Source organism: Kitasatospora sp. NPDC093558, from assembly GCF_040683475.1.
In the GTDB taxonomy this organism is placed as follows: Bacteria; Actinomycetota; Actinomycetes; order Streptomycetales; family Streptomycetaceae; genus Kitasatospora.
Genome location: NZ_JBFBDY010000003.1, coordinates 1 through 57671 on the forward strand (window position 1 = coordinate 1; position 57671 = coordinate 57671).

Annotated in this window: 49 protein-coding genes, 3 tRNA genes and 1 pseudogene (1 of these 53 running past the window's edge); 19 read left to right on the forward strand and 34 right to left on the reverse strand. The window is 71.6% G+C overall.

All coding sequences use genetic code 11. From position 1 onward, the window contains the following. The 4 genes and pseudogenes from AB0O00_RS00630 to AB0O00_RS00645 form a co-directional block, all read right to left on the reverse strand. Window positions 1-380: pseudogene (locus tag AB0O00_RS00630) on the reverse strand (hypothetical protein); the annotation flags it as partial. Between the two features lie 5 nt (window positions 381-385). Beyond that, window positions 386-1048: an aminodeoxychorismate/anthranilate synthase component II gene (locus AB0O00_RS00635; protein ID WP_363647587.1), complete on the reverse strand. Its 663-nt coding sequence runs from the start codon at window positions 1046-1048 to the stop codon at window positions 386-388. 58 nt (window positions 1049-1106) lie between these two features. Next, a complete protein-coding gene (locus AB0O00_RS00640) occupies window positions 1107-1286 on the reverse strand; it encodes a hypothetical protein (RefSeq protein WP_363647589.1) in 180 nt (59 codons plus the stop codon). Between the two features lie 69 nt (window positions 1287-1355). Continuing rightward, the gene (locus AB0O00_RS00645) at window positions 1356-2114 is read right to left on the reverse strand and encodes a DUF881 domain-containing protein (RefSeq protein WP_363647671.1); all 759 of its coding nucleotides are present in this window, start codon (window positions 2112-2114) and stop codon (window positions 1356-1358) included. A 173-nt stretch (window positions 2115-2287) separates the two neighbouring features. Between AB0O00_RS00645 and crgA the strand changes: the two genes are divergently transcribed. After that, window positions 2288-2536 carry a cell division protein CrgA gene (gene crgA / locus AB0O00_RS00650; RefSeq protein WP_218200977.1) on the forward strand — a complete coding sequence of 83 codons (249 nt, stop codon included), beginning with the start codon at window positions 2288-2290 and terminating at the stop codon, window positions 2534-2536. A gap of 367 nt (window positions 2537-2903) precedes the next feature. Here crgA and AB0O00_RS00655 read toward each other — a convergent pair whose 3' ends face one another. Next, window positions 2904-3809, reverse strand: coding sequence for a rhomboid family intramembrane serine protease (locus AB0O00_RS00655; RefSeq protein ID WP_363647591.1), 906 nt, complete (start codon window positions 3807-3809; stop codon window positions 2904-2906). A gap of 343 nt (window positions 3810-4152) precedes the next feature. On the opposite strand from AB0O00_RS00655, the gene AB0O00_RS00660 reads away from it, so the two are divergent. After that, a complete protein-coding gene (locus tag AB0O00_RS00660; protein WP_363647593.1) occupies window positions 4153-4890 on the forward strand; it encodes a DUF5324 family protein in 738 nt (245 codons plus the stop codon). Between the two features lie 69 nt (window positions 4891-4959). Here the strand turns inward: AB0O00_RS00660 and AB0O00_RS00665 are convergent. The 13 genes from AB0O00_RS00665 to dnaA all read right to left on the reverse strand — a co-directional run bounded on the left by AB0O00_RS00665 (window position 4960) and on the right by dnaA (window position 20221). Next, a tRNA-Ala gene (locus AB0O00_RS00665) sits at window positions 4960-5032 on the reverse strand. A 166-nt stretch (window positions 5033-5198) separates the two neighbouring features. Next, window positions 5199-5327, reverse strand: coding sequence for a DLW-39 family protein (locus AB0O00_RS00670; protein WP_014137031.1), 129 nt, complete (start codon window positions 5325-5327; stop codon window positions 5199-5201). A 256-nt stretch (window positions 5328-5583) separates the two neighbouring features. Continuing rightward, window positions 5584-5657: transfer RNA gene (locus AB0O00_RS00675), tRNA-Ile, on the reverse strand. Window positions 5658-5750: 93 nt separating this feature from the next. Continuing rightward, window positions 5751-5827, reverse strand: a tRNA-Ile gene (locus tag AB0O00_RS00680). A 16-nt stretch (window positions 5828-5843) separates the two neighbouring features. After that, window positions 5844-7238 carry a cyclopropane-fatty-acyl-phospholipid synthase family protein gene (locus AB0O00_RS00685; protein WP_363647595.1) on the reverse strand — a complete coding sequence of 465 codons (1395 nt, stop codon included), beginning with the start codon at window positions 7236-7238 and terminating at the stop codon, window positions 5844-5846. A gap of 251 nt (window positions 7239-7489) precedes the next feature. After that, window positions 7490-8218, reverse strand: a complete 729-nt coding sequence (locus tag AB0O00_RS00690; protein ID WP_363647597.1) for a DUF3566 domain-containing protein — start codon at window positions 8216-8218, stop codon at window positions 7490-7492. A gap of 151 nt (window positions 8219-8369) precedes the next feature. After that, window positions 8370-10907, reverse strand: a complete 2538-nt coding sequence (gyrA, locus tag AB0O00_RS00695; RefSeq protein WP_363647673.1) for a DNA gyrase subunit A — start codon at window positions 10905-10907, stop codon at window positions 8370-8372. A 131-nt stretch (window positions 10908-11038) separates the two neighbouring features. Further along, a complete protein-coding gene (gene gyrB, locus AB0O00_RS00700) occupies window positions 11039-13069 on the reverse strand; it encodes a DNA topoisomerase (ATP-hydrolyzing) subunit B (RefSeq protein ID WP_363647599.1) in 2031 nt (676 codons plus the stop codon). 237 nt (window positions 13070-13306) lie between these two features. Next, window positions 13307-13846: a DciA family protein gene (locus AB0O00_RS00705; RefSeq protein WP_363647601.1), complete on the reverse strand. Its 540-nt coding sequence runs from the start codon at window positions 13844-13846 to the stop codon at window positions 13307-13309. Between the two features lie 185 nt (window positions 13847-14031). Beyond that, a complete protein-coding gene (recF, locus tag AB0O00_RS00710) occupies window positions 14032-15165 on the reverse strand; it encodes a DNA replication/repair protein RecF (RefSeq protein WP_363647603.1) in 1134 nt (377 codons plus the stop codon). A gap of 37 nt (window positions 15166-15202) precedes the next feature. After that, on the reverse strand, window positions 15203-16078 hold the full coding sequence (gnd, locus tag AB0O00_RS00715; protein ID WP_363647605.1) for a phosphogluconate dehydrogenase (NAD(+)-dependent, decarboxylating): 876 nt from the start codon (window positions 16076-16078) through the stop codon (window positions 15203-15205). Window positions 16079-16317: 239 nt separating this feature from the next. Beyond that, window positions 16318-17448, reverse strand: coding sequence for a DNA polymerase III subunit beta (gene dnaN / locus AB0O00_RS00720; protein WP_363647607.1), 1131 nt, complete (start codon window positions 17446-17448; stop codon window positions 16318-16320). Between the two features lie 976 nt (window positions 17449-18424). Continuing rightward, the gene (gene dnaA, locus AB0O00_RS00725; RefSeq protein WP_363647609.1) at window positions 18425-20221 is read right to left on the reverse strand and encodes a chromosomal replication initiator protein DnaA; all 1797 of its coding nucleotides are present in this window, start codon (window positions 20219-20221) and stop codon (window positions 18425-18427) included. A 365-nt stretch (window positions 20222-20586) separates the two neighbouring features. Between dnaA and rpmH the strand changes: the two genes are divergently transcribed. The 9 genes from rpmH to AB0O00_RS00770 all read left to right on the forward strand — a co-directional run bounded on the left by rpmH (window position 20587) and on the right by AB0O00_RS00770 (window position 27356). Beyond that, entirely contained in the window at window positions 20587-20724 is a 138-nt protein-coding gene (gene rpmH, locus AB0O00_RS00730) for a 50S ribosomal protein L34 (RefSeq protein ID WP_030059672.1), read from the forward strand. Window positions 20725-20742: 18 nt separating this feature from the next. Beyond that, window positions 20743-21171, forward strand: a complete 429-nt coding sequence (gene rnpA, locus AB0O00_RS00735; RefSeq protein WP_363647611.1) for a ribonuclease P protein component — start codon at window positions 20743-20745, stop codon at window positions 21169-21171. Then, a complete protein-coding gene (gene yidD, locus AB0O00_RS00740) occupies window positions 21168-21539 on the forward strand; it encodes a membrane protein insertion efficiency factor YidD (protein ID WP_363647613.1) in 372 nt (123 codons plus the stop codon). Before rnpA ends, yidD begins: the two co-directional genes overlap by 4 nt. After that, entirely contained in the window at window positions 21536-22693 is a 1158-nt protein-coding gene (gene yidC / locus AB0O00_RS00745; RefSeq protein ID WP_363647615.1) for a membrane protein insertase YidC, read from the forward strand. The genes yidD and yidC overlap by 4 nt, the downstream gene beginning before the upstream one ends. 67 nt (window positions 22694-22760) lie before the next feature. Next, the gene (locus AB0O00_RS00750) at window positions 22761-23291 is read left to right on the forward strand and encodes a R3H domain-containing nucleic acid-binding protein (protein ID WP_363647617.1); all 531 of its coding nucleotides are present in this window, start codon (window positions 22761-22763) and stop codon (window positions 23289-23291) included. A 178-nt stretch (window positions 23292-23469) separates the two neighbouring features. After that, entirely contained in the window at window positions 23470-24303 is an 834-nt protein-coding gene (rsmG, locus tag AB0O00_RS00755; protein ID WP_363647619.1) for a 16S rRNA (guanine(527)-N(7))-methyltransferase RsmG, read from the forward strand. Window positions 24304-24574: 271 nt separating this feature from the next. After that, window positions 24575-25555 carry a ParA family protein gene (locus AB0O00_RS00760; protein ID WP_363647621.1) on the forward strand — a complete coding sequence of 327 codons (981 nt, stop codon included), beginning with the start codon at window positions 24575-24577 and terminating at the stop codon, window positions 25553-25555. After that, window positions 25552-26613, forward strand: coding sequence for a ParB/RepB/Spo0J family partition protein (locus AB0O00_RS00765; RefSeq protein ID WP_363647623.1), 1062 nt, complete (start codon window positions 25552-25554; stop codon window positions 26611-26613). The genes AB0O00_RS00760 and AB0O00_RS00765 overlap by 4 nt, the downstream gene beginning before the upstream one ends. A 125-nt stretch (window positions 26614-26738) precedes the next feature. Beyond that, window positions 26739-27356: a GNAT family N-acetyltransferase gene (locus tag AB0O00_RS00770; protein ID WP_363647625.1), complete on the forward strand. Its 618-nt coding sequence runs from the start codon at window positions 26739-26741 to the stop codon at window positions 27354-27356. 188 nt (window positions 27357-27544) lie between these two features. On the opposite strand, the gene trxA is transcribed toward AB0O00_RS00770, so the two are convergent. The 7 genes from trxA to AB0O00_RS00805 all read right to left on the reverse strand — a co-directional run bounded on the left by trxA (window position 27545) and on the right by AB0O00_RS00805 (window position 38225). Then, window positions 27545-27871 (reverse strand): thioredoxin, encoded by a 327-nt coding sequence (trxA, locus tag AB0O00_RS00775; RefSeq protein WP_363647627.1) that lies wholly within the window; start codon window positions 27869-27871, stop codon window positions 27545-27547. Between the two features lie 145 nt (window positions 27872-28016). After that, entirely contained in the window at window positions 28017-28985 is a 969-nt protein-coding gene (gene trxB / locus AB0O00_RS00780) for a thioredoxin-disulfide reductase (protein WP_363647629.1), read from the reverse strand. Window positions 28986-29207: 222 nt separating this feature from the next. Further along, on the reverse strand, window positions 29208-30179 hold the full coding sequence (locus AB0O00_RS00785) for a hypothetical protein (RefSeq protein ID WP_363647631.1): 972 nt from the start codon (window positions 30177-30179) through the stop codon (window positions 29208-29210). Continuing rightward, entirely contained in the window at window positions 30176-30919 is a 744-nt protein-coding gene (gene sigM / locus AB0O00_RS00790; RefSeq protein ID WP_363647633.1) for an RNA polymerase sigma factor SigM, read from the reverse strand. The genes AB0O00_RS00785 and sigM overlap by 4 nt, the downstream gene beginning before the upstream one ends. A gap of 41 nt (window positions 30920-30960) precedes the next feature. Continuing rightward, window positions 30961-32943 carry a protein kinase family protein gene (locus AB0O00_RS00795; RefSeq protein ID WP_363647635.1) on the reverse strand — a complete coding sequence of 661 codons (1983 nt, stop codon included), beginning with the start codon at window positions 32941-32943 and terminating at the stop codon, window positions 30961-30963. Between the two features lie 305 nt (window positions 32944-33248). Further along, a complete protein-coding gene (gene murJ / locus AB0O00_RS00800; protein WP_363647637.1) occupies window positions 33249-35711 on the reverse strand; it encodes a murein biosynthesis integral membrane protein MurJ in 2463 nt (820 codons plus the stop codon). 57 nt (window positions 35712-35768) lie between these two features. Continuing rightward, window positions 35769-38225, reverse strand: coding sequence for a DUF6049 family protein (locus AB0O00_RS00805; protein ID WP_363647639.1), 2457 nt, complete (start codon window positions 38223-38225; stop codon window positions 35769-35771). Window positions 38226-38693: 468 nt separating this feature from the next. Here AB0O00_RS00805 and AB0O00_RS00810 point away from each other — a divergent pair, with 468 nt between their 5' ends. After that, the gene (locus AB0O00_RS00810; protein WP_363647675.1) at window positions 38694-40127 is read left to right on the forward strand and encodes a CCA tRNA nucleotidyltransferase; all 1434 of its coding nucleotides are present in this window, start codon (window positions 38694-38696) and stop codon (window positions 40125-40127) included. A 56-nt stretch (window positions 40128-40183) separates the two neighbouring features. Here the strand turns inward: AB0O00_RS00810 and AB0O00_RS00815 are convergent, their stop codons facing one another. From AB0O00_RS00815 to AB0O00_RS00835, 5 genes are all read right to left on the reverse strand, one after another. Then, window positions 40184-41149 (reverse strand): hypothetical protein, encoded by a 966-nt coding sequence (locus tag AB0O00_RS00815; protein WP_363647641.1) that lies wholly within the window; start codon window positions 41147-41149, stop codon window positions 40184-40186. 86 nt (window positions 41150-41235) lie between these two features. Continuing rightward, window positions 41236-41853, reverse strand: coding sequence for a hypothetical protein (locus tag AB0O00_RS00820; RefSeq protein ID WP_363647643.1), 618 nt, complete (start codon window positions 41851-41853; stop codon window positions 41236-41238). A 97-nt stretch (window positions 41854-41950) separates the two neighbouring features. Next, window positions 41951-43288, reverse strand: a complete 1338-nt coding sequence (locus tag AB0O00_RS00825) for an MFS transporter (RefSeq protein ID WP_363647645.1) — start codon at window positions 43286-43288, stop codon at window positions 41951-41953. A gap of 138 nt (window positions 43289-43426) precedes the next feature. Further along, complete coding sequence (locus AB0O00_RS00830) at window positions 43427-44509, reverse strand: inositol-3-phosphate synthase (RefSeq protein WP_363647647.1); 1083 nt, start codon at window positions 44507-44509, stop codon at window positions 43427-43429. Between the two features lie 120 nt (window positions 44510-44629). Then, entirely contained in the window at window positions 44630-45331 is a 702-nt protein-coding gene (locus tag AB0O00_RS00835; RefSeq protein WP_363647649.1) for a PadR family transcriptional regulator, read from the reverse strand. Between the two features lie 514 nt (window positions 45332-45845). Between AB0O00_RS00835 and AB0O00_RS00840 the strand changes: the two genes are divergently transcribed. After that, a complete protein-coding gene (locus AB0O00_RS00840) occupies window positions 45846-48314 on the forward strand; it encodes a transglycosylase domain-containing protein (RefSeq protein WP_363647651.1) in 2469 nt (822 codons plus the stop codon). A 201-nt stretch (window positions 48315-48515) separates the two neighbouring features. Then, window positions 48516-50093, forward strand: coding sequence for a glycosyltransferase 87 family protein (locus AB0O00_RS00845; protein ID WP_363647653.1), 1578 nt, complete (start codon window positions 48516-48518; stop codon window positions 50091-50093). A gap of 58 nt (window positions 50094-50151) precedes the next feature. Here the strand turns inward: AB0O00_RS00845 and AB0O00_RS00850 are convergent, their stop codons facing one another. From AB0O00_RS00850 to AB0O00_RS00860, 3 genes are all read right to left on the reverse strand, one after another. Next, window positions 50152-51186: an alanine racemase gene (locus AB0O00_RS00850; RefSeq protein WP_363647655.1), complete on the reverse strand. Its 1035-nt coding sequence runs from the start codon at window positions 51184-51186 to the stop codon at window positions 50152-50154. Window positions 51187-51214: 28 nt separating this feature from the next. Further along, window positions 51215-52333 (reverse strand): peptidoglycan bridge formation glycyltransferase FemA/FemB family protein, encoded by a 1119-nt coding sequence (locus AB0O00_RS00855; protein ID WP_363647657.1) that lies wholly within the window; start codon window positions 52331-52333, stop codon window positions 51215-51217. A gap of 189 nt (window positions 52334-52522) precedes the next feature. Then, window positions 52523-52822, reverse strand: a complete 300-nt coding sequence (locus tag AB0O00_RS00860) for a hypothetical protein (RefSeq protein ID WP_363647659.1) — start codon at window positions 52820-52822, stop codon at window positions 52523-52525. A gap of 317 nt (window positions 52823-53139) precedes the next feature. Between AB0O00_RS00860 and rpsF the strand changes: the two genes are divergently transcribed. The 4 genes from rpsF (at window position 53140) to rplI (ending at window position 54904) form a co-directional block, all read left to right on the forward strand. Beyond that, the gene (gene rpsF / locus AB0O00_RS00865; RefSeq protein ID WP_063348486.1) at window positions 53140-53430 is read left to right on the forward strand and encodes a 30S ribosomal protein S6; all 291 of its coding nucleotides are present in this window, start codon (window positions 53140-53142) and stop codon (window positions 53428-53430) included. A gap of 96 nt (window positions 53431-53526) precedes the next feature. Next, the gene (locus AB0O00_RS00870; protein WP_363647661.1) at window positions 53527-54123 is read left to right on the forward strand and encodes a single-stranded DNA-binding protein; all 597 of its coding nucleotides are present in this window, start codon (window positions 53527-53529) and stop codon (window positions 54121-54123) included. A gap of 80 nt (window positions 54124-54203) precedes the next feature. Then, window positions 54204-54440 carry a 30S ribosomal protein S18 gene (gene rpsR, locus AB0O00_RS00875; protein ID WP_030304537.1) on the forward strand — a complete coding sequence of 79 codons (237 nt, stop codon included), beginning with the start codon at window positions 54204-54206 and terminating at the stop codon, window positions 54438-54440. Window positions 54441-54457: 17 nt separating this feature from the next. Then, entirely contained in the window at window positions 54458-54904 is a 447-nt protein-coding gene (rplI, locus tag AB0O00_RS00880; RefSeq protein ID WP_363647663.1) for a 50S ribosomal protein L9, read from the forward strand. 72 nt (window positions 54905-54976) lie between these two features. Here rplI and AB0O00_RS00885 read toward each other — a convergent pair whose 3' ends face one another. Further along, on the reverse strand, window positions 54977-56314 hold the full coding sequence (locus AB0O00_RS00885) for an MATE family efflux transporter (RefSeq protein ID WP_363647665.1): 1338 nt from the start codon (window positions 56312-56314) through the stop codon (window positions 54977-54979). Between the two features lie 426 nt (window positions 56315-56740). Between AB0O00_RS00885 and dnaB the strand changes: the two genes are divergently transcribed. After that, window positions 56741-57671: the 5' portion of a replicative DNA helicase gene (gene dnaB / locus AB0O00_RS00890; protein WP_363647667.1), read on the forward strand. 656 nt of this gene lie beyond the right edge of the window; only the first 931 of its 1587 coding nucleotides appear in the window; the start codon lies at window positions 56741-56743; its stop codon lies off the right edge, out of view.

Below are 57671 nucleotides of genomic sequence, written 5' to 3' on the forward strand. Positions count from 1 at the left end.
GCCGCGGCGGCGTCCTCGGCGGGCACCCGGAGCTGCACGGTCTGCTCGGGCAGCCACGGGTACTCGGGCGCGTCGGCGGCCTGCACGGCCTGCTCGTACACGCCCCAGCCGTCCTCGGCCCCTGCCTGCCCGGGCTGTCCCGACTGGCCGGGCTGGGCAGGCGGGGCTTGGTACCCGCCGTTTCCGTATTGGCCGTAATGGCCGTTCCCGTACTGACCGTTGTCCTGCCCCGTGCCGCCGTACTGGCCGTAGCCGTACTGGCCGTTGCCCTGGTGGCCGTCGCCGTACTCGGCCTGGCCGTACTGGTCCGCGGGCCGCTGTCCGCCCCCGTACGGTCCCGCCTCCGGCTGGTAACGCCCCTCGGGACGCAGCGCGGTCACGCCGCTCAGCCCCGGCCGATCACCGGGGCGAGCCCGGCCGACCGGTCCACGGCCTGCGGGTGGCCGCACTCCGCCAGCCAGTTCGCGAGCATCCGGTGCCCGCCCTCGGTGAGCACCGACTCGGGGTGGAACTGCACGCCCTCGACGAGCAGCTCGCGGTGCCGCAGGCCCATGATCACGCCGCTCTCGGTGCGGGCGGTGACCACCAGCTCGTCCGGCACGGTCGCCGGGTCGACCGCCAGCGAGTGGTACCGGGTGGCGGTGAGCGGCGAGGGCAGGCCCTCGAACACCCCGCCGTCCTCGTGCTCGACCAGCGAGGTCTTGCCGTGCAGCAGCTCCGGCGCCCGGCCGACCACCGCGCCGTACGCGGCCGCGATCGACTGCAGGCCGAGGCACACGCCGAAGACCGGCAGCCCGATCCGCGCGCAGTGGTGGACCATCTCGATGCAGACGCCGGCCTCCTCCGGCGCACCGGGGCCGGGGGAGAGCAGCACCCCGTCGAAGCCCTCGTCGCCGCTGCGGCGGACGGCGTGGTCGACGGTCACCTCGTCGTTGCGCACCACCTCGCAGGTGGCACCGAGCTGGTACAGGTACTGGACCAGGTTGAAGACGAAGCTGTCGTAGTTGTCGACGACCAGGATCCGGGGCTGGGTCGGCTGGGTGGTCATTCGCGCGCTATCTCCGTGGATCGCGGGGACTTGAGGGGAAGAGCAGGGCGGACCGGACTCAGCCGGCCGCGGCACCGTCGCCGCCGTCCACTGTGACGTCACCGAAGGGGAGCAGCGGTTCCGCCCACGGAAAGACGTAAGTGAACAGGAGGTAGACCACCCCGAGGATGAGGAGCAGCGAGATCACGGCCTTGACCAGGGTGTTCCCCGGGAGGTGACGCCAGATCCAGCCGTACATGGTGCTCCCTCGACGTAGCAGACTGGGGTCAAGAGTAGACCTGCCTCCCCCGGCCTCCCGGCCGGTGCGCTACTGCTGGCCGCCCGCCGAACGGAGGTCGGTGGTGCCCGAGTAGCCGGGCAGGGTGAGGTCGCCGCTCTCCTGGACCTTCCAGCCCAGTCCGTACGCCTGGACGTAGCGCAGGTAGGTGCGGATGGTCGGGTCCCCGTCCACCGCCGCGCGCAGCTCGTCGGTCTTCCCCACGGCCTTGACGACGTACGGCGGCGAGTAGACCCGGCCCTGGAGCAGCAGGGTGTTGCCGACGCATCGGACGGCGCTGGTGGAGATCAGCCGCTGGTCCATCACCTGTACTCCCTCGGCGCCGCCGCGCCACAGCGCGTTGACGACGGCCTGGATGTCCTGCTGGTGGATGACCAGGTCGTTGACGCCCGGCTCGGGGACGCCGGGGATGCGGGCGGTCGCGTTGGGCGGGGCGTCGTTGAGGGTGACGGTCAGGCCGCCGCCCTGGAGCGGCTCCAGCGCGGCGCCGAGCCGCAGCCCGTCCAGCCGGGCGGTGTCGGCCGGGTTCTGGCTGCGCTGCTCGGTGAGGGCCTGGGCACGGGACTGGAGGTCGGCGAGCTGGGCCTGCGCCTGCTGGTTCTGGGCGCTGCGCTGGCGTATCACGTCGCCGAGGCTGAGGAGCGAGTTGTCCGTCCGCAGGTCGGTCCCGCGGGCGGTCTGCGCGCTGATGTAGAAGAGCAGACCCGCGAGCGCGAAGACGGCGCAGGTCAGGGCACGCCCGACAATTCGGATGCCGGACCGACGGGTACGGGGCGGCCGAGGGGGAATCGACAAATTAGGCACCGTACCCTTATCTCCTTAAGACCCGCCGAGCCACTACGCTAACGGACGCCGGTGGCACGTGCGGGAGCCGTCCCAGCGTTCTCCACGAGCGTCGCCGGCCGACTTTCCCCCGCTGCACCCCTGCGCGGTCTCACAGCGCATCGACAGGAGAGCTCCTCGTGCCGAAGTCTCGACTCCGCAAGAAGTCCGACTACACCCCGCCGACGACGGCCACGGTGAAGATCAGTTCGGGCCGCGGCTGGGTCGCGCCCCTGATGCTTGCGCTGTTCCTGATCGGGCTGGTGTGGATCGTCACCTACTACGTGACGAGCGGGAACTACCCGGTCGAGAGCTGGCGGAACTGGAACATCCTGGTCGGCTTCGGCTTCATCGCGGCGGGCTTCGGCGTCTCCACCCAGTGGAAGTGACGGCCCGGGCCCACGCCCTGGCCGGATTCCGCCGCTGATCGGCTCTTCCGACCCCTGAGAAGGTCTCTCCGCCGTCCCGGACAGCTCGACCCGGGACGGCGTCGAGGCGTGCCCGGAGCCGGTCGACCAGCCCGGCGGTTATCCCCACAATCGCACTGTCGCGCTTATCCACATGGTTATCCACACTGGGGAAAAGTGTCCCCAGCCTGTGGATAACTTGCGGGCCGAATGTCGTCCACAGCTGTGGACAGCACCTGGTAAGGGCTCGAACCGCACAGGAGGACACGCGTAGAACAGCTGTCCACACCTGGCTCGCCGCACAGGCTGTGCACAACCCCGTACCCGTTGTGGACAACGGCCCCCGGCGTCAGGCGCCGTAGCGGGCCATCCCGACCAGCACCATCACCACGACGGCGGCGAACGCGCCCGCCATCGTCAGCCCCTGGACCAGGCCGCGGCGCTCGCGCGGGGCGAACATCAGGCCAACCGCGGTCAGCGCACCGACCACCAGGCCGCCCACGTGCGCGCGCCAGTCGATCCCCGCGACCGAGAAGGTGACGATCAGGTTGAAGACCAGCAGCGCCATCACCGGCCCGATCGGGCTGCGGGTCCTGATCTGCAGCACGAGGGTCGCCCCGAAGAGGCCGTAGATCGCCCCGGAGGCCCCGACCGAGTTCATCAGGTTGCCGGCCACCAGGAAGGCGAAGGCGCTGCCGGCGAGGCCCGAGAGCAGGTAGAGGCCGAGGAACCGCGCCCGGCCGAGCACCGACTCCAGCACCGGTCCGGTCCACCAGAGCGCCATCATGTTGAAGCCGATGTGCCAGACCTGGACGTGCAGGAAGGTCGCGGTCAGCAGCCGGTACCACTGGCTCGGGCCGTCGGCGACGCCCCCGGGGCCGCCCGGGATCGCCCGCCCGGCGCTGAACAGCGACCAGTCCTGGACCAGCCACGGCGAGAAGACGTAGGCGGCGAGCACGAAGACCGCGAGGTTGATCCCGATCAGGACCTTGGTGACGAGCGCACCGTCGGCGGTCAGCACGCCACCGTAGCGGGTGGTCGGCCGCCGCACCTCGGCGTGCGCGCCGCTGACGCACTCCGGGCACTGGAAGCCCACCGAGGCGGGGACCATGCACGACGGGCAGATCGGGCGCCCGCAGCGGGTGCACGAGATGCCGGTGGGCGTCTGCGGGTGGCGGTAGCAGCCGGGGAGCCCGGCCTCGGGGCCCGGGTCCTGGATCCGATCGGCCGGCGGCCTCGGCTCGTCCGGGAGCATCAGCGCATTCCCCTTCCCGTACAGGACCACCGGAGCCGCCAGCCTACTGCGGCGAACCCGGCGGCGGAGGTCGTCCCCCAACCCCGATCCTGCCCCGCCCGACCCCCGCCCCACGCCCCCTCCAGGCCCCCGGCGCTGGCCCCGCCGGCCCCCGCCGACCCGCGTACGGCCCACCCTCCGGGATGCCCCACTTTCCCCTCCCCCGCCCAGCCCCGTCGGCCCCCGCCGGCCCCCGCCGACCCGCGTACGGCCCACCCCCGGATGCCGTCGGACAAATCAGGATGCATGATCAGCATTCAGGTGGATATGTGCATAAAGGACGCCACCGAGGAGGAGAGAACCCGTGACCCGTTTGGACTCAGCTCGTGAGACGGCCGCCAGGACCCGGGACACCGCCGCGCACCTCGCGGACGGCGCCAAGCAGCGCCTGGGCCCCGCCCTCGACGCGCTCGGGCCGAAGGCCTCCCAGGCCGCCCAGGGCCTCCGCGTCCAGTACGACCGGCACCTCGCCCCCCAGTTCGGCCACGCCTTCGCCAGCCTCCCGCCGGATGCCCAGGAGAACGCCCTGAAGGCCTTCCACCGGGCCCAGGAGGCCGCTCTGGCCGCCCGCCTCTCCGCCGCCCGGGCCGCCGACCAGGCGCGCTCCACGGTCGGCCCCAGGGTCGTCCAGGCGGTCGGGGACGCCCGCGCCGTCGTCGTCCCGGTCGCCCACGAGGCCCAGGCCAGGGGCGCCGCCGCGCTCACCGCCCTCCAGGGCCACGTCAGCTCCGCCGAGATCAGCGATCTCGCCGCCCGCAACGTCCGGAAGGAGCAGCACAACGGCTGGGCCACCGGACTCGCCGTGGCCGGGGCGATGGCGATCGGCGGCGGGGTGCTCGCCTGGCAGTGGTGGCGGCGGCACAGCAACCCGGAGTGGCTGGTCGAGCCGCCGGCGGGGCAGTCCCCGCAGCCGTCCGGCGCCCACGCGACGGGCTCCGCCGCCGCGCCGGTCAACGGCGACGGCGCCGAGGACGCCGCCGCCGAGCCGGCTCCCCCCGCGGACGACCGGCCCAAGCCGCACGACCCGCGCAAACCGCACTGACGGTGGAAACGCAGATCGGCCGTTGACCCGGATTCAGGTCAACGGCCGATCGGCTGGTACTGCGAACTGTGGAGCATAGGAGACTCGAACTCCTGACATCTGCCTTGCAAAGGCAGCGCTCTACCAACTGAGCTAATGCCCCTCGCCGGCACCGCCGGTGCCGACGGGCACTAGCGTACCGGGTTCCGGCGGCCTGCCGGTGCCGTCCCCCTGAGGGGACCGGCCGGTCCGGTCGGAACCGGACCGGCCGACCCGAGGAGGCGCGTGACGCGCCCCCGAAGATCGTCGATCGTCAGATCGCCCGGGGCTCAGCGACCGGCCGGAACCGGGTCGGTGGCCTCGGTCCACAGGTCCTGCTCGGCGCGGTCCGCCTGGACCTGACGGTAGACAAAGAAGCCGCCGAGGGCGACCAGGGCGACCAGGAGAAGCTTCTTCACCGCGGGACCTCGTCCTTCTTGCATAAGTGGACTCAAGAGCCGAGATCCGGCCGGAGTGACCGGGCCGACGAGTCCAGTTCGTTTCGAACGCCTACGGGGCGGCCGGGTGCCAGACTGCCCTTGCGGCCGATGATACACACCGGTGTCCCAATCGTGACCAGCCACCGCTGCCGCCAACCCCGCTTGCGGACCGGAGGATTGACGCCGGGAAACGCCGAGGGGCCCGGAGTGATCCACTCCGGGCCCCTCGGGGAGGTGGGCCTAACAGGACTTGAACCTGTGGCCTCTTCCTTATCAGGGAAGCGCTCTAACCGTCTGAGCTATAGGCCCTCGCCACACGCAGAGGTTACCGGAAGGTGGCCGCGGAACGAAAACCGGAAAACGCCGAAGGGCCCGGAGTGATCCACTCCGGGCCCTTCGCGGTGGTGGGCCTAACAGGACTTGAACCTGTGGCCTCTTCCTTATCAGGGAAGCGCTCTAACCGTCTGAGCTATAGGCCCTTGCCGCACTGAAAGATTAGCGGACCGACCGCCGATCCCCCAAATCCGTTCCGGCGTGGGTCGCGGCAGGGACCCCGGCACCGAGCTGCCGTGCTCCGGCGGAGCGCCGGAGCAGCCATTCCTCGCGGGTCGCCGGCAGGCCCGCGGCGCCCTCGTCGGTGCTGCGGACGGCGAGCACCTGGTTGACCCCGATCCGGTTGCGCTCGAAGGCGAGCGCGGAGGCCGCCATGTACAGCCGCCACACCCTGGCCCGGCCGCGGCCGACCAGCCCGACCGCCTCCGTCCAGTGCGCCTCCAGGTTGGCCACCCACTCGCGCAGCGTCATCGCGTAGTGCTCGCGCAGCGCCTCGACGTCCCGGACCTCGAAGCCGGCCTCCTCCAGCCGGGCCACCGTGGAGCCGACCGGGGACAGCTCGCCGTCCGGGAAGACGTAGCGGTCGATGAAGGGGCTGGTGCGGTGCTCCTCGCCGGGGTGGTCGGGGCGGCGCGCGATCTGGTGGTTGAGCAGCCGGCCGCCGGGCACCAGCAGCCGGTACAGGCCCGCGGCGTACACCCGGTACTGCTCGGTGCCGACGTGCTCGGCCATGCCGATGCTGGAGACCGCGTCGAACGGGCCGTCCGTGATCTCCCGGTAGTCCTGCAGCCGGACCTCCACCCGGTCGGCCAGCCCGGCCTCCTCGACCCGCCGGCGGGCCAGCGCGACCTGCTCCCTGGAGATGGACACGCCGACCGCCGTGACGCCGTAGTGCCGGGCCGCGTGCAGCAGCAGCGAGCCCCAGCCGCAGCCGACGTCCAGCAGGCGCATCCCGGGGCGCAGGCCGAGCTTGCGGCAGATCAGGTCGAGCTTGGCCGCCTGGGCGTCCTCCAGGCTCTTCGAGTCCGGCGTCCAGTAGGCGCACGAGTAGACCATCGAGGAGCCCAGGACGAGCCCGTAGAAGTCGTTGCCGACGTCGTAGTGGTGGCTGATGGCCGCGCGGTCCCGGCCGCGGCTGTGCAGCCGCCCCCGGGCCGTCCCGGCCTCCTCGGGGGGCGGCGTGGGCCGGGGGCCGAGCGCGCCGGCCCGCAGCAGCGTGGCGAGCGCCCGGCGGCCCTTGGGGCCGACGACGTCGCCGGGGCCGAGCTCCAGGGTGCGGATCTCCGGCAGCTCGGCGAACCGGCCGACGGCGTCGAGCACGTCGTAGAGGTCGCCGCCGGGGGCGACTTCCAGGTCCCCGGAGACGTAGGCGCGGGCCAGGCCCAGCTCGCCCGGGGCCCAGAGCAGGCGGCGCAGGGCGCGGCGGTTGCGCAGGACGATCGTGGGGGCGCCGGGCGGGCCCGCGACACTGCCGTCCCAGGCCTGGACCCGCAGCGGGACCGGGACCTCCAGCAGCCCCTCCAGGGCCTCGACCAGTTGACCTGCGAGCTGTGCCATCGAGCGCGCCTCCGTCCAGTCGTCCTGCACGACCCGGTCGGGCGGACCGGGGGCGGCCTGTGGCACTCCCTGGCGCGGAACGGGCGGCACCCAGCTAATCCCACCGCGGCCGGCCCGATTCCGGGCGGCACGCCGCGGGCGGCCGGCTGTCACCCGAATGCCGACGGGCCCCGGAGACTGGAACAGCCTCCGGGGCCCGTGCATTCCGTCCGTGGACGGATTTCTGACCGTGGATCAGGACCGCGTCCGGATCAGTCCTCTTCGGCGAGGGTCAGCTCGACGCCGCCGGTGAAGCCGGCCGCGGCGTTGTAGATGAACGCGGAGAGCGTGGACAGCGCGGTCAGCAGCACGACGTCGACCACGGCGATCAGCGAGGTGAAGGTCATCACCTTGCCGAAGCCGATGTAGTCCATGATGTTGATGCCGCCGTTGCTGTCCGAGCCGGTGACGTCCTTCAGGGTCTTGGACAGCGAGTCGAAGACGCCGAGCGAGTCCAGCGTCATCCACAGGACGGCCGCGGCCACGATGATGATGATCCCGACCGCCAGCGACAGCAGGAAGCTGACCTTCATCACGGACCACGGGTCGACCTTGGTCACCCGCAGGCGGGCCTTGCGCGTGCGGCCCAGGCCCGGGCCCGCGGCCGGGGCGTTGGTGCCGGGACGGCGCGGGGCCCCGGGGACGGGCGTGCCGCCGGGCGGGGTGTTGCCCGTCCGGGTGCCCCGGGCCGGGGTCGGCTGCCCCTTGGCGTAGGTGGTCGGCTGGGAGAACCCGCCGGCCCCGCCCGCCGGGGTGCCCGGCGCCGGCGTCTGACCGCCGTACGTGGCTCCGCTCTGGCCCGCCGCGCCGACCGGTGGCATCAGCGAGGTGGACGCGGCCGGGTGTTCGGCCGGCGGCTGCGGCACGCCGTACCCACCCCCGCCCTGCGCGCCCGGACGGCCGCCGGAGGCTCCTCCCGCAGCACCCGTGGCTCCACTCACCTGGTCCTCCCGCACTTCCCGCCAGGACGGGGGAACCGCCCTGCTCGTCACTCGACATCCAGCGCCCGGCGGGATTGCCCGGAACTGGTCGGCGGCCGGTGCCGCCGCGTCCCCGTCAGTGAGGACGCGACGGCACCGGCCAACGGTTCGGTCAGGCGCCGGCTTCGCCGCCGGCCGCCGTCTCCGTACCCTCGGCCATCTCGGTGGACTCGGTGCCCTCGACCTCGTCCTCCGACGTCTCCTCGTCCTCGGCCTCCGCGTTGCGGGCCATGCCCACGACCGCATCGCGCTTTCCGAGGTTGATCAGTTGGACGCCCATGGTGTCACGTCCGGTTTCACGAACCTCGGAAACCCTCGTGCGGATCACCCCACCCGACAGGGTGATCGCCATGATCTCGTCGGTGTCGTCGACCACCAGCGCGCCGACCAGCGAGCCACGGCCCTCGACGATCTTCGCCGCCTTGGTGCCGTAGCCGCCGCGTCCCTGGACACGGTACTCGTCCACCGCCGTGCGCTTGGCGTACCCGCCGTCGGTGGCGGTGAAGACGAACGTGCCCGGGCGGACGACGTTCATCGACAGGAGCTCGTCGTCCTCGCGGAAGGCCATGCCCTTGACGCCCGAGGTGGCGCGGCCGGTGGGCCGCAGGGCGTCGTCGGTGGCGGTGAAGCGGATCGACTGGGCCTTCTTGGAGACCAGCAGCAGGTCGTCCTCGGGGGAGACCAGCTCGGCGCCGATCAGCTCGTCGTCGCGGCCCGCCTCGTCCTGGCGAAGGTTGATCGCGATCAGGCCGCCGGAGCGCGGGGAGTCGTAGTCCTTCAGCGCGGACTTCTTGACCAGGCCGGCCCGGGTGGCGAGCACCAGGTACGGCTTGTCCTCGTAGGTGCGCACGGCCATCACCTGGGTGATGTGCTCCTCCGGCTGGAAGGCCAGCAGGTTGGCCACGTGCTGGCCGCGGGCGTCGCGCCCGGCGTCCGGCAGCTCGTAGCCCTTGGCGCGGTAGACCCGGCCCTTGTTGGTGAAGAACAGGATCCAGTTGTGGGTCGTCGTCACGAAGAAGTGGTCGACGATGTCGTCCTGCTTGAGCTGGGCACCGCGCACGCCCTTGCCGCCGCGCTTCTGCGAGCGGTAGAGGTCGGAGCGGGTCCGCTTGACGTAGCCGCCACGGGTGATCGTGACGACGATGTCCTCCTCGGCGATGAGGTCCTCGATGGAGAGGTCGCCGTCGGACGGGATGAGGGTCGAGCGCCGCTCGTCGCCGTACTTCTCGACGATCGCGGTGAGCTCCTCGGAGATGATCTCCCGCTGGCGGGTCGGCGAGGCCAGGATCGCGTTGTACTCGTCGATCTTGCGCTGGAGCTCGTCGTGCTCGTCGGTGATCCGCTGGCGCTCCAGGGCGGCCAGGCGGCGCAGCTGCATCTCCAGGATGGCGTTGGCCTGGAGCTCGTCGATGGACAGGAGCTCCATCAGGCCGGTGCGGGCGGCGTCGGCGCTGGCCGAGGCCCGGATCAGCGCGATGACCTCGTCGATCACGTCGAGCGCGCGGAGCAGCGCGCGCAGGATGTGGGCACGCTCCTCGGCCTTGCGCAGGCGGAACCGGGTGCGCCGGACGATGACCTCGACCTGGTGGTTGACCCAGTGCCGGATGAAGGCGTCGAGCGACAGCGTGCGCGGCACGCCGTCGACCAGGGCCAGCATGTTGGCGCCGAAGTTGGTCTGCAGCTCGGTGTGCTTGTACAGGTTGTTCAGCACGACCTTGGCGACCGCGTCGCGCTTGAGCACGACCACCAGGCGGGTGCCGGTGCGGGAGGAGGACTCGTCGCGGACGTCGGCGATGCCGGCGACCTTGCCGTCCTTGACCAGGTCGGCGATCTTCAGCGCGAGGTTGTCCGGGTTGACCTGGTACGGCAGCTCGGTGATCACCAGGCACTGGCGGCCCTGGATCTCCTCGACCTCGACGACGGCGCGCATGGTGACCGAGCCGCGGCCGGTGCGGAAGTAGTCGTCGATCCCGCGGTGGCCGACGATCAGCGCGCCGGTCGGGAAGTCCGGGCCCTTGATCCGCTCGACCAGGGCCTCCAGCAGCTCCTCGTTGGAGGCGTCCGGGTGCTCCAGCGCCCAGAGCGCGCCGGAGGCGACCTCGCGGAGGTTGTGCGGCGGGATGTTGGTGGCCATGCCGACCGCGATGCCGGTGGCACCGTTGACCAGCAGGTTGGGGATGCGCGCGGGCAGGACGGTGGGCTCCTGCGAGCGGCCGTCGTAGTTGGCGGCGAAGTCGACGGTCTCCTCGTCGATGTCGCGCATCATCTCCATGGCCAGCGGCATCATCTTGCACTCGGTGTAGCGCATGGCCGCGGCCGGGTCGTTGCCCGGGGAGCCGAAGTTGCCGTTGCCGTCCACCAGCGGCATCCGCAGCGACCACGGCTGGGCCAGGCGGACCACGGTGTCGTAGATGGAGGTGTCGCCGTGGGGGTGGTAGTTGCCCATGACGTCGCCGACGACGCGGGCGCACTTGTAGTAGCCCTTCTCGGGCCGGTACCCGCCGTCGTACATCGCGTAGAGCACCCGGCGGTGCACCGGCTTGAGGCCGTCGCGGACCTCGGGGAGCGCCCGGCTGACGATCACGCTCATGGCGTAGTCGAGGTAGGAGCGCTGCATCTCGGTCTCGAGCTCGACCGGCTCGATCCGCATGGTCGCCTGGGCGGTGGCCTCGGCGGGTGCGGGGGTCTCGGGCTGTTCGCCGTCGGGACGGTTGTCGTCGACCACTGGTGGTCAGTTTCCTTTCACGCGGACTGGTACGTGCGGCTGCCGGTCGGGCGGCGTCACACGTCCAGGAAGCGGACGTCCTTGGCGTTGCGCTGGATGAAGGAGCGGCGGGCCTCGACGTCCTCGCCCATCAGCACGGAGAACAGCTCGTCGGCGCGGGCGGCGTCCTCCAGGGTGACCTGGAGCAGCAGCCGGTGCTCGGCGTCCATGGTGGTGACCCGGAGCTCCTCGGCGTTCATCTCGCCGAGACCCTTGAAGCGCTGGATCGCGTCGTCCTTGGGGAGCCGGCGCCCGGCCTCCACGCCGGCCGCGATCAGCGCGTCGCGCTCGCGGTCGGAGTAGGCGTACTCGAAGTCGTCCTTGCCCCACTTGATCTTGTACAGCGGGGGCATGGCCAGGTAGACGTACCCGGCCTCGACCAGCGGCCGCATGAAGCGGAACAGCAGGGTCAGCAGCAGGGTGCGGATGTGCTGACCGTCGACGTCGGCGTCGGCCATCAGGACGATCTTGTGGTAGCGCAGCTTGGACTCGTCGTAGTCCTCCTGGATGCCGCAGCCGAAGGCCGAGATCAGCGCCTGGACCTCGGTGTTCTGCAGCACCTTGTCGATCCGGGCCTTCTCGACGTTCAGGATCTTGCCGCGGATCGGCAGGATGGCCTGGGTGCGCGGGTCGCGGCCCTGCTTGGCCGAGCCGCCGGCGGAGTCACCCTCGACGATGAAGATCTCGCACTCGGACGGGTCCTTGGACTGGCAGTCCGACAGCTTGCCCGGCAGCGAGGCGGACTCCAGCAGGCCCTTGCGGCGGGTGAGGTCGCGGGCCTTGCGGGCGGCGACGCGCGCGGTGGCGGCCTGGATGGACTTGCGGATGATGTCCGCGGCCTCGTTGGGGTTGCGGTCCAGCCAGTCGTTCAGGTGCTCGTGGACGACCTTCTGGACGAAGGTCTTGGCCTCGGTGTTGCCGAGCTTGTCCTTGGTCTGGCCCTCGAACTGCGGCTCGCCGAGCTTGACCGAGATGATCGCGGTCAGGCCCTCGCGGATGTCCTCGCCGGAGAGGTTGTCGTCCTTCTCGCGGAGCAGCTTCTTGTCGCGCGCGTAGCGGTTGACGAGGCCCGTCAGCGCCGCGCGGAAGCCCTCCTCGTGGGTGCCGCCGCCGTGGGTGTGGATGGTGTTGGCGAAGCTGTAGACGCCCTCCGTGTAGGAGGAGTTCCACTGCATCGCGATCTCCACCGAGATCGCCTTGTCCTTGTCCTCCGCCTCGAAGTCGATCACCGAGGGGTGGACGACCTCGCCCTTGCGGGAGTTGAGGTGGGCGACGAAGTCGGCGATGCCGCCGTCGTACTTGTACGTGACGGTGAGCGGCTTGCCGTCCTCGTCCACGTGCTCGGGGCGCTCGTCGGTCAGCGAGATCGACAGGCCCTTGTTGAGGAACGCCATCTCCTGGAAGCGCCGGGAGAGCGTCTCGAACGAGTAGACGGTGGTCTCGAAGATGTCCGGGTCGGCCCAGAAGGTGACGCTGGTGCCGGTCCGGTCGGTGGCCTCGTTCTTGGCCAGCGACGCGGTCGGCGCGCCCATCTTGTAGTCCTGCGTCCAACGGTGGCCCTCGGTGTGGATCTCCACCGCGAGGCGGGTGGAGAGCGCGTTCACCACCGAGACGCCTACGCCGTGCAGACCGCCGGAGACCGCATACCCGCCGCCGCCGAACTTGCCGCCCGCGTGCAGCACGGTGAGCACGACCTCGACGGCCGGCTTCTCCTGCCCGGGGACGATGCCGACCGGGATGCCGCGGCCGTTGTCGACCACCCGCACGCCGCCGTCCGGCAGGATCGTGACGTCGATGGTGTCCGCGTGCCCGGCCATGGCCTCGTCGACGGAGTTGTCCACGACCTCCTGCACCAGGTGGTGCAGGCCACGCTCACCGGTCGAGCCGATGTACATGCCGGGACGCTTGCGGACGGCGTCGAGGCCCTCCAGCACCTGGATGTTGCTGGCGTTGTAGGACTTCTCGCCCTGGTCGGTCTGGTCTGGGGTCTGGCTGGGGTTGCCGGAATCGGCCACGAAGCGCCCTCTCTGGCACAGCGCGGGCCGCATCCCCACCCCGTGTGGGCGGGCGTGCGACCACGGCGTTTCGACTCGGTTGCCACTAGCAACAGTGTTTGGCTCTCAGTCTACCGGTACGACTGACAGAGATGGGCGTTTGGCAGCCCTTGAGGGCAGATATGCCGCCCTGAATCCCCTCTGCACATGTCCCGATACTCGACCGGGGGGCCAAGAGCGCCAGGAAGGGCCGTCAGGGGTTCCGGAGGATCGTGGTCCGTTCCGCGCCCGTCAGCCCCAGGTGTCGCCCGGCCCCTTGCTGCCCGGAGCGCGCAGCCGGCCGTAGCCGCGGGCCGGTGCGGCCGGGCCGAGCACCTTGATGGTGCGGACCGTGCCGTGGCCCAGCTCGTGGTTCAGACGCGCCACCAACTGTCGCACCAGCCAGCGCAGTTGGGTGGCCCAGGCGGTCGAGTCGCACTGCACGGTGAGCACCGCGCTCTGGTCGTCGTAGGAGGACGGATGGCAGTGCGCGGCGATGTCCGGGCCGACGATCTGCGGCCACCGGCCCATCACGCCGCCGACAGCGGCCGAGGACTCCCAGCCCCGCTCGGTCAGCAGCCGGTTCAGCGCCGCGCCCAGCGGCACCGGGTCGCGGCCGTCCGAGCGGGCCCCGCTGCGCAGGCCGTGCCGCTTCGCCTCGCGCTTCTGCTGGACCTGCTCGCCGCGCTGGCGCGCCTGCGCCCGGGCCGCCCGCAGCGCCGAACGGGCGAGGTCGGCGCCGGTCGGCTGCGCGGCGCCGGGCTGCGGGGAGGTCTCCGCGGACTCGCTCACGGCGATCTCCTTTCCCCAGCCTGTGGACAACGGTCGAGCGGTCCAGCGTACGGGAGCCGAGGGACGGACGGGATCCGCCCACCGGCGGGGTCCGCCGGGGGCTCTACGGAGGAATCGTGAAGGTCAGAGGGGGGTCGGGTGCCCGGCAGGCCGGGGCGCGCGGAGCGGTCGGGCGTCGACGGCGGTCAGGCGTCGACGCGGCGCACGGCGCCGTCGGCCACCGCGAAGCGGGCGCCGGCCAGCGCCTTCGGCACGTCCTCGGCGACCGCGGCGGTCACCAGCACCTGCTCGCCGTCGGCCACCAGCTCGGCCAGCCGGTCCCGGCGGGCCGCGTCGAGCTCGGCGAACACGTCGTCCAGGATCAGCACCGGCTCGCCGCCGTCCGCGCGCAGCAGCTCGTACGAGGCCAGCCGCAGCGCGAGCGCGAACGACCAGGACTCGCCGTGACTGGCGTAGCCCTTGGCGGGCAGCGGGCCGAGCTTGAGCACGAGCTCGTCGCGGTGCGGGCCGACCAGGGTGATCCCCCGCTCGACCTCCTGTCTGCGCGCCGCCTGCAGGGCCTGGAGCAGCTGTTCCTCGGCCTGCTCGCGGCTGGTCGGCAGCTCGCCCTCGAAGGAGCTGCGGTACTCCAGCAAGGTGTCGCCCCCACCGGGGGCCAGCTGCCCGTACGCGGCCGTCACCAACGGCTGCAGGGCGGCCACCAGTTGGATCCGGAAGGCCGTCAACTCGGCTCCGGCGCGGGCGAGATGACCGTCCCACACCTCCAGGGTGGAGAGGTCGGCGCCCTTGCCGCCACCGGCCCGGCGGGCCATTGCGGCGGTCTTCAGCAGGGCGTTGCGCTGCTTGAGCACCCGTTCGTAGTCCTGCCGGACGCCGGCCAGGCGGGGGGCGCGGGCGGTCAGCAGCTCGTCGAGGAAGCGGCGGCGCTCCCCCGGGTCGCCCTTGACCAGGCTGAGGTCCTCGGGGGCGAACAGCACGGTGCGCAGCAGGCCCAGCACGTCGCGCGGGCGGACGTTGTCGGAGCGGTTGATCCGGGCCCGGTTCGCCTTGCCCGGGGTGAGCTCCAGTTCGACCAGGGTCGAGCGGCCGCGGTCCACCACCGAGGTGCGGATCACCGCGCGCTCGGCGCCCAGCCGGATCAGCGGCGCGTCGGTCGCCACCCGGTGGCTGCCCAGGGTGGCGACGTAGCCGATCGCCTCGACCAGGTTGGTCTTGCCCTGGCCGTTGGGACCGACGAAGGCCGTCACGCCCGGGTCGAGGGGCACCTCGGCCCGGGCGTACGACCGGAAGTCGGCGAGCGACAGGTGCGCGACGTGCATGGCTGTGGACTGCGCTCGCCTTCTGGTGGGGTGGGGACTACTTGGACTCGACCGCGTGGCCGCCGAACTGGTTGCGCAGGGCGGCGATCATCTTCATCTGCGGCGAGTCGTCCTGGCGCGAGGCGAATCGGGCGAACAGCGAGGCGGTGATCGCCGGCAGCGGCACGGCGTGGTCGATCGCGGCCTCGACGGTCCAGCGGCCCTCGCCGGAGTCGGCGGCCCAGCCGCGCAGCTTCTCCAGGTGCTCGTCGTCGTCCAGGGCGCGGACGGCCAGGTCCAGCAGCCAGGAGCGGATGACGGTCCCCTCCTGCCAGCTGCGGAAGACCTCGCGCACGTCGGTGACCTCGGGGGCGGCCTCCAGCAGCTCCCAGCCCTCGGCGAAGGCCTGCATCATCGCGTACTCGATGCCGTTGTGGACCATCTTGGCGAAGTGGCCGGCGCCGACCTTGCCCGCGTGCACGTTGCCGAACTCGCCCTCGGGCTTGAGCGCCTCGAAGATCGGCCGGACCTTGGCGACGTGCTCGGCGTCGCCGCCGTACATCAGGGCGTAGCCGTTCTCCAGGCCCCAGACGCCGCCGGAGACGCCGCAGTCGACGAAGCCGATGCCCTTGGCGGCCAGCGCCTCGGCGTGCTTGATGTCGTCCGTCCAGCGGGAGTTGCCGCCGTCGACGACGACGTCACCGGGGGAGAGCAGCTCGGCGAGCTCGTCGACGGTCGCCTGGGTGGCGGCGCCGGCCGGGACCATCACCCAGACCACGCGCGGACCCTGGAGCTTGGTGACGAGCTCCTGCAGGCTCTCGACGTCGGAGATGTCCGGGTTGCGGTCGTAGCCGATGACGGTGTGGCCGGCGCGGCGGATCCGCTCGCGCATGTTGCCGCCCATCTTGCCGAGACCGATGAGGCCGAGCTCCATGACCAAGTCCTTACCTGTGGTGACGTGCCTGCCGGCGGCGCCGTTGCCGCACACCCCCTGAGCCTACGCGCTGAACGCACAGGGCCTCCCCCGGTCGGGCCGACCGGGGGAGGCCGTCCACAGGCTGTGGGTACGGCCTGTGGGTATCGCTCGTGCGGGCTCAGCCCGAGAGGCGGACCGGCATGCCGAGTCCTGGGGGGGACGACCCCCACACCCCCGGGATCATGCCGGGCGCGGGCTCAGCCCGAGAGGCGGACCGGCATGATCAGGTACTGGTACGCCTTGTCCTCCTCGGCGTCCACCGAGGCCTTGCCGCTGAGCAGGGCCGGCTTGGTCGGGGTGGTGAAGCTCAGCTGGGCGTAGGCGGAGTCGATGGCCTTGAGGCCCTCCTCCAGGTAGCCCGGGTTGAAGGCGATCGAGATGTCGTCGCCCTCGAGGTCGGCGTCGATCCGCTCGGTGGCCTGGGCGTCGTCGCCCGAGCCGGCCTCCAGCGTCAGCACGCCCTGCTCGAAGCTGAGCCGGACCGGGGTGTTGCGCTCGGCGACCAGCGAGACGCGCTTGAGCGCCTCCAGGAACGGCTGGGTCTGGATCGCGGCGACGGCGCTGAACTCCGTCGGGAAGAGGCTGCGGAACTTGGGGAACTCGCCCTCCAGCAGCCGCGTGGTGGTGCGGCGGCCGGCGCCCTCGAAACCGATCAGGCCCTCGCCCGCGCCGCCCGAGGACAGCGCGATGGAGACGTTGTCGCCGCTGCCCAGGGACTTCGCGATGTCCTGCAGGGTCTTGGCCGGGACGAGGGCGACGGCGGAGATGTCCGACTGCTCGGGCTTCCACAGCAGCTCGCGGACGGCGAAGCGGTAGCGGTCGGTGGCGGCCAGGGTGATCCGGTCGCCCTCGATCTCGACCCGGACGCCGGTGAGCACCGGGAGGGTGTCGTCGCGGCCGGCGGCCACGGCGGCCTGGCTGACCGCGGAGGCGAAGACGTCGCCGGAGACGGTGCCGGTGGCGGTGGGCATCTGGGGCAGCGCCGGGTACTCGTCCACCGGGAGGGTGGGGAGGGTGAACCGGGAGCTGCCGCAGACCACGCTGACCCGCTGGCCGTCGGTGGAGATCTCCACAGGCCTGTTGGGGAGGTTGCGCGAGATGTCGTTCAGCAGGCGGCCGGAGACCAGGACGGTGCCGGCCTCCTCGATGTCCGCCTCCAGCTCGACCCGGGCCGAGACCTCGTAGTCGAAGCCGGACAGGGCCAGGCTGCCGTCCTGTGCCGTCAGCAGCAGGCCGGCCAGCACCGGCACCGGCGGCCGTGCCGGGAGGCTGCGGGCAGCCCAGGCCACCGCCTCCGCGAGGACGTCACGCTCCACCCGGAACTTCACCGGTAACCGCCTCCTGGATCGAGCGCTCCCGCTCGCACTCTGGTTCGTCTGATCTTGATCGTCGGGCGGGCTGTCCACCGAGCTGTGCCACTCCGCTTCCAGTCGCCGAGGACAGTCTGACGTACTCCGCCGACAGACGGGGCAGACGGGCGGAAGCAACCCGAACAGATGTCGGGCCACGCTTGTCCACAGATTTCGGGCCCACCTGCTTTGAAACGCATCGATGGGTCTAACTGTGTAGTGGTAGTAGTAGGGCCTGTGGAAACCGTGGATAACCCCGTTTCCGCAGGTCAGCCCCCGAATTTTGTCCACAGTGGGTGTGGATGTCGGCTGTGGACGGACACGGCCCGCTGTGGACGGCGGAGCGTTACCCACAGGGCACCGAACGTATCCACAGGTTTTCCCCAGCGCTGTCCCCAGATCCGGACCCGGTTATCCACGGAGCCCGGTCAACTTTTCGTGACGCCTTTCACACCAGGGCATGAACGGCACCCCAAGGTTGTCGAACTGTGGACGCCACTGTGGACAACCTGGGGATAACCGCCCCGAGCCTGGGGACAAGCGGTGGATAACCCGAACGGCCCACTGGCGGCCCGTCAATTGTCCACACCCTGTGGATAACCGTTGTGCACAAGTCCACAGGCACCTGACCTGCGCGGAAGAGCGTAGCGGTGGCCCGCCTGTGGAGGAATTCTGGATAACTTCGGGCGCTGTGCCCTGTGGACGGTGGAGAAAGCCCGTCACCTGTGGACGACCGCCCCATGCGCCGCCGGTTTTCGAATCGCCGGTCAGATGTTCGACGTCGGCTGTGGACTGGCGGACCATCCGTCGAAGCATCTCTGCCCTGCATTCGGGTGATGCACACCTGTGGATATGCCGAGAGGGCGTCAGGATCGTTCCTGACGCCCTCTGCGGGTCGTGCTGCGGCCGGCTCGGCCTTCGACGGCGGTGGCCGTCCCCAACGGCTGTGGAAGGACTAGCTCTTGATGCGGTTGGTGAGCTCGGTGACCTGGTTGTAGATCGAGCGCCGCTCGGCCATCAGCGAGCGGATCTTGCGGTCCGCGTGCATCACCGTGGTGTGGTCGCGGCCGCCGAACTGCGCGCCGATCTTCGGCAGCGACAGGTCGGTGAGCTCCCGGCACAGGTACATCGCGATCTGGCGGGCGGTCACCAGCACGCGGCTGCGCGAGGATCCGCAGAGGTCGTCCACGCCCAGCCCGAAGTACGCGGCGGTCTGCTGCATGATGACCTGCGCGGTGATCTCGGGCCCGGCGTCCTCGTCCCCGCCCGGGATCAGGTCCTTGAGGACGATCCCGGCGAGCTCCAGGTCCACCGGCGCCCGGTTGAGGTTGGCGAAGGCGGTGACCCGGATGAGGGCGCCCTCCAGCTCCCGGATGTTGCGGGTGATCCGGGACGCGATGAACTCCAGGACGTCCGCGGGGGCGTTGAGTTGCTCCTGGATCGCCTTCTTGCGGAGGATCGCGATCCGGGTCTCCAGCTCCGGCGGGGTGACGTCGGTGATCAGGCCCCACTCGAAGCGGTTGCGCAGCCGGTCCTCCAGCGTGGTCAGCAGCTTGGGCGGCCGGTCCGACGAGAGGACGATCTGCTTGTTCGCGTTGTGCAGGGTGTTGAAGGTGTGGAAGAACTCCTCCTGCGTGGACTCCTTCTGCGCGAGGAACTGGACGTCGTCCACGAGCAGGATGTCCATGTCCCGGTAGCGCTTGCGGAAGGTGTCCGCCTTGCCGTCCCGGATCGAGTTGATGAACTCGTTGGTGAACTCCTCCGAGGACACGTACCGCACGCGGGTGCCCGGGAAGAGGCTGCGCGAGTAGTGCCCGATGGCGTGCAGCAGGTGGGTCTTGCCCAGCCCGGACTCGCCGTAGATGAAGAGCGGGTTGTACGCCTTGGCCGGGGCCTCGGCGACCGCGACCGCCGCCGCGTGCGCGAAGCGGTTGCTCGCGCCGATGACGAAGGTGTCGAAGAGGTACTTCGGGTTCAGCCGCGCGGCCGGCTCGTCCTTGCGCGAGCCGCCGGCCGGGGGAGCCCCGGGAGGAGCGGGCACGCCGGGGACGGCCGGGCGCTCGATGGCGCGCTCCGGCGCGGGCTTGTCGGAGGGGCGCCCGCCGCCAGGGCGCGCGCCGGGGGAGCGGCGGCCGCCGGTGGTGCGGGGCTGCTCGTTCGGGCCGGGGCCGTAGGCGCCGCCGAAGAGGTCGCCCTGGGTGGTCGCGGGCGGCCCGGGCATCGGGCGCGGCGCCGGACGGGGCATGGGCTCGTCGTCGTCGTGGTACGGGACCTCGTGGTCCTGGTAGCCGGACCACGAGGGGGCCGCCGCCGGACCGCCGTAGGGCGCGGGGCGCTGCTCGTAGCCGCCGGTGTCGTACCGGGGGCGGTCGTAGTCCTGCTCGTACGGCTGGTAGCCCTGGCCGCCGTAGCCGCCGTCGTCCTGGCCGGGACCCGGGTACGGCTCCACGGGGGTGTGGGGCGCCGGTGCGGGGGTGGTGGGGACGGCGTTGGCGTCGACCATCACGGCGATGCGCACCGGGCGGCTGAGCTCACGGCTGAGGGCCTCGGTCAGCTGCGGCAGCAGCCGGCCCTCCAGCACCTGCTTGGCCCGCTCGTTCGGGGTCGCCAGCAGGGCGGTGTCGTGCATCATCCACATCGGCTGGGTGCGCTGCACCCACTGTTTGTCCATCTCCCCGACGTCCGGGTCGCTGACCAGCCGCTCGACGACCCTCGCCCAGACCGGGACGAGGTCGCTGTTGACATCAGCCACTGGTGCACGCTTTCCAAGAACAAACCAGACAAGTCCTGCAACGGTAGTCAGCGAACAGAGCCGGATCAAGTCGTTGTCCACAGGCTGTGGGCAAACCGGACGAGCCGGGGCCTCCGGGACGGCTGGTTTGACCCTCGTGCCCCGTCCCGCGTACCGTAACCAGGTCGAGTTGTCGATGGCCGCTGCCGCATGTCCGCGGGTCCACCCGCTCCATAAGGCGCGCAGCACGGGCGCCGTGGATTGCCTCAAACCCCAGCCGAACTGGGGAAAAGGGCCGGATTTCCGAATCAGGGGAGATCACGCGGACGCACGGTGACGGCCAAGCGACTCCCCGTCATCCTACGATTCACCTCAGGAGCCCCCGAGTGAGCAAGCGCACCTTCCAGCCGAACAACCGTCGTCGCGCGAAGACCCACGGCTTCCGGCTGCGTATGCGTACCCGCGCCGGCCGCGCCATCCTGGCTGCCCGCCGTGGCAAGGGCCGCGCCAGCCTGTCCGCCTGATCCACGACAGAGTCTGTTGTGCTGCCCTCCGAGAATCGGCTGCGGCGGCGCCAGGACTTCGCGACCGCGGTGAAACGCGGTCGCCGGGCCGGCCGGCCCCTGTTGGTCGTCCATCTCAGCAGAGACGGTGACCTCAAGGGCCAGGCCGACCGGACCAGCGACTCCCGCCCGCACGTCGCCGAGGGGACTCCTTCGGCGCGTGCGGGTTTCGTCGTGAGCAAGGCCGTTGGCCCGGCGGTCGTCCGCAACCTGGTGAAGCGCCGGTTGCGCCACCTCGTTCGTGATCGTCTGTCCAGGCTGCCCGCCGGTAGCCTGATAGTGGTGCGTGCGCTGCCCCAGGCCGCGTCCGCCTCGTACCAGGACCTCGAACGCGACCTGGACGCGGCGCTCAAGCGGTTGCTGAAGGCGGAGCCCGCCACGACGGCGCCGACGGGAGCAGGGCGATGAAGTACCTGCTGATGGGTTTGATCAGGGTCTACCAGTGGACGATCAGCCCACTGCTCGGTCCGGTCTGCCGTTACTACCCCTCCTGTTCGCACTACGGCTTCGAGGCCGTGAAGGTCCACGGGGCGGTCAAGGGCGGCGGGCTGACCGTGTGGCGCATCCTGCGCTGCAATCCGTGGAGCGCCGGCGGAGTCGATCACGTTCCGCCGCGCAAGCACCCGGTGTGGCACCGCCGGTTGCGAGACTGGCTGAGCCGCCGGTCCGCCACCGGGGCGCCGGTGGCCACCACCCCCGCCGGTCCGGCCCCCGAGGGCCCGGCGACCATTGGCCCCGAGCGGCCGATCCACATGTCCAAGGAGCCTGACCGGTGACCTTCTCCTTCCTGAATCCCCTGTACACAGCGGTGTCCTGGATCATCGTCCAGTTCCACTCGCTGTACAGCAACGTCTTCGACCCGGACGGTGGCTGGGCCTGGGGTCTGGCGATCGCCTCGATGGTGGTCGTCATCCGGATCTGCCTGATCCCGCTCTTCGTGAAGCAGATCAAGGCGACCCGGGCCATGCAGGCGATCCAGCCGAAGATGAAGGCCATCCAGGAGCGCTACAAGAACGACCGGCAGCGCCAGTCGGAAGAGATGATGAAGCTGTACAAGGAGGCGGGTACCAACCCGTTCTCCAGCTGCCTTCCCATCATCGTCCAGGCGCCGTTCTTCACCGCTCTCTACGGTGTGCTCGCCAAGGTCGCCAAGGGCCAGGACATCGGCGTCATCCACGGTGACCTGCTGACCAGCGCCGGCAAGGCGCACATCTTCGGCGCCCCGCTCTCCGCGACCTTCCTGGGCAGCAGCGAGACCAGCGTCAAGGTCGTCACCGCGGTGATGATCATCCTGATGTCGCTGTCGCAGTTCGTCACCCAGCGCCAGCTGATGACCAAGAACGTCGACCTCACGGTGAAGACGCCGTTCATGCAGCAGCAGAAGATGCTGATGTACGTCTTCCCGGTCATGTTCGCCGTCATGGGCATCAACTTCCCCGTCGGTGTCCTGGTCTACTGGCTGACCACCAACGTCTGGTCCATGGGCCAGCAGCTGATCGTCATCCGCAACAACCCGACTCCGGGCAGCAAGGCGTGGGACGAGCGGCAGGTGCGCCTCAAGAAGGCCGGTCGCCTGAACCCGGACGGCTCGGAGATCAAGGGCGCGCTGTGGGGCATGCTGCCCCCGTCGAAGGCGGCCATCAGCGCCGCCGCCGAGGCCTCCGCGACGGTCGAGGAGTCGGTCCAGGCGCGCCGCCAGCAGCCCCGCAAGCAGACCAAGGCCCAGCGCCAGCACACCGGCGGCCAGACCGCGAGCCTGACCAAGGACGCCCCGGCGGAGGAGGAGCCCGCGGACGCCGTCGTGGCCGACGCCGGCAGCACCAAGCCGGCCGCCGCCAAGCCGGGTACCTCGCGTCCCGGCGGCGCCAAGCCCGGCACCGCCCGTCAGCAGCCGAAGCGTGGCGGCCAGCGGCCGAAGAAGAAGTCCTGACCGGCTTCGCCCAGAGCTTCGTTCCCGGCCCACCCAACCTGGGCCTCATCTCCGAAGGAGTCCATCAGTGACGGAAGGCACCACCTCCGCCGTCGAGGCCGAGACCGCCGCCAGCGCCGACGAGAGCCTCATCGCCCGTCTGGAGCAGGAGGGCGACATCGCGGCGGACTACCTGGAGGGTCTGCTCGACATCGCCGACCTCGACGGTGACATCGACATGGACGTCGAGGGGGACCGCGCCCTGGTCTCCATCGTCAGCGACGGCAACGACCGGGCGATCCAGCGACTGGTCGGCCAGGACGGCGAGGTGCTGGAGGCCCTGCAGGAGCTGACCCGGTTGGCCGTCCACCGGGAGACCGGTGAGCGCAGCCGCCTCATGCTGGACATTGCCGGCTTCCGGGCCCGCAAGCGCGAGGAGCTCGCCGCGCTCGGTGCCAAGGCCGCCGAGCAGGCCAAGCGCACGGGCGAGCAGGTCAAGCTGCGGCCGATGACGCCCTTCGAGCGCAAGGTGGTCCACGACGCGGTCGCCGCGGCGGGTCTGCGCAGCGAGTCCGAGGGCGAAGAGCCCCAGCGGTGCGTGGTCGTGCTGCCGGCCTGAGGCCGGCACGTCGATGACCGGTCGCCGTGGTGACCGGTGCGCTTCACAGGACGCGACCCCGTCCGCCTCGTGCGGGCGGGGTCGTCGTCCCTTCGCAGGGCGGTGGCCCGGCGAGAGATGTTTCACGTGGAACTGTGCGGAGAGCGGGTCGGTGGATCCGGGGATCGGAGAGGTCGAGATGGACACGGAGAGCACGGCTGACGGCCAGCCGGGGGCGGGTGCCGTCAATCCGGCCGTTGAGGGCGAGGACGCCGCGGTCCCTGCCGCGGCCGACCCGGGCGAGGCACCGGCCGCGGCCCGGGCGGTCTTCGGCGACCGCTTCGACGCCGCGGTCCGCTACACCGAGCTGCTGGCCACCGCGGGCGTCCAGCGCGGGCTGATCGGGCCCCGCGAGGTGCCCCGGCTGTGGGACCGGCACGTGCTGAACTGCGCGGTGCTCGCCGAGCTGCTGCCGGCCGGCACCACCCTGTGCGACGTCGGCTCCGGCGCCGGCCTGCCGGGCATCCCGGTGGCGCTGGCCCGTCCGGACGTCTCGGTGACGCTGCTGGAGCCGCTGCTGCGGCGGACCACCTTCCTGGAGGAGGTCGTCCGGGAGCTGGGGCTGGAGAACGTCACCGTGCTGCGCGGCCGGGCCGAGGAGATGGTCGGCAAGCTGGCGGTCGACGTGGTGACCGCCCGCGCGGTGGCGCCGCTGGACCGGCTGGCCGGCTGGGGCATGCCGCTGCTCCGCCCGCACGGGCAGATGCTGGCGCTCAAGGGGGACAGCGCCGAGCAGGAGCTGGCCGACTCGCGGGCCGGGCTGACCAAGCTCGGCGCGGTCGAGTGGAGCGTGATCTCGGTCGGCGAGGGCACCCTGGAGACCTCGACCCGAGTGGTTCAGGTCAAGGCGGGGGAGAGCCCCGGCGGGGTGAAGGCGGCGACCCGGCGGGCCAAGGCGGCCCGGGCCGGCCGGACCGTGGGCACGACCCGTGCCGGTGAGCGCGGCCGGGGCGGGCGGCGCCGGGGCCGCTGACCCCGGGTGACGCCGCACACTTGCCACGACGGGCGGGTGGTCCTCCTGGAAGGGGAGGGCCACCCGCCCGTTGTCATTGAGGTGAAGAGCGGGCCACTGTACGGTCACCGGAGTGTCGCAACGTCAGATTTGCGACATAGCGGGCATGGTGTTTCACGTGAAACGTCGCTCCCTGCTCTCCGACGGTTTCGACTTGCGGCTCCGCCGCGGGCTCGGCCTCTTCCGGACGGCGACTGTTGCCGCTCCGGTTTCACGTGAAACACTGACCCCCATGCAGGACTCGGAGACCATCGACCAGATCGATGACACGCCCATCGCGCGTGCTGCCCAGGCTGCGGTCCAGGCGATCGGCCGGGCGGGTGAGGGGCTGCCCCGGCCCGCCGCGACCCGGGTGATCGTGGTCGCCAACCAGAAGGGTGGGGTCGGCAAGACGACCACCACCGTCAACATGGCCGCCTCGCTCGCGATGCACGGACTGCGCGTCCTGGTCGTCGACCTCGACCCGCAGGGGAACGCCTCCACCGCCCTCGGCATCGACCACCACGCCGAGGTGCCGTCGATCTACGACGTCCTCGTGGAGGGCAAGCCGCTGGCCGACGTGGTGCAGCCGGTGCTGGACGTCGAGGGACTCTTCTGCGTCCCCGCCACCATCGACCTGGCCGGCGCGGAGATCGAGCTGGTCTCGCTGGTGGCCCGGGAGAGCCGCCTCCAGCGCGCCATCGCCGCCTACGAGCAGCCGCTCGACTACATCCTGATCGACTGCCCGCCCTCGCTGGGCCTGCTGACGGTCAACGCCCTGGTGGCCGGCCAGGAGGTGCTGATCCCGATCCAGTGCGAGTACTACGCGCTGGAGGGCCTCGGCCAACTGCTGCGCAACGTCGAGCTGGTGCGCGCGCACCTCAACCCCTCGCTGCACGTCTCGACCATCCTGCTCACCATGTACGACGCCCGGACCAGGCTGGCCGCCCAGGTGGCCGACGAGGTCCGGACCCACTTCCAGCAGGAGGTGCTGAGCACGGCGATCCCGCGCTCGGTGCGCATCTCGGAGGCGCCCAGCTACGGTCAGACGGTGCTCACCTACGACCCGGGGTCGACCGGCGCGCTCTCCTACCTGGAGGCGGCCCGCGAGCTCGCGCTGCGTGCGGTGGGCCAGCAGGCCGGGGGCTCGCTGGTGGGTCAGCAGCGCAACAGCAGCGGTACGGGGCACGGTGCCCCGGTGGCACAGCACGGTACGACGGAGGGTCAGCAGTGAGTGGTGGTCGCAGGGGTCTGGGACGAGGGCTCGGGGCGCTGATCGGCCCCGCCGCGCCGGTGGACGGCGGGGCGGCGCAGACCGTCGCGCCTGCGCCGGCCTCGGTGGTGGCGCCCGGAGCGGTGTCGCCGGCCGCCGTCCCGGTGCTGCCGGGTGGTCGCGGCACGGTGGCGGCCAGGGCGGCCGCGGAGAGCCTGCGGGAGCAGCCGGCGCCGGTGCCCGGGGCCTTCTTCGCCGAGCTGCCGATCGACGCCATCACGCCCAACCCGCGTCAGCCGCGCGACGTCTTCGACGACGACAAGATGGCCGAGCTGGTCGCCTCCATCAAGGAGGTGGGCCTGCTCCAGCCGATCGTGGTGCGCCAGGCCGGGCCGGAGGCCTTCGAGCTGATCATGGGCGAGCGTCGCTGGCGCGCGTCCCGTGAGGCCGGGCTGAAGGTGATCCCGGCGATCGTCCGGGCCACCGATGACGACAAGCTCCTCCTGGACGCCCTCCTGGAGAACCTGCACCGGGCCGAACTGAACGCGCTGGAGGAGGCGGCCGCCTACGACCAGCTGCTCCAGGACTTCTCCTGCACCCACGACGAGCTGGCGGACCGGATCGGCCGCTCGCGGTCGCATGTGACCAACACCCTGCGGCTGCTGAAGCTCCCGTTGCCCATCCAGAACCGGATCGCCGCCGGGATCCTGTCCGCCGGGCACGCCAAGGCCCTGTGCAGCCTCACCGACTCGGCGCGCCAGGAGAAGCTGGCGGCCCGGATCAACCGCGAGGGCCTCTCGGTGCGGACCACCGAGGAGATCGTCAAGACGATGAACCTGGAGGACAAGCCGCAGCGCCAGGCGCCGAAGGCGGGCAAGCTGAACTCCCCGGCCTTCAACGACCTGGCGAGCCGGCTGTCGGACCGGTTCGACACCCGGGTCAAGGTCGAGGTGACGCAGCGCGGCGGCAAGCTCGGCAAGGGCAAGGTGGTACTGGAGTTCGGCTCGGTCGAGGACCTGAACCGGATCCTGGACAGCCTGGCCCCCGGTGAGGACGGACTGCGGCTGTCGCAGAGCTGAGGCCGGTCGAAGAGGCGTGACCCGATGGGTGCATGTTCCGCGTGAGCGCTGTTTCACGTGAAACATGCACCCGTCGGCGTTCGGGGGGAATGCTCGACTGTGGAGTGGACGAGGAGGTGCGGGGCATGGGACGCCGGATCGCTCCGCTGACGCTGGACAACCTCGCGGATCTGCCGACGACCTGCCGCTCCTGCGTGTTCTGGGAGCTGGACCCGGTGAGCGGGAAGGCCGCGGTGGAGTCCGGCAAGCCCGAGCTGGAGAAGGAGGGGTGGATCTCCGCGGTGCTGCTGGAGTGGGGCTCCTGCGGCCGGATCGTCTACGTGGACGACCAGCCCGCCGGGTTCGTGCTCTACGCGCCGCCGGCCTACGTGCCGCGCTCGCAGTCCTTCCCGACGAGTCCGGTGTCCCCGGACGCCGTCCAGCTGATGGTCAGCCGGGTGCTGCCGGGCTACCAGCGGCAGGGGCTCGGCCGGGTGCTCGTCCAGACGGTGGCCAAGGACCTGCTCGGGCGCGGCGTGCGGGCGATCGAGGCCTTCGGCACGACCGGGCGGGCGCCGACGAGCTGTGTGCTCCCGGCCGATCACCTGCTCGCGGTCGGCTTCAAGACCGTCCGCCCGCACGCCCGTTACCCGCGACTGCGGCTGGAGGCGCGGACCACGCTGTCCTGGCGCGGCGACGTGGAGGTGGCGCTGGAACGGCTGCTCGGCGGTGGCCGCAAGGAGCCGGCGCTGCGGCCCTTCTGAGCCGGTCGTCGTGAGCCGGTCGTCGTGAGCCGTCCGTGGTGAGCCGTCCGTCGTTCGCGCTCGGCGGTCTGCCCTCCGTCGTCGGTCGTCGGTCGTCCGTCGTCCGTCATTCGCCGGAGTGGCGTGGGAACGACGAAGGCGGGGCTCCCCGGTGATGGGGGAGCCCCGCCTTCGCGGTGGTCGAGGACCTAGATGTACTCGGCCAGCTCGCGCAGCAGCGCGGCCTTCGGACGGGCACCGGTGATGGACTTCACCGGCTCGCCGCCCTTGTACACGATCAGGGTCGGGATCGAGATGACGTTGTACTGGGCGGCCGTCACCTGGTTGGCGTCGACGTCGAGCTTGGCGACGGTCAGCTTGTCGCTGTGCTCGGCCGCGATCTCCTCCAGGATCGGGGCGACCTGGCGGCACGGGCCGCACCAGGTGGCCCAGAAGTCGACCAGTACGGGCTTGTCGCTGTCCAGGACGTCGGCCTGGAACGTCGCGTCGGTGACGGTGGTGGTGGCGCCGGCCACGGGGACTCCTCGGGATCGGACGGAGAGGGCTGCTGCCAGAAGAACAACGGGCGGGCCCGTTCTGTTTCTGCCTGGACGGGGCGGGGGTGTTCCACGTGGAACACGCGAGGCACCCCCGCGGGGGGATCGGTCGGTGTGGCGGGGCTCAGACCGCGACGGCGGCGGCGGCCTTGGACTCCAGGTCGTCCAGCGCGGCGAGGTAGCGCTCGGCGTCCAGGGCGGCGGAGCAGCCGGTGCCGGAGGCGGTGATGGCCTGGCGGTAGGTGTGGTCGACGACGTCGCCGGCGCCGAACACGCCCGGGATGTTGGTCCGGGTGGAGGGGGCCTCGACCTTGAGGTAGCCCTCGGCGTCGAGCTCCAGCTGACCCTTGAACAGCTCGGTGCGCGGGTCGTGGCCGATCGCGATGAACAGGCCGGTGACGGCCAGCTCGCGGGTCTCGCCGGTGGTGGTGTCGCGCAGCGTCACGCCGCTCAGCTTCGGGTCGCCGTGGATGGCCTCGACCGCGCTGTCCCACTCGAAGCGGATCTTCTCGTCGGCGAAGGCGCGCTCCTGCATCGCCTTGGAGGCGCGCAGGGTGTTCCGGCGGTGGATGATCGTGACGCTGCGGGCGAAGCGGGAGAGGAACGTGGCCTCCTCCAGGGCGGTGTCACCGCCACCGACGACCGCGATGTCCTGGTCGCGGAAGAAGAAGCCGTCGCAGGTCGCGCACCAGGAGACGCCGCGGCCGGAGAGCTTGTCCTCGTTGGGCAGGTCGAGCTTGCGGTGCTGCGAGCCGGTGGTGACGATCACGGCGCGGGCCTTGTGCACGTTGCCCTCGGAGTCGGTGACGGTCTTGATGTCACCCGTGAGGTCGACCGCGACGATGTCGTCCGGGATCAGCTCGGCGCCGAAGCGCTCGGCCTGGGCCCGCATGTTGTCCATCAGCTCCGGGCCCATGATGCCGTCCCGGAAGCCCGGGAAGTTCTCGACCTCGGTGGTGTTCATCAGCGCGCCGCCGGCGGTGACGGCCCCCTCGAAGACCAGCGGCTTGAGGGAGGCACGGGCCGTGTAGAGCGCGGCGGTGTAGCCGGCCGGGCCGGAACCGATGATGATCACGTTACGGACGTCGCTCACTGCATCTCCTGGTTCGCATCGCGACCCGCGTTTGCTGCGGGGAGGGCGGTCCTGCTCCGCCGCCCGGGACAACGACTGCCCAGTGTCTCGCATTCCCAGGCGGATCAGTACCAGGTGCCCGCACTCCGGAAGCCGCGTGGCGGCCCCGGCGTCGATCGCACGGGAACGGTGCCGGGTTCCGGAGCCCCGGCCGGGGCGGAGGCGGTCAGCGGGCGGGGGCGGTCAGTGGGCAGGGACCGCGTGGTGCAGCACGATCGTGCAGTCGGGGGAGCGCAGGTAGACGTCGACCTCGCCGGGCTTGCCGGGCACGGGGTAGACGAAGACGTCGACCGGGGCGCCGGCGTAGGTGCCGTGGTCGGTGGCCAGCGGCGTGCCCTTGGTGGGGGCCTGACAGGTCCGGCCGGTCTCGGGCGTCGCCTCCGGGGTGAGCGGCTGGCGCCCCTCGGCCGGCGCGGCGGCGGAGGGCTTGGCGACGCCGTTCGGGGGCGAGCCCACGATGGCGCCGGAGCGGGCCAGCAGCTGCTGGACCTGGGCGGCGAGCTGGTCGTCGCGGTAGTCGGTGCCCGCACCCAGGGCGTGCTCCGCCTTCGAGCTGTGTCCGGCGTCGGCGGTGGACGGCGCCGCGGCCGTCGTGGCCGCGTTGTGCGAGCCGGAGTCCGCCGGGTACAGCAGCGCGCCGCCGAGGCCGATCGCGGCGAGCGCGGCGGCGACGCCGAGCAGGAGGCCGACACGCCGCCGCCGGGGGCGGGGACGGCCGGGGCCGGTGGCACCGGCGGCCCGGGCGGGCGGCGCCACGGGGGCCGTCGCGGGGGCCGTCGCGGGCCGGGACGGCGGGGTCGGGGCAGCGGGGCCGCGCGTGCTCGCGGGGGCCTCGTACGGGCCTTCGGCGGCGTCGCGCCGGGCGGCCTCCTCGGCGAGGGCGGCGTCCAGCCGGGCGACGACGTCGGCCGGCATCGGCGGGGCCTCGACCTCGCCCAGCAGCGCCCGGACCTCGCCGAGCGCGTCGGCGGTCTCGCGGCAGTCGGCGCAGCCGGCCAGGTGCCGGTGCAGCGCCTCGACGGTGCCGGGGTCCTCGATCAGGTCCTCGGCGAGGTCGGCGAGCTCGTCGACGGAGGGGTGGGACCCGGGGGCGCCGGAGAAGTCGGAGGAGTGGGAGGAGCGGGAGGAATCGGAGGAGGAGAAGGGGGCGGTCATCGCGTGCTCGCGTCTCCTTCCAGAATCGTCCGGCCGTTGTCCGGGCCTGTTCCTGTGACGGTGCGGGCGCCGCTTGGGTTCCCCGGTTCGTTCCCTGGTCCGTTCCCCGCGGCCATCCGCCGTGGCGGTGCGGCGCCCTGGACGGACGCTGTTCCACGTGGAACATCGCCTCCGTCGCCCTCGCGGAGGTGGCGGACCAGCGGCAGCAGCCGGGCCCGCCCGCGGGCGCAGCGGCTCTTCACCGTGCCGACCGGCACGCCCAGCAGCTCGGCGGCCTCGGCGACCGGGTAGCCCTGCATGTCGACCAGGACGAGGGCGGCCCGCTGGTCGGCCGGCAGTTCGGCGAGCGCCGCGGCCACCTCGCGGTGCACCTCGGCCCGGACGACGGGGGAGTCGGCGGGTTCGGCGGAGCCCACCAGGGTGTCCAGCCGCTGCGGGTCGTCGTCCAGCGGGCTGGTGCGGCGGGTGGCGCTACGCCGGGCGCGGTCCAGGCAGGCGTTGACCACGATCCGGTGCAGCCACGTGGTGACCGCCGAGCGGCCCTGGAAGCCGGGTGCGGCGCGGAAAGCGGAGACCAGGGCGTCCTGGAGGGCGTCGGCGGCCTCTTCGCGGTCGCCCAGCGTGCGCAGGGCGACCGCCCAGAGCCGGTCGCGGTGGCGGTTGACCAGTTGCCCGAAGGCGTCCGGGTCGCCGGCGACGTGCCGGGCGAGCAGCGTCGCGTCGTCGTCCGCCACTGTCACCCCTTGACCCCTTGCCGTCGTTCGGGCGACCGGAGCGCCGGTCAGCCGAAGACCTTCACCTCGGCGACGTGGCCGTGGTACTTGCCGTCGTTGACATCCTTCGTCAGGGCGGTCAGCCAGAGCAAGAGGTAACGCGTGGTGACCGGGGTGTCGAGGTTGTACGAGACGTTGGTGCCGCTCTGCTTGCCGAGGACGCTGAAGGCCTCCGGCTTAGCGTCCATGGGGTTGGTGGCGCCGGTCGGGGGCAGCCGGAGCTCCGCGGTCTGGTCGCCGCCCGAGAACAGGACGGTCACGGAGGAGACCGTCTGCATCGAGCCGAGGTCGATCATCAGCCCGGTGCCGGACTTGAGGGCGGGCTTCGTGGGGCCGAACTGGTCGTAGTAGTAGTTGGTGTCCCAGGAGGTGTTCGGGTTGCCGTCGTAGGCGTTCGCGAGGGTGTCCTTGCCCTCGGGCTCCCCGGGGTTGCGCCCGAGCGGGTTGTACGACTGGGCGTCCTTGATCTGGATCTGCACGGGTGGGTGCGTGGCCGCGTGCGCGGTCGGCGCGCTGCTGCTGACCGACGGCTGCGGGGCCGCGACGGCCGAGCCGTTGTTGCGCAGGTGGTCGACGGCCTGCCAGGAGGCGACGCCGATGGCGCCCAGCGCGACCGTCCAGGCCGTCGCCTTGAGCGCCCGGCGCAGCCGCCGCCGGGTGCGGCGGGTCGAGGTGGGGCGGGACGAGGCGGGCAGCGGCGGTACGACGGGACCGTCGATCACGCGCGTCGGGTTGGGCGCGGTCGGCAGGGCGTGGGTGTTGTGCCGGGGCGGCGGGGTGAAGACGGGCAGCTCGGGCTCGGGCTGGCGGATGCGCGGCATCAGCGCGATCGCCTTGGCGAGCTCCTCCGGTGTGGTGATCGGCTCGGCGTGGTGCGGCGGGTGGTCGAACAGGGCGCGCGCGGCGAGCTCGGACAGGCCCTTGTGGACGCCGGCCCTGACCTGGTCGGGGGCGGCGTTCTGGAGGCCCTTCGGCAGGCCCCGCAGGTCGTAGCGGTCCTCGGGGTAGGGCCAGCGGTGGGTGAGCGCGGCGAAGAGCAGGGCGCCGATCGCGCGGGTGTCGGCGCGCTCGGCGTCGTCGGTGTCGCCGTCGGCGGGCAGGCCGCGCAGGGCGGCGTCCACCGCGATGCCGTTGATCCGGTACTGGCCGCTGTCGGTGCGCAGCACGCAGCGCGGGGTGAGGCGCAGGTGGGCCTGGCCGCGCCGGTGCGCGGCGGCGACCGCGTCGGTCACCTGGCGGACCATCTGGTAGGCGTCGTGCGGCTCCATCGGGCCGTCGGCGAGCAGCTTGGCGAGGTCGGAGGCGTGCGGCAGCCACTCCCGCACGACGTAGACCAGCTCGCCCTCCTGGACGGCGTCGAGGACCTGGACGAAGCGCGGGTCGCCGAGCAGGGCGGCGGACTTGGCGGCGGCGAGCACCTTGCGGGCGCGCTGCTGGCCGGAGGCCATCAGGTGGACGCCGACGGCCCGGCGCAGCTTCTCGTCGACGGCGCGCCAGCTGCTGAAGGTCTCGGTCTGGGAGATGCACTCCTCCAGCCGGTACCGGTGGCCGATCTTGTCGCCGCTGTGCCGCAGCGGCGCGGGGAGGGTGCGGGGGAGGGCGGCGGTGTCGCGCGGGTCGACGGTGGGCTGCGGGTCGGTGGGTGTGCGGCGGGGGGTGCCGTTGACCGGCTCCGGGGCCGCGGCGGGCTTCGGCTTGCCGCCGCCGGCGGCGAGTTCGGCGGCGATCTCGTCGACCGAGAGCGGCGCGGTGATCTCCGAGGTCTCCTCGCTGACCGACGTGTCGTCGGCGGAGGAGTCCGTGCCGGAGTCGGGCTCGGCCGGGTCGGAGTCGGCCGAGCCAGCCGGGGAGGAGGTGACGGGGGAGGGGGCGTTGTCGCCCGGGGAGGTCTTCGCGCCCGCGAGCTCGTCGATCGCCGCGGCCAGTGCGGCGTCGTCCGCCGCCGCGTCAGCTGCTGACGTGTCGACGACCGCCTTGGTGCCATCAGCCACCGTGGTCCTGCCTCCCCTTGTGTCGCCCCGGCTGAGAGAGTCGCTGGAGCCCGTGGGTTGGCGGCCCTGTGCTCCAGGACAATTGTGCCCACTCTTCTCCACCGGGTACGACCGCTGAGGGGTCCGCTCGGTTGCGTGAAGGTGGAGAGATGTGGTGCAGAACCGACACCGGGCCGCCACCTGACGGGCCGGGTGGGCCCGGTGCGGGTGGCGGCCCGGTGCCGGGCCGGACCGGCTCGTGAGCCGATCGTTATGGTTGACGCCCGGTCAGGGTGTCGGCCGGTCCGGCCGGTTGGTGCGGTGGGTCAGCGGCCGAGCCGGCCGCGCACCATGCCGAGCATGGCGTTGAGCTCCTCGATCCGCAGTCTTTTCGCGATGAGCACGAACACGGCGAGCTGCAGGCCGCCCGCCACGACGACGGAGGCGACGCTGCCGGGCCAGCCGCCGAGCACCCGCTGGACCGCCAGGCTGACGCCGAGCCCGACCAGGGCGGCCGGGACGCACGCGGCGGTCAGGCGGCTGTAGGTCCTCCCGATGCTCTTGGTGTCCAGCCCGCCGATCTTCTTCTTCAGCTTCGGCACGGCGACCGTCACCCCGACGGCGTAGGCGAGGCCGTAGCCGAAGGCCATGCCGGTCACCGTCCACTGCGGGGGCAGGGTGAACCAGCAGATCAGCGAGAAGCCGGCCTGGCAGGCCGCCACCCAGACGGTGTTGGAGAACGGCGTCCGGGTGTCCTCGTAGGCGTAGAAGCCGCGCAGCATGACGTACTGCGCCGAGTACGGGATCAGGCCGAGCGCGAAGGCGGAGAGCATCAGGCCGACGTTGGTGGCGTTGTCCAGGGAGGCGGTGCCGCCGCCGACCGCGTAGATCGAGCGGCCGATCGCCGGGCCGAGGGCCAGGAACAGGAACGCGGCCGGGACGACCGCCACCGCGGTGGTGCGCAGCCCGTACGACAGGTCGTCGCGGACGGCGCCGGCGTCCTCGTCGGCCGCCGCCCGGGAGAGCCGGGGGAGCACCGCGCTCATGATCGAGACGGTGATGACGGCCTGCGGGAGCTGCCAGATCAGCAGCGCGTTGGAGAACGCGGCGAGGCCGACGCCGCCGTGGCCGCCGTGCTCGGCGGCGCTGCCGGCGGCGGTGGCCAGCTGGGTGATGACGAGGTAGCCGGCCTGGTTGGCGAGCACGAAGAAGAACGTCCACTTGGCGAGGCGGGCGGCCTTGCCGAGGCCGTGACCGCGCCAGTCGAAGCGCGGACGGAAGTGGAAGTCGGCTGCCCGCAGGTACGGGATCATCGCCAGCGACTGGACGACCAGGCCGATCAGGGTGCCGAGGCCGAGCAGCCGCACGCCCTCGGGGGTGATGTTCTCCGGCGTCACCTGGGTGGTGTTGAAGCCCCCGTAGACCCAGATGTAGGCGGCGAAGGTGAAGATCACCACGATGTTGTTGAGGACCGGGGTCCACATCATCGCGCCGAACCGGCCGCGGGCGTTGAGGATCTGGCCCATCACCACATGGATGCCCATGAAGAAGATGGTGGGCAGGCAGTACCGGGCCAGCGCGACGGTGGTGTCGGCGCGGGCGGCGTTCTCCATCATCGGGTGTGCGATCAGCTGCACCAGGATCGGGGCCCCGAGCACGGCCAGGAACACCACGCCGCCGAGGCCGACCATCACCAGGGTGAGCAGCCGGCTGGCGTAGGCGGTGCCGCCGTCCTCGTCGTTCTTCATGCTGCGGACCAGCTGCGGCACGAAGACGGCGTTCAGCGCGCCGCCGCCGATCAGGATGTACAGCAGGGTCGGCAGGGTGTTCGCCGCGTTGTACGAGTCACCCATGACGGCGATGCCGATCGCGCCCGCGATCACCATCGTGCGCAGGAAGCCGGTGCCGCGGGAGACCAGCGTGCCGGCCGCCATGATCGCGCTGGAGTTCAGCAGGCTCGCGACCTTGCCACCGCCACCGCCGGCCGCCGGGGCGGACTCGGCGGGCGGCGCCTCGGCGGCGTGGCCCTCGGCGGCGAGGTCCTCCAGCGGCTCGACCGCGGGCGGCAGCGCCACCGCGGCCACCTGCATGGTGGCCTCCTCCTCGGACAGCGGCGGGTCGAACTCGATCGGGGGCACGAACGGGCGCGGCGCGTCGCCGCGGCCCTCCTGCTGCGGGTACCCGCCCGCGGGCGGGAACGGCGCGGGCCCGGACGGCGCGGGGGCCGGCACGTCGCCCGCGGCAGGAAGTACGCCGGCCGGCGGGACGGCTGCGGGCCGGGGCGCCGACGGCGGGGCCGCGGCCTCCGTCCGGCCACCGCCGAACAGCGCGTCCACGCCGACGTACTCGGTGGTCTCGCTGTCCCACTGGGAGGAGTGCGCCGGACCGGGCTCCCACTGCGGCTGCGGCTGCTCCGCGGCACCCCACCGGCCACCGGCCGCCGGGGCCTCCTCGCGGGGCTCGCGCCAGCCGACCGGGGTGTCCCAGCCGGGCTGCACCGGCGGCACCGGCGGCGCGAACGGCGTCGCCGGGACCGGCGCCGGGTAGCCGCCGGCCTGCGGCGGCAGCTGCGGCGGCACGTCGTACGCGGCGGCCTGCGGCTGCGGCGCGGCGGGCCCGGCCGCCCGGAGGCCGTACGGGTCCTGACCGTCCTGCGGGCCCTGGTACGCGTCGGCCGCGTACGGGTCCTGGGCGTAGGTGTCGGCCACGTACCAGTCGCCGGACGGCGACTCGGCACCCGGCCGGTTCTCACCGCGGCCCGGCGGCCGCTCCTCGCTGCGCCCGGTCATGTCACCTCTTCGCGTTCGTGGGGGAGGCCGACCCGGTCGGGTGCGGGGTCGGCGGTATCAAGGACCAACCTTCTCATCACTGGAGGTCCGATCCCGGCCATCGGCGCTGCTGGCGCGCGGTGTCTGCGCGGGATCCTCACCGGTGGAGCCGCCCCCGTCGCCGTGGGCCCCGTCGTCCTCGTGTTCCCCGTGGCCTTCGGGGGCCGCGTGGTCCGCGAGGTCCTCGGGGTCCTCGGGGTCCTCGTCGTCCGGCCCCCCGGCCGGGCCGCCCGTCCCGGCGTCGCCGATCGGCTGGTCGCCGTCCTCGTGCGGCTGCCCGGCCCGCCGCTTGCGCTGGCGGACGAAGCGCAGGGCGGCCAGCAGGAGGAGCACCACCCCGCCCGCGAAGACGTACAGGACCCCGTTGGTCACCGAGGTGACCTCCACCTGGAAGTTCTGCGCCTCGCCGTACGGGCGCGGGTCGGGTCCGGTGGTGAAGAGCTGGGCGGTCATGTTGACCGGGCCGTTGCTGCGGGCCAGCGCCTGGAACCGCACGGTGACGCCCTGCGCGGCCGGGATGACCAGGTCCTCCTGCGTGGCCACCGACAGCCGGTTCTGCTGGTGCGAGATGAGCTGGAGCCTGAGGTTGGTGACCGTCTGGGTGAGGTCGTTGCGCACGCTGACCTGGAGCTGGCCGGTGTTCCCCGCGAGGGTGACCGAGGTCTTCGGCGGTACCTTCACCGCCTTCGTCAGCTCCTTGAGGTACTCCTTCACGCCGTCGCGGTACGCGCTCCCCCCGCGGGCGTCGGAGCGCCACTCGGTGGACAGCGAACGGACCATGGCCGCGCTGAACGGGCCGCGCACCCGCTGCGGAAGGGTGAGCACCTGCATCAGGGTGTCGAGGTCGTACTGGACGCGGTCGGTGCCGCTCAGGTCGGCCGCCGACAGCTCGGAGGCACGGGACTTGGCCGGGTAGTCGGTGGCGGCCGGGACGGCGGTGGTGGCCCCGGGGTCGGGCGCGGCCTGCGCCACGGCGTCCAGCTTCGCCGGCTCGACCCACTTGCCGTTCGCCGCCGTCTGGAGGGCGCCCGCCAGCACCTTGGCGGTGGCCACGGTCAGCTCGCGCGGCGGCAGGACCAGCAGGCCGCGCTGGTTCTGCGGCTGCTCGTGGGTGATCGCGTAGGTCTCGGCGAGGAAGCGCTGGGTCGCCAGGGTCTGGGCCTGCGGCGTGCTCAGGTCGCCGTCGAACAGGGCGGAGACGGTCTCGTCCGCCACCACGGCGTTCTGCCCGTTGCCGACCGGGCGCACCGCGGTCGGCGTGTGGTTGAGCGTGTCCGGCTCCGGCATGCTCGCGCCGTCGACCAGCAGCAGGCCGCTGCCCGCCTGCTTGGCGACGCCGGCGATCTGCTGGTCCAGGTAGCCCTGGTAGGGCCAGGCGACGTCGGAACGGGTGTCCACCGACAGCCGGCCCTCGACGGTCAGCCGGCCGGCGGTCGCGGCCTTGTTCAGGGCGGTGCCCATGCCGCCCAGGTCCGAGCCGTTGTGGGCGATCGAGGCGATGTCCGGGTCGGCGTACGGGAGCGCCACCACCTGGTTGCCGGGCTTGGCGACGGCGGTCCGCAGCTTCTCCAGCCAGGCCGTCGCGGCCGCCTGGCCGGCGCCGACGAAGGTGTTGTCGTCCTTGGCCGGCTTGCCGTCCTTCTCGGTGCCCGGCTTCTGCACCCGGTAGCCCTTGGTCATCGCGAACGCGGTGTCCAGCAGGTCCGGGTCGATCGTCCAGGTCAGGCCGGTCAGCTTCGAGCCGGTGTCCACCAGCTCGTACAGCCGGCCGCCGGGGGCGAACTCGGCGGCCAGGCTGTCGTCGCGCAGCACCGAGACCGTCTGGTCGTTCTCGGAGGTGGTCTGCGCGGCCAGTTCGGGACCGTGCACCAGCGGCCAGACGGTGGCGACCCTGGTCGGCTGGGCGTCGCCGGGGTTCCCGTTGTACGTCAGGAAGGTGCGGGCGATGCCCAGCGCCCGCTCGTGCTGGTTGTCGGCGGTCGAGCCCCAGGCGTCCACCGCGAGCTCGTAGACGCCGTCGCCGTTCAGCTGGAGGTCGTTGACCGCGACGCCGAGGGTGTAGGCCTGGCTCTGGCCGGGGGCGAGCTCGGGCAGCGCGTACTGCGGGCTGTCCAGCTCTATGCCGTCCGCGCCGAGCGGGGAGGTGCGGGTGGCCACGGTCTGCAGCTCGCTGCGCCGCTGCAGGGGCTTGCCCAGCGACGGCTTGCGGACGGCCGCGTGGGCGCCCTTGAGCACGGACTTGCCGCCGTTGGTCACGTGCCCGGTGATCGTCACCGTGCCGTTCGGGCTGGCCACCTGGGGGGCCACCGTGTCGATCGTCATGACCACCGGGGACTCGGGCGAGACCGCGCCCTCCGCGGCCGGCACGTCGCCGCCGGCCGGCAGCGCGCCCGCCGGGGCGGCGGCGATCACCGCCAGCACGGCTCCCAGGGCGGCCGCGAGCCGCCGTGCCGTGCGGCGGCCGGGGCGCCGCACGTCGGCGGGATCCCCGGGCCGTCCAGGCCGTCCGTGTCCCCCCAGGCCCGAGTGCCGTGCCGGCTCACTCACTCGTTTCGCCCTCGCCGTTCTCGATCGCTCGCTGCTGCTGATGCTGTTCGCCTGACGCTGTTCGCCGCTCGTCGCCGCGACCGCCGCCGCGGGCCGAGAGGATCAGCCGTGCGAAGCAGCCGGGTAGGGGCAGCCGTGACGAGTGCGGCCTCCGGTCGCCCGGCCGGCCGTGGTGGCACGCGGCACCGCAATCCCCTGTCCGGTGCCCGAGAACTCGTTCACCGGCATGGTAACGATGCGGCCCCGGGTGCGGTGTTGCGGGTCTTGGGGTGAGACGCCGAAAACGCGCGGGCGGTTGACCTGTGCAGGCACGTACCCTTGTGAGCCGTGTCCACTGCCAATGAGCCCGCCGCCCGCACCCATCCTTCCAGCACCGCGACCCAGGTCGTACCAGGCCTGAGCGAGGCCCAGACGCTGGGCCTGCAAGAGCTGCTGCGGGTGTCGCCGGTCGCCGACGAGATCGCCCGCCGCTTCCAGGCCGCCGGGCACCGGCTGGCGCTGGTCGGCGGCTCCGTGCGCGACGCGCTGCTCGGCCGGCTCGGCAACGACCTGGACTTCACCACCGACGCCCGCCCGCAGCAGGTCCTCAAGCTGGTCAAGGGCTGGGCGGACGCCGTCTGGGACGTCGGCATCGCCTTCGGCACGGTCGGCGCCCGCAAGGACACCCCGCAGGGCTCCTTCCTGATCGAGATCACCACCTACCGGTCCGAGGCCTACGACCGCACCTCCCGCAAGCCCGAGGTCACCTACGGCGACACCATCGAGCAGGACCTGGTCCGCCGCGACTTCACCGTCAACGCGATGGCCGTCGACCTGCCCGGGCGCGGCTTCGTCGACCCGCACCACGGCCTCGACGACCTGGAGGCCCGGGTCCTGCGCACCCCCGCCACCCCCGAGGAGTCCTTCTCCGACGACCCGCTGCGGATGATGCGCGCCGCCCGCTTCGCCGCCCAGCTCGACTTCGACCCGGCCCCCGAGGTCGTCGCCGCGATGACCGCGATGGCCGAGCGGATCACCATCGTCTCGGCCGAGCGGGTCCAGGCCGAGCTCAACAAGCTGCTGCTGGCCGCCCACCCGGTGAAGGGCCTGCGGCTGCTGGTCGACACCGGCCTGGCCGGGCACGTCGTGCCCGAGCTGCCCGCGCTGCGCCTGGAGCGCGACGAGCACCACCGGCACAAGGACGTCTACGAGCACTCGCTGACCGTCCTGGAGCAGGCCATCGACCTGGAGCAGGACGGCCCCGACCTCACCCTGCGCCTGGCCGCGCTGCTGCACGACATCGGCAAGCCGCGCACCCGCCGCTTCGAGTCCGACGGCCGGGTCTCCTTCCACCACCACGAGGTGGTCGGCGCGAAGATGACCCGCAAGCGGATGCGCGAGCTCAAGTACTCCAAGGAGCTCACCGAGGACGTCTCGCGCCTGGTCGAGCTGCACCTGCGCTTCCACGGCTACGGCGGCGGCGAGTGGACCGACTCCGCGGTGCGCCGCTACGTCGCCGACGCCGGGCCGCTGCTGGAGCGCCTGCACAAGCTGACCCGCTCCGACTGCACCACCCGCAACCGCAAGAAGGCGGCGACGCTGTCGCGCACCTACGACGGCCTGGAGCAGCGCATCGGCGAGCTGAAGGCCCAGGAGGAGCTGGACGCCATCCGCCCGGCGCTGGACGGCAACCAGATCATGGAGCTGCTCGGCCTCAAGCCGGGTCCGCAGGTCGGCAAGGCCTACAAGCACATGCTCGAACTCCGGCTGGAGAACGGCCCGATGGAGCACGACGAGGCGGTGGCCGCCCTCCGCGCGTGGTGGGCGGAGCAGCAGCAGCAGCAGGGCTGAGCGAACGCGACGAAGGGCGGTCCCGGCATCCGGGACCGCCCCTCGTGCGTGCCCGGTCAGGTGTGGATCGACTGCAGGCACAGGACGTAGCTCAGCCCCTGCGTCCCGCCGTCCTTGGTGTAGCTGCTGTCGGACTTCGGCTGCGCGTCGCAGACCTTGTCGTCCGAGGTGGCCGGGTACTTCCAGAGCACCTTGTACTGGGCGCGCTGGTCGGTGCACGGCAGCATGCTGATCCGCGGGTGCGGGTCGTGCGTCGCCCCGGTGCCGTTCTCGTTGCGCAGGCAGTCGCCGACCTTGGCCGAGTCGATGCTCGCCGGAGCCGGGACCGGGGCCTGCGGCTTGCCGGAGGTGTCCGGCGGCAGCGAGAAGGTCGGCGTGGGGATCGGCGGGAGGCTGAAGCTGGGCATCGGCGGCACCGACACGGTCGGCATGACGATCGGGTGGGACACGTACGGGTCGGGCTTGGGGAGGAAGGCGCCCGCGGCGATCAGCGAGATCACCGTGATGATCCAGCCGACCGGCAGCAGCAGCATGAACATGTGCGGGCGCTTGGACAGCGGGACGCCCGGGTCGAGCTGCGGGCCGTGGGTGCCGGGGGCGGGCGGCGGCAGGTCCTTGAGCCGGTTGTGGGGGCCCAGGTTCAGCAGCAGCGTGATGATCGTCATCGGGAAGCCGAGGAAGCTCCACCAGCCCTGGACCAGGGTCCGCGCGGACATGTCGCGCACGGTGGCGTCACCGCAGACGCGGCAGAACGGCCCCCGCATCTTCAGGAACCGCAGGACCACGATGATGCCCTGGTGGCCGCGGACGGTGGTCTCCACGGCGGGGAAGCCGCCGCAGAAGCGGCAGACCGGGCCCTGCGGGACGGCGCCGCCCGGGTAGCCGTAGCCGTACGCCGCCGGGTCGGGCGCGGGCGCGGCGGGCGGGTACCCGTAGTTCATCGGCGGCGGGGCCGGCTGGCCGTACGGGTTGCCGCCGGCGTACGGGTTGGCGTCGTTCGGCGGCGGAGCGCCGTAGGGCATCTGGGGAGGCGGAACGGACAAGGGGTCCCCCGGGGGAAACGGTGACGGACAAGTCGGACGGGCCGGACGGGAAGCCCGGCCGGAGGTCAGGAGGCGCCGACCGGCGGCGTGCCGGCGGGCGTCAGCGGGCCGAGGCACAGCACGTACCGCTTCTTGTTCCAGCGGCGGCCGCTCTTGCCGGAGACGGCGCCGGTGGACTGCGGCGTCTGCCGGCAGCGGCTGACGTCGGTGGTGTCCTCGAACTTCGACAGGACTCGGTAATTCGCCTTGCTGTCAGTGCACTTGACGATCTCGACGTCGCGCGTGCCGCTCACCCGGACGCAGTCGCCGGGCTTGGCGCTGCTGACGCTCGGGCCGCCGTACAGGTAGCCGCCGCCCACCACGGCGGCGGCGATCAGCACACCGACGGCCTTCAGTTTCGAACGGGTGGTGCGCTTGGCGACCGGCGGGGCGGGCTGCGGGTAGTTGTACGGCCCCGCGGGCGGGTACGGCTGGGCCGGCTGCGGCGGCCCGGCGTACGGCTGTGGCGGCGCCCCGTACGCGGGTGGCGGTCCGTAGCCGGGCGGGCCCGGCTGGGCGGGCACCTGCGGGGGCGGCGGACCGTACGGCTGCGCCCCGTAGCCGGGCGGCGCGGCGTACTGTGGGGCCGGCGGGGGCGGCCCGTACTGCGGCGGAGGCCCGTAAGGGCCGGGCGGTGTGCTCATCAGGTAGTCCCCCGTGACCGAATGCTGTCGCTCCGACAGGTCTGACGTACCTTAGCGACCCTCTGTGACGCCCCCGGTTTCGAGCCCCCGCGGAACCTCAGGAGACCTGGTCACCGGGCAGCGGCCCGTGCCGCCGGGCCGCGCGGAAGTACAGGAGCGCCGACAGCGCGTACACCGCCGCCACCCCGACGACCACCACGACCGACCGCCCGGACAGCGGCAGCACCAGGGCGGTGACCACGGCGGCGGCCACGAAGGCGACGTTGAACAGCACGTCGTAGATGGCGAACACCCGGCCGCGGTAGTCGTCCTCGACGGACTCCTGGACCACGGTGTCCGCGCAGATCTTGGTGCCCTGGGTGACCACCCCGAGCAGCAGCGCGGCCGCCAGGCAGGGCACCAGCGAGAAGCTCAGCCCGAGCGCGGGGACGAACACCACCGGCGCCACCAGGCAGGCCGTCATCCAGCCGGCCAGGCCGAGCCGGCGGGAGCACCACGGGCTGACCACCGCGGCGATGAAGAACCCGGCGGCGGACAGGCCGACCGCCTGGCCGAGGGTGACCAGCCCGGCCGCGCTGTCGGCCGGGTCGTTGAAGGTGTACCGCGCGAGCATCACCACGACGACGATCAGCACGCCGTAGCAGAACCGGGCCGCCGTCACGGCGGCCAGCGCGTGCACGGCGGGCCGGCAGTCCCGCACCAGGTGGCGGACGGCGGCGCCGAGCTCGACCGCGGCCCGGACGAGCGCCTGGCCGAGCGCCGGACGGTCGGGGTGGTGCTCGGGGCCGAGCAGGTCGCGGTGCATCCGGCGGGCGGCCAGCGCGGCCGACAGGTAGAGCACCGCGGCCACCGTGACGAGCGCGGCGTCGGCCTTCGGTCCGGGCGTCATCACCTGGTGCAGCAGGAAGCCGATGAGCCCGCCCAGGGCGGCGGCGACGGTGCCGAGGGTGGGGGAGAGCGCGTTGGCGGTGACCAGCTGCTCCTGGCGCACCACCCGGGGCAGGGCGGCGGACAGCCCCGCCAGGATGAACCGGTTGAGTGCCGTGACCAGCAGCGCCGAGGCAAAGAACAGCCAGGTCGGCGCCTCGGCCAGGAGCAGCACCCCGGTCACCAGGCCCAGCCCGAAGCGGGCCAGGTTGCCGAAGTAGAGCACCTGGCGGCGGCGCCAGCGGTCCAGCAGGACGCCGGCGAACGGTCCGATCACGGAGAACGGCAGCAGCATCACGGCCAGCACCGAGGCGATGTCGGCGGGGGAGGACTGCTTCTCCGGGGAGAACACGACGTAGGCGGCCAGCGAGACCTGGAAGACGCCGTCCGAGAGCTGGGAGAGCACCCGGGCGGTCAGCAGTCTGCGGAAGTCCCGGCCCCGGAGCAGCTGGAGGAGCGTGGCGCGCTGCGCGGACTGGTGGGTGCTGCCGTTCTCGGTGATCGCCACCCGCCCAGAGTGCCACGGAACCGGTCGAGGTTTCACGTGAAACATTCGCCGGGAAACGGTGAAGGGCCCACGATCCCGTGATCGTGGGCCCTTCCGAGGAGCTATGGACGGTTATGCACCGTCACATCAACTCAGCGCTCAGCGCTCGACCTCGCCGCGGATGAACTTCTCCACGTTCTCCTTGGCCTCGTCGTCGAAGTACTGCACCGGCGGCGACTTCATGAAGTACGAGGAGGCGGAGAGGATCGGGCCGCCGATGCCGCGGTCCTTGGCGATCTTGGCGGCGCGCACGGCGTCGATGATGACACCGGCGGAGTTCGGGGAGTCCCAGACCTCGAGCTTGTACTCCAGGTTCAGCGGGACGTCACCGAACGCGCGGCCCTCGAGGCGGACGTACGCCCACTTGCGGTCGTCCAGCCACGCCACGTAGTCCGAGGGACCGATGTGGACGTTCTTGGCGCCCAGCTCGCGGTCGCGGATCTGCGAGGTGACGGCCTGGGTCTTGGAGATCTTCTTCGACTCCAGGCGCTCGCGCTCGAGCATGTTCTTGAAGTCCATGTTGCCGCCGACGTTCAGCTGCATGGTGCGCTCGAGGATGACACCGCGGTCCTCGAACAGCTTCGCCATCACGCGGTGCGTGATGGTGGCGCCGACCTGGGACTTGATGTCGTCACCGACGATCGGCACGCCGGCCTCGGTGAACTTGTCCGCCCACTCCTTGGTGCCCGCGATGAACACCGGCAGGGCGTTCACGAAGGCGACCTTGGCGTCGATGGCGCACTGGGCGTAGAACTTGGCCGCCTTCTCGGAACCGACGGGCAGGTAGCAGACCAGGACGTCGACCTGCTTGTCCTTGAGGACCTGGACGACGTCGGCCGGGGCCTCGTCGGACTCCTCGATGGTCTCCAGGTAGTACTTGCCCAGGCCGTCGAGGGTGTGGCCGCGCTGGACGGTGACGCCGGTCGGCGGCACGTCGCAGATCTTGATGGTGTTGTTCTCGCTGTTGCCGATGGCGTCGGCCAGGTCGAAGCCGACCTTCTTGGCGTCGACGTCGAACGCGGCGACGAACTCCACGTCACGGACGTGGTAGTCACCGAACTGGACGTGCATCAGGCCGGGGACCTTGCCGGCCGGGTCGGCGTCCTTGTAGTACTCGACACCCTGCACCAGCGACGCGGCGCAGTTGCCCACGCCCACGATGGCTACGCGAACCGAACCCATTCCGGTTGCTCCCTGTGATCTCATGAGGGCCGCCGGGATCGGCGGCACTCGTCCTGCTTCTTCGAATGACTGCTTGTACGGGCGCGAGGCGCCCACTCCTGCCGCGTGGCTGACGCGGGCTCAGCGCTCCTGGGCGGAGCGCCCCGGGCGGTCGTACGGTGGCCCGGACGGGTCGGGGGACCCGGTCTCCCGGCCACGGCCGTCCGAAGTCTTGGGGGGTGTGGCGGCGGGGCTGCCGCCGGTGGCGGGCCCGGTCCGGCCGGTGCGGTTGGCCCGCTCGGTCTCGATCAGCTCGTTGAGCCACCGGACCTCGCGCTCCACCGACTCCAGTCCGTGCCGCTGCAGCTCGATGGTGTAGTCGTCGAACCGCTCGCGGGCCCTGGCCAGCGAGTTGCGCATCCGCTCCAGGCGCTCCTCCAGGCGGCTGCGGCGGCCCTCCAGGACGCGCATCCGCACGGCCCGGTCGGTCTGGCCGAAGAACGCGAAGTGGACGCCGAAGTGCTCGTCCTCCCATGCGTCGGGGCCCGAGTCGGCGAGCAGCTCCTCGAAGCGCTGCTTGCCCTCGGGGGAGAGCCGGTAGACGATCTTGGACCGCTTGCCGTTGAGCGCCGTCGCCGGGACGTACTCGACGTCCGGGTTGTCCTCGACCAGGAAACCCTGGGCGACCAGGCTCTTCAGGCAGGGGTAGAGCGTTCCGTAGGAGAGGGCGCGGAACGTGCCGAGCAGGATGTTGAGCCGCTTGCGCAGCTCGTAGCCGTGCATCGGGGCGTCGTGGAGCAGGCCGAGGACGGCGAACTCCAGCACTCCTGAGCGCCTGCCCATGCCGTCGTCCTCCTTCCCTCCGGCCGGTGTCCGGCCGCCGTGTCGGGCGGTATGCCGCTTCGATGTATCGGCTCGATATATCGAGAACAGTAAACCTGGCCTTCCGAACGGGCAAGGGGGGCACGCGTGAATGTGATCACAAGCCGACGCGCGGGGATGGTTGGCAACGGGCGTGTAATGATCTGCTGCCCTTTTGTGGCAATTGGCGATTGATGCCCGATTAGGTGCATTTCAGGTCTGCGTACGCTGTCGCGTGTGCACGAGGACCACCTCCTGGAGCAGGGCGGTTGGCGGGCATCGAACGTGAACCCTGCCTTCAGGCTGGAACCGCCTGGCGAGGAGTGGCTGGAACATGAGCGAACGACGGCGGAGGACGCCCGGCCCGGGTGGAGAGGGGCAGCAGCCTCCGGGTGACGGAGCCCGCCGGGGTGGGCCCGGACCGGACGAGCTGAGCTCGCAAGGGCTCGGCCGGCGCCGGCCCGCGGGCGTCCGGGACACCGCTCAGCAGCCGCGGATGACCAGGGCCGAGATGCGCAAGGCCGCCCAGAAGAAGGGCAAGGGCGGCCGGGGCGGTGCTGCTGCGGCAGCTGCCGCAGCGGCCGGGCCCGGCAAGAAGCGCTTCATCGACTACCCGCGCTACGGCAAGACCGGCATCAGGCGCTGGCTGCCGTCGTGGCGCGTGTGGCTGAGCGGCTTCCTGCTGTTCTTCGCGTGCTTCGTGGGCTTGGTGTTCTACATGTACCAGACCACCGAGGTCCCCAAGCTGAACGACCTGGTGAAGGACCAGAACACCATCTACTACTGGGCCGACAATACGGAGATGGTCCGCAAGGGCGAGACGAACCGTCAGATCGTCGAGCTCAAGGACATCAGCCCCAACCTGCAGAACGCCGTCATCGCGGCGGAGAACCAGGACTTCTACAACGACAACGGCATCGATCCCAAGGGCATGCTCCGCGCCGTCTACAACATGGCGAAGGGCGGCGAGACCCAGGGCGCCTCGACGATCACCCAGCAGTACGTGAAGAACGCCTACCTGAGCCAGGAGCAGACCCTCAGCCGCAAGCTGAGGGAGTTCTTCATCACGCTGAAGCTCAACCAGCAGATCGGCAAGCCCGAGATCCTCAAGGGCTACCTGAACACCAGCTGGTTCGGCCGCGGCGCGAACGGCGCCCAGGCCGCGGCCCAGGCGTACTACAACGTGGACGCCAAGGACCTCAACCTCTGCCAGAGCGCCATGCTGGCGGGCCTGCTCAAGGGCGCGGCGTACTACGACCCCACCAACCCGAACAACAAGGAGCGGGCCCAGGGGCGGTGGTCGTGGATCCTCGACAACATGGTGAAGATCAAGGCCGTCACCCCCGAGGAGCGCGCCAAGTGCACCGCGTTCCCCGACCCGGTCCAGCGCAAGGTCTCGTCGAACATGAACGGCGAGATCAGCTACCTGGTCGACACCGCCAACCGGTACGTCACCACCAAGGACCCGTCGATCACCCAGCAGATGATCGACAAGGGCGGCCTGAAGATCTACACGACCTTCGAGAAGGACAAGGTCGACGCCCTGAAGAAGGCCGTCGACGACGTCAAGGCCGCGACGCTCGACCCGCAGAAGCGTCCCGACAACGACAAGTTCATCCAGTTCGGCTCCGCCAGCATCCGGCCCGGCGACGGCGCGCTCGTCGCGATCTACGGCGGTGACGGCGTGGAGAACGGCCACTTCGACAACAACGCCGAGGCCACCGGCGTCCAGGTCGGCTCGACCTTCAAGCCCTTCGTCCTGGCCACCGCGATGCAGGTCGGCGTCCAGACCGCGAAGGACGACAGCGGCAAGGCGAAGCGGATCAACGCCGACAGCCGCTACCTCGCCGACGACATGTCCGAGATCCGCAAGCCGGACGGCTCGCTGGTGATCGGCGACGACGGCAAGCCGTACCGGCAGAAGAACGAGGACTCCAGCAAGCACGGCTACGTCTCGCTGCGCCAGGCCATGCAGTGGTCGTACAACGTGCCGTTCGTCCAGCTCAACCAGGACGTCGGCGGCCAGAACGTGGCGGACATGGCCGTGCAGATGGGCATCAAGAAGGAGAGCCTGGCCGACCCGAAGACCGCGACCTTCCCGCTCGGCACCTCGACCATCAGCCCGATCCGGATGGCCACCGCCTACAGCACGCTCGCGGCCAGCGGCAAGGAGGCCGAGCCCTACTCGGTGACCAAGGTCGAGGTGAACGGCGTCGAGAAGCCGGCCTTCACCAAGCCCCAGACCAAGCAGGCGCTGGAGGCGCCGGTCGCCGACAACGTCACCGACGTGCTGGTCAACGTGGCGAAGAACGGTACCGGTTCGAAGAGCAAGGACCTCGGCCGCCCGGTCGCGGGCAAGACCGGTACCACCGACCAGAACAAGTCGGCCTGGTGGGTCGGCTACACCCCGCAGCTGGCCACCAGCGTCGCGATGTGGCGCGAGGACCCGAGCAACCATGTGCGGCTCTCGCTCAACGGCACCGGCGGCAAGGAGTCGATCCACGGTGGTGACATCCCCACCAGCATCTTCACCCTGTACATGAAGGCCGCACTGGCGAACGAGAAGAAGCTGGACTTCCCGGCGCCGACCCCGATCGGCTCCGAGGTCGACTCCTCGGGCGCCCCGGTCTCGCCGACCGCCACCGCCACGCCGACCATGACCGACACCCCGTCGGCGCCGCCCACCCAGGCGCCGACCAACAACCAGCCCCCGTCGACCGGCAGCCAGCCGCAGCCCCCGCAGCCCACCCAGGGCGGCGCCTGCGTCCCGGGCGTCGACTGCCCGGCCCCCCAGCCGAGCCACTCGACCAAGACCCAGCCCGGCCCGACGAACAGCTGCCTGCTGGGCCTGTGCCCGACGCAGCAGCCCTCGTCGACGCCGACGGACACCGCGTCGCCGACGGGCAAGCCGGGCAAGCCCACCACGTCGACCCCGTCGGCCGCCGGTGCGGCCCAGGGCGGCTAGGCGAAGCGAGCCGGACAGCGGTGAAACGGCGGTGGCGGTCCAGGGCGGCTCGGAGACCCCGCCCGAAGCCCGGGGAACCGCCGTGGGGGCTCCCCTCCTCTGGACCGCCACCGCCGTTTCGTCATGATTCGCCGCGGCCCGGGCGGCCCCGCCGTGGGGGCCTCCTCGTCCCGGCGGGGCCGGTGCGGCAGGATGTCCGGCATGACGTCGAGCGCACCTGACGAATCCGCCGGCCTGACCGGGCCCAGCGACGCCGTCGGGCCTGCCCCGGCGCCGGTCGCCGCGGCCGGGCCGCCGGCCAACACGGTGGTGGTCCCGGCCGACGAGGACCCGGTGGCGGCGGCCGGCAGCGAGGTCTTCGGCGGACCGCCGGGGCGCCGGGCGCTGCTGGGCGTCTCGTGGTGGATCCCGGTGCGCGTCCTGGCGCTCGCCGTCATCGTCGTCTCGGTGCTCGGCATGGTGCAGAAGGCGCCCTGCTACAGCCACGCGTGGTTCCAGGCGGGCTCGCCGCAGTACATCCACGCCTGCTACAGCGACATCCCGCACCTGTTCGCCGGACGCGGCTTCGCCGCCGGGCTGCACCCGTACGTCGACCGCATCCCGGGCACCTCCGGGGACCTCCAGTACCTGGAGTACCCGGTGCTGACCGGCCTGTTCATGCAGATCGCGGCCTGGCTGACGCCGGGCGGCGGCAGCCAGCAGGACCAGGAGCAGTGGTTCTGGGCGATCAACGCCGGCCTGCTGATGGCCTGCGCCGTCGTCGCCGCGGTGGCGCTCTCGCGCACCCACCGGCGCCGCCCGTGGGACGCGATGCTGTTCGCGCTCGCACCCGTCCTGCTGCTCAACGGCACCGTCAACTGGGACCTGCTCGCGGTCGCGCTGGCCGCCGTCGCGATGGCCTGGTGGGCGGGCTCCCGGCCGGTCTGGGCCGGTGTGTTCATCGGCCTGGCCACCGCCGCCAAGCTCTACCCGCTGCTGCTCCTCGGGCCGCTGCTGGTGCTGTGCTGGCGGGCCGGCAAGTGGCGCGAGTTCCGCGCGGCGCTCGGCGGTGCGCTCGGCGCCTGGCTACTGGTCAACCTGCCGATCATGGTCGCCAACTGGCAGGGCTGGTCGACCTTCTACGTCTTCAGCAACCACCGCGCCGAGGACTACGGCTCGTTCTGGCTGATCGTCATGCAGAACCGCGGGGCCGGGCTGGAGTACCTCAACTCCTACATCGCCGCGCTCATGGTGCTGGGCTGCGCCGCCATAGCGTGGCTGGGCCTCTCGGCGCCCCGCCGCCCGCGCTTCGCGCAACTGGCCTTCCTGGTGGTCGCCCTGTTCATCGTGGTCAACAAGGTGTACTCGCCGCAGTACTCGCTCTGGCTGCTGCCGCTCGCGGTGCTGGCCCGGCCGCGCTGGCGGGACTTCCTGATCTGGCAGGCCTGCGAGGTGCTGTACACCCTGGGCATCTGGTCCCACCTGGGCTTCGTCACCGGGACCAAGCAGCACGGCATCGGCGAGGCCTGGTACCACTTCGCGATCGTGCTGCACCTGCTCGGCATGCTCTACCTGGTCGGCCTGGTGATCCGCGACATCCTGCTGCCGGACCGCGACCCGGTGCGCTGGGACGGCAGCGACGACCCGTCCGGCGGGGTGCTCGACCGGGCCCCCGACGTGGCCGTGATCGGTGCCGCCCGCCGGCTGCGCGAGGACGCGAGTTACGCCGAGTACGCGGCGGCCGGCCCCGAGCAGTGGCTGGTCGAGCCGGAACTGCCGGAGCCGGCCGAGAAGGGCTAGCCGGGAGGGGGCCTGGGGCTTGAGGCCCCCTCAGCCGGAGGGAGTCAGCCGGAGGGCGTCAGCGGTCCACGACGCGGTCGAAGTGCGTCGTGGTGTGCCGGACCTGGAGGCCGAGCTCGTCGCCGATCACCGGCGGCTTGGTCTCGCCGTCCAGGAACAGCAGCGAGACCTGCATGTGCGGCGGCTCGGCGAACCAGAGCTGCTTGCCGGCCCAGTGGAACGGCGACTTGGTCTTGTTGACGGTCGCCAGGCCGGCCCGCGCGATGCCCTTGGCCCGCGCGCCCATGCTCGCCACGTACTTGGGCGCCTCCAGGCCGATGCCGTGCGCGGTGCCGCCGGCGACCACGACGATGTGGCCGTCGGAGGGCGCCGGGTGCTGGCGGTAGCCGTAGCGGTCGCCCTTCTTCACCGGGGTGACGTCCAGGACGGTCGCCCGGACCTCCAGCGCGCCGTGGTCGCCCAGCCAGAGCCGGGTGCCGATCCGGGCGCGGAAGACGGTGTCCGGGTAGCGCTGGGCCAGCTGGTCCATGCCGGCCGAGCCGAGGTGGCTGACGAACACGGTGTGCACCGGGATCCCGGCCGCCCGGGCGGTGTCCACCCAGTACGCGACCTCCTCGACCGGGCTGGAGCCGTCCGGCCGGTCCATCGGCAGGTGCAGCGCGAGGCCCTCGAAGGAGACGCCGTCCAGCTCGGCGGCCACCGTCCGCAGGTCGGCCGCGCTCACGCCGTGCCGGCGCATGGTGGTCATGCACTCCACGACCACCCGGGCGCCGTGCAGCGCGCGCAGCGCGTCCACGCTCGCCACCGTCCGGATCACCCGGGCGTGCGGCAGCGGGAGCACCTCCTCGCCGACCCGGTACGGGGTGAGCACCAGCAGCTCACCGCCGTACCACTCGGCGGCGTCGGCCGCCTCGTACGCGGTGCCGACGGCCAGCACCCCGGTGCCGAGCAGCGTCGCCTCCTCGGCCAGCCGGTGGTTGCCCAGGCCGTAGCCGTTCCCCTTGGCGACCGGCACCAGGCCGGGGAACTCGGCGAGGACGGAGCGCTGGTGGTTGCGCCAGCGTTCGGTCTCGAGGTACAGCGACAGCGTCATCGGGGCAGCCTCCTCGGCGGCGGGACGTTCAGCGGCGGGACATGTAGAGGTCGAGGGCCTTGTGCAGCAGCTTGTTGAGCGGGAAGTCCCACTCGCCGAGGTACTCGGCCGCCTGCCCGCCGGTGCCGACCTTGAACTGGATGAGGCCGAACAGGTGGTCGTTCTCGTCCAGGGTGTCGCTGATGCCGCGCAGGTCGTACACGCCGCCGCCCAGCGCGTACGAGTCGCGCATCATCCGCCACTGGATGGCGTTCGACGGCTTGACCTCGCGCTTGTGGTTGGCCGAGGCGCCGTAGGAGTACCAGACGTGCTCGCCGACCACGAGCATCGTGGTCGAGGCCAGCGGCTCGCCCTCGTGGTAGGCGATGTAGAGCCGCATGCGGTTCGGGTCCTCGGCGTTGAGGGCGTTCCACATGCGCTGGAAGTAGGCCAGCGGGCGCGGGGTGAACTTGTCGCGCTCGGCGGTGACCAGGTAGAGCTGGTGGAAGATCGGCAGCTCGTCGTAGCCGCCCTGGACCACCTCGACGCCGCTCTTCTCGGCCTTCTTGATGTTGCGGCGCCAGAGCTGGTTGAAGCCCTTCTGGATGTCGTCCAGCGAGCGGTTGGCCAGCGGCACCTGGAAGACGTAGCGCGGCTGGACGTCGCCGAAGCCGGCGCCGCCGTCCTCGCCCTGCAGCCAGCCGGCCTTGCGCAGCCGGTCGGCCACCTCGAAGGCGCGCGGCTCGTACCAGTCGGGCTCGATGTCGCGCAGGCGCTTGGCCTGCTTGCCGGCGATGGCCTCCTTGATGGTGGGGGCGTCCCAGCGGCGGATGACGACCGGCGGGCCCATCTTCACCGAGAACGCGCCCTGCGACTTGAGGTGGGCGAGCATCGGGGTGAGCCAGCGGTCGAGGTCGCGGTCGAACCAGTCGATGACCGGGCCCTCGGGCAGGTAGGCCAGGTAGCGCTTGACCTTGGGCAGCTGCCGGTAGAGCACCAGGCCGGCGCCGACGAGCTGGTTGCCCTCGTCGAACCAGCCGATCGACTCCGAGCGCCACTCCGCCTTCACGTCGCCCCAGGACGGCACCTGCATGTGGCTGGCCGAGGCGCGGCTCCTGATGAAGGCGAGGTGCTCCTCGCGGGTGATCGTCCTCAGGCGCAGGCTCATGCTCGGTGCTCCTCGTCGGTCGGGCTGTGGTGGCCCCGGGTTCTCGGGGTGACCTTATCGTCCGGTGGCACCGGCGCCCGTGGGCGCGGGCGTGACGGCGCCCCCGTGCGTACCTGTCTCCTGCAGATACGCGACGGGGGCGCCGGGGGTTCCTGGAACGGGGGTCCGAACCGGCCGTGCGGCCCGGGATCAGCCCCAGAGGCCGCCCCGGGCGATGCCGAGGTAGAAGCCGACGGCGGAGGCGCCGAGCGTGATCATCAGGACGAAGCGCTCGGCGGTGGTGACCGACACGAACATGCCCCAGAGCCCGGCGACGATGCCGAACAGGCCCGTCCACGAGGTCAGCAGGTGCAGGTTGTGGAAGAACGACGTGGTGAAGGAGATGACGCCCAGCAGCGCGGTCAGCGCCACCAGGGTGTTCTCCCGCGGGTGCGGGTGGCCGTCGGTGTTGAGGGTGAGGGCGGGCATGCGGTGGACGGACTGTGCCATGTGTCCCACCTCCTGGCGTGGAGACGAACGGGCAGGAATCCCGTTCCGTCCAGATTGCGGCGGTTGGACGGGTCTCACAACCCCTATGCGTTTTGTTCGGCCGTCCGGGTGCGGGTAGGCTGTGCCGTCTGCACTGGTGTAGTTGTGCCCCCTTGCGCCCTCTTGCGGGCGGCCGCCCGATCGGGTGAGCGGGGCCCGACTGTCGGACCCGGCCGCTACGGTGGGCCGGTGTCGTCACACGCTCCGGTGCCGACGCTGCACAACCCTCCTGCCACGGAGAGACCGTGGCCGTTGAGTCCAAAGGAGGTGGGTTACCCATGCGTCACTACGAGGTGATGGTCATCCTCGACCCCTCGGTCGAGGAGCGCGCTGTCTCCCCCCTGATCGAGAACTTCCTCACCGTCGTCCGGAACGCCGGCGGCAAGGTGGAGAAGGTCGACACCTGGGGTCGTCGCCGTCTGGCTTACGAGATCAACAAGCAGTCCGAGGGCATCTACTCGGTCATCGACCTCAAGGCCACGCCTGAGGTCGTCAAGGAGCTCGACCGCCAGATGGGCCTGAGCGAGTCGGTTCTGCGGACCAAGGTCCTGCGCCCGGACACCCACTGAGCCACCTCTGAGGCCTTCGGGTCTCGGGTAGCTCGCGACCGTTGTTTCACGTGAAACAGCGGTGAACGGACATCTTCCCGAGAGGTCATCACCACCATGGCAGGCGAGACCGTCATCACCCTCGTCGGCAATCTCGTCGACGACCCCGAGCTGCGCTTCACCCCGTCGGGTGCGGCGGTCGCGAAGTTCCGCATCGCGTCCACCCCTCGCACCTTCGACCGCCAGACGAACGAGTGGAAGGACGGCGAGAGCCTCTTCCTCACGTGCAACGTGTGGCGGCAGCCGGCGGAGAACGTGGCCGAGTCGCTCCAGCGCGGCATGCGCGTCATCGTGCAGGGCCGACTGCGCCAGCGGTCTTACGAGACCAAGGAAGGCGAGAAGCGGACGGTCTTCGAGGTCGAGGTCGACGAGGTCGGCCCGAGCCTGCGCTCGGCGACTGCCAAGGTCACCCGGGCCAACCGGTCCGGCGGCCCCGGTGGCGGCTTCGGCGGCCAGCAGGGCGGCCAGGGCGGCGGCGGCAACTGGGGCGGCGGTGGCGGCCAGCAGGGCGGCGGCTGGGGTGGAAACTCCGGCGGCCAGTCCGGCCCCTCCGACGACCCGTGGGCTTCCAGCGCCCCGTCCGGCGGCAACCAGGGCGGCGGCGGCTGGGGTGCCCCGTCCGGTGGCGGCTTCTCGGAAGAGCCCCCGTTCTAAAGAGCTGACAGATTTCGTGCGGCCCGGCCGCAGGCGTCCCCGGACGCCCGCCGGGTCGTGAACCCCAAATGGAGCACACAATGGCGAAGCCGCCTGCTCGCAAGCCGAAGAAGAAGGTTTGCGTCTTCTGCAAGGACAAGGTCAACTACGTTGACTACAAGGACACGAACCTGCTGCGGAAGTTCATCTCCGACCGCGGCAAGATCCGTGCCCGCCGGGTCACCGGCAACTGCACCCAGCACCAGCGTGACGTCGCCACGGCCGTGAAGAACAGCCGTGAGATGGCGCTGCTGCCCTACACCAGCACCGCGCGCTAAGAGAGGGTGACCAAGTAATGAAGATCATCCTCACGCACGAGGTGCCGGGTCTCGGCTCCGCCGGCGAGGTCGTCGAGGTCAAGGACGGCTACGCCCGCAACTTCCTGGTCCCGCGTGGCTTCGCCATCCGCTGGACCAAGGGTGGCCAGAAGGACGTCGACGCCATCCGTCGCGCCCGCAAGATCCACGCCATCCAGACCCTCGAGGCCGCCAACGAGGTCAAGGGCAAGCTGGAGGGCGTCCAGGTCAAGCTGGCCGTCCGTTCGGGCGACGCCGGCCGTCTGTTCGGCTCGGTGACCCAGTCCGACGTCGTCGAGGCCATCAAGGCCGCCGGCGGCCCGGCCGTGGACAAGCGCGCCGTCGCGATCGCCTCGCCGATCAAGACCGTGGGCACCCACAAGGTCTCGGTCAAGCTGCACTCGGACGTCGTGGCCAACCTCGACGTCGCCGTCGTGGCTGCCTGAACCGCATAGCAGTGGCCCGAGGGCCGGACTCCTCCGCGGAGTCCGGCCCTCGGCGCTTTCCCGGGCCCGGGCTCAGCCCCGGACCGCCCCGGTCACCAGCCACCGGCCGCTGCGGGCGCGCCCGGCCATGAACGCGGCGCGGACCAGCATGAACAGGTTCATCGCCCACCACAGCCCGGCCAGCCCGGTGCCCGTCGCCGGCACCGCGAGGGCCGCCGGCGCGAACACCGCCAGGGTCGCGAGCATCGCCCACGCGAGGTACGGGCCGTCCCCGGCGCCCATCAGCACCCCGTCCAGCACGAACACCAGGCCGGACAGCGGCTGGGTGAGCGCGAGCAGCAGCAGCGCGGTGTGCAACTGCGCCTGCACCGCCGGATCGGGCGTGAACAGCGGGACGTACAGCGGACGGGCCACCACGACCAGGAGGCCCAGCACCACGCCGGAGCCGATGCCCCACTCGACCATCCGGCGGGTGGCCGCCTTGGCCCCCGGGACGTCCGAGGCGCCCAGGTAGCGGCCGATGATCGCCTGGCCGGCGATCGCGATCGCGTCCAGCGCGAAGGCCAGGAAGCTGAACAGCGTCATGGCGATCTGGTGCGCGGCCACCTGGGTGTCGCCGAGCCGGGCGGCCACCGCGGTGGCGATCATCAGCACGGCCCGCAGGCTCACCGTCCGGACCAGCAGCGGACCGCCCGCCCTGGCGCTCGCCCGGATGCCGGCCGGGTCCGGACGCAGCGAGGCCCGCTCCCGGCGGGCGCCGCGGACCACCACGACCACGTAGACGGCGGCCATCCCGGTCTGCGCCAGCACGGTGCCCCAGGCCGAGCCGGCCACGCCGAGCCCGGCGCCGTACACCAGGCCGGCGTTCAGGCCGATGTTGGCGGTGAAGCCCGCGACGGCGACGACGAGCGGTGTGCGGGTGTCCTGGAGGCCGCGCAGCACGCCGGTGGCGGCCATCACCATGAGCATCGCGGGGCTGCCGAGGGAGCTGATCCGCAGGTACGTCACCGCGTAGGGCGCGGCCGTCTGCGAGGCACCGAGGACGTCCGCGGCCCAGGGGGCCAGCAGGAGGGTGAGCGCTACCACCGCGACGGACAGGCCCAGGGCGAGCCAGATGCCGTCGATGCCCTGCTGGACGGCGGCCCGGCGGTCCCCGGCGCCGATCCGGCGGGCCACGGCGGCGGTGGTGGCGTAGGCGAGGAAGACGAACACGCCGGTGGCGGTGGAGAGCGCGGTGGCGGCGACGCCGACGCCGGCCAGCTGGGGGGTGCCGAGGTGGCCGACGATCGCCGAGTCGGCCATCAGGAAGAGCGGTTCGGCGACGAGCGCGCCGAAGGCGGGGACGGCGAGGGCGAGGATCTCGCGGTCGTGCCGGCGTCTGGAGGGCCCGGTGGTGGTGGCGGCGGTCATGGGCTCCAGGTTACTCATCCACAGGTAACGACTGCTAGTGGTCTACGACTATTACTCGAACTCTTGAGTGACGTACTCGGCGGGCTCGGTGCCCACAGCCATCCGGTGGTGTGTGAAGAATTTCTCATGCACAGACCCCGGAAGAGGTAACTCCAGGTCAGAGAGTTGACGTGGGATCGATAGTCCGGTTATCCACAGGGCCTTCCACAGGGGCGTCCACAGCTTTGCGGCAGTTCTCCACAGCCCAGGGCCGCTCGTCCACACCCCCTGTGGATAACCGTGTTGGCTGAAGGGCGTCCGGCCCCTTAGCGTGGGCTCTCCGCCCGACACTCCCACCCGCCCCGGCGTCCGTTTTGTCGGCCCCGTGGCGTACAAAGAGGAGCGGCTCCGCTCCAACTCGCACCACTCGCTGATCGGGGAACACGCGTGACCGGCCCCCAGTACGACGACCACGACGCCCCGCCGCCGGAGGACGACTGGCAGACCGCCGAGGACCCCTTCCCGGCCGGCGCGTTCGACGACGCACCGTTCCCGGACGGGCCCGGCGACCGCCTCCCGGTCTCGCGGGGTCGCGGTGGCGGCCAGGGCGACGGCTTCCAGAAGGGCTCCCAGAAGGGCGGCGGCTTCCAGAACGGCAAGGGCGAGCGCCGCGACCGCCGCGACGACGAGGGCCAGGGCGGCTCCGACGGCTTCGAGCGCGTCCCCCCGCAGGACCTCGCGGCCGAGCAGTCCGTCCTCGGCGGCATGCTGCTGTCCAAGGACGCGATCGCCGACGTCGTCGAGGTGCTCAAGCCGGCCGACTACTACCGGCCCGCGCACGAGATGATCCACGGCGCGATCCTCGACCTGTACGCCCGCGGCGAGCCGGCCGACCCGATCACCGTGGCCGGCGAGCTCACCAAGCGCGGCGAGCTCCAGCGCGTCGGCGGCGCCCCCTACCTGCACACCCTGGTCAACTCCGTCCCGACCGCGGCGAACGCCGAGTACTACGCCCAGATCGTCCACGAGCGCGCCGTCCTGCGCCGCCTGGTCGAGGCCGGCACCCGCATCGCGGGCATGGGCTACGCGGCCGAGGGCGACGTCGACGAGATCGTCAACGCGGCCCAGGCGGAGATCTACGCCGTCACCGAGCAGCGCACCAACGAGGACTACGCCCCGCTCGCCGACATCATGGAGGGCGCCCTCGACGAGATCGAGGCGATCGGCTCGCGCAACGGCCAGATGTCCGGCGTCCCGACCGGCTTCGCCGACTTCGACCAGCTCACCAACGGCCTGCACCCCGGCCAGATGATCGTCATCGCGGCCCGCCCCGCGATGGGCAAGTCCACGCTCGCGCTGGACTTCGCCCGGGCGTGCT

Excerpts from the sequence above, each read along its gene's own strand:
- AB0O00_RS00635 (WP_363647587.1), bottom strand. The coding sequence starts at position 1,048 with ATGACCACCCAGCCGACCCAGCCCCGGATCCTGGTCGTCGACAACTAC.
- AB0O00_RS00640 (WP_363647589.1), bottom strand. The coding sequence starts at position 1,286 with ATGTACGGCTGGATCTGGCGTCACCTCCCGGGGAACACCCTGGTCAAG.
- AB0O00_RS00655 (WP_363647591.1), bottom strand. The coding sequence starts at position 3,809 with ATGCTCCCGGACGAGCCGAGGCCGCCGGCCGATCGGATCCAGGACCCG.
- AB0O00_RS00685 (WP_363647595.1), bottom strand. The coding sequence starts at position 7,238 with ATGGCACAGCTCGCAGGTCAACTGGTCGAGGCCCTGGAGGGGCTGCTG.
- gyrA (WP_363647673.1), bottom strand. The coding sequence starts at position 10,907 with ATGCGGATCGAGCCGGTCGAGCTCGAGACCGAGATGCAGCGCTCCTAC.
- gyrB (WP_363647599.1), bottom strand. The coding sequence starts at position 13,069 with ATGCGGCCCGCGCTGTGCCAGAGAGGGCGCTTCGTGGCCGATTCCGGC.
- recF (WP_363647603.1), bottom strand. The coding sequence starts at position 15,165 with ATGCACGTCGCGCACCTGTCGCTCGCCGACTTCCGGTCGTACGCCCGG.
- gnd (WP_363647605.1), bottom strand. The coding sequence starts at position 16,078 with ATGGAGCTCGGCCTCATCGGTCTCGGCAAGATGGGCGGCAACATGCGC.
- yidD (WP_363647613.1), top strand. The coding sequence starts at position 21,168 with ATGAAGTACCTGCTGATGGGTTTGATCAGGGTCTACCAGTGGACGATC.
- rsmG (WP_363647619.1), top strand. The coding sequence starts at position 23,470 with ATGGACACGGAGAGCACGGCTGACGGCCAGCCGGGGGCGGGTGCCGTC.
- AB0O00_RS00760 (WP_363647621.1), top strand. The coding sequence starts at position 24,575 with ATGCAGGACTCGGAGACCATCGACCAGATCGATGACACGCCCATCGCG.
- AB0O00_RS00770 (WP_363647625.1), top strand. The coding sequence starts at position 26,739 with ATGGGACGCCGGATCGCTCCGCTGACGCTGGACAACCTCGCGGATCTG.
- AB0O00_RS00785 (WP_363647631.1), bottom strand. The coding sequence starts at position 30,179 with ATGACCGCCCCCTTCTCCTCCTCCGATTCCTCCCGCTCCTCCCACTCC.
- murJ (WP_363647637.1), bottom strand. The coding sequence starts at position 35,711 with ATGACCGGGCGCAGCGAGGAGCGGCCGCCGGGCCGCGGTGAGAACCGG.
- AB0O00_RS00815 (WP_363647641.1), bottom strand. The coding sequence starts at position 41,149 with ATGCCCTACGGCGCTCCGCCGCCGAACGACGCCAACCCGTACGCCGGC.
- AB0O00_RS00820 (WP_363647643.1), bottom strand. The coding sequence starts at position 41,853 with ATGAGCACACCGCCCGGCCCTTACGGGCCTCCGCCGCAGTACGGGCCG.
- AB0O00_RS00830 (WP_363647647.1), bottom strand. The coding sequence starts at position 44,509 with ATGGGTTCGGTTCGCGTAGCCATCGTGGGCGTGGGCAACTGCGCCGCG.
- AB0O00_RS00835 (WP_363647649.1), bottom strand. The coding sequence starts at position 45,331 with ATGGGCAGGCGCTCAGGAGTGCTGGAGTTCGCCGTCCTCGGCCTGCTC.
- AB0O00_RS00840 (WP_363647651.1), top strand. The coding sequence starts at position 45,846 with ATGACCAGGGCCGAGATGCGCAAGGCCGCCCAGAAGAAGGGCAAGGGC.
- AB0O00_RS00845 (WP_363647653.1), top strand. The coding sequence starts at position 48,516 with ATGACGTCGAGCGCACCTGACGAATCCGCCGGCCTGACCGGGCCCAGC.
- AB0O00_RS00850 (WP_363647655.1), bottom strand. The coding sequence starts at position 51,186 with ATGACGCTGTCGCTGTACCTCGAGACCGAACGCTGGCGCAACCACCAG.
- AB0O00_RS00855 (WP_363647657.1), bottom strand. The coding sequence starts at position 52,333 with ATGAGCCTGCGCCTGAGGACGATCACCCGCGAGGAGCACCTCGCCTTC.
- AB0O00_RS00860 (WP_363647659.1), bottom strand. The coding sequence starts at position 52,822 with ATGGCACAGTCCGTCCACCGCATGCCCGCCCTCACCCTCAACACCGAC.
- rpsF (WP_063348486.1), top strand. The coding sequence starts at position 53,140 with ATGCGTCACTACGAGGTGATGGTCATCCTCGACCCCTCGGTCGAGGAG.
- AB0O00_RS00870 (WP_363647661.1), top strand. The coding sequence starts at position 53,527 with ATGGCAGGCGAGACCGTCATCACCCTCGTCGGCAATCTCGTCGACGAC.
- rpsR (WP_030304537.1), top strand. The coding sequence starts at position 54,204 with ATGGCGAAGCCGCCTGCTCGCAAGCCGAAGAAGAAGGTTTGCGTCTTC.
- rplI (WP_363647663.1), top strand. The coding sequence starts at position 54,458 with ATGAAGATCATCCTCACGCACGAGGTGCCGGGTCTCGGCTCCGCCGGC.
- AB0O00_RS00885 (WP_363647665.1), bottom strand. The coding sequence starts at position 56,314 with ATGACCGCCGCCACCACCACCGGGCCCTCCAGACGCCGGCACGACCGC.